Genomic DNA, 55,478 nt, shown 5'->3' with positions numbered 1-55,478 from the left:
GTAGCCGCTCCCGGGGTGTTGGGCGAGCAGTCCGAGGGCGGCAAAGCGAAGGCTCACCGCTGCATTGTAGGTGGCGACATGTCACAACTGGAATGTCACGCGCCGGGGAACGCCGGATCGATCAGGCCGGCTCGGCTGCCTCGTCGGCGTCGACGAGGGTGGCTCCGTCGGCGAGTTGAAGGGCCGTCGACCGCCATGGTCCGCGCGTGGCCAGCAGGTAGTATAGGCACCGCGCCGTCGAGGATGACGCGACGAAGTTCGTCGACGATGTTCTGCTGGGAGCCCCCGGCGCGGTTGACCGCGAGTTTGAAGAGCAGCTCGTAGTGGCGACGGGCTGGCATCGGTCCATCTTCCTACGTTTCCGATATCGACGGAGCGCGATGACATTCCACTATTGACATGTCAGTGATGGAGTGTCATGGTGGTGTGGTCCAACACACAGCCCAGGGAGCGCTTGACATGACTGATACCCATACCGACGCGGCGGACGTCAGCGACGCCGAGATGTTCGGCACCGGCAAGTTCTACCAGCGGGGCAACTACGCGCCGGTCGCCGACGAACTCACCGAATTCGACCTGCAGGTCGAGGGCGCCATTCCGCCCGAACTCGACGGCTGGTATCTGCGCAACGGTCCCAACCCCCGCAAGCCAACGGGCCATTGGTTCGCCGGTGACGGCATGATCCACGGCATTCGCGTCGAGAACGGACGGGCCGCCTGGTACCGCAACCGCTGGGTTCGCACCGACAGCTTCGAGAACGCGCTCCCGCTCTACAACGCTGACGGCACGCGCAACCTGCGCTCGGCCGTGGCGAACACCCACGTCGTGAACCACGCGGGCAAGACGCTCGCGTTGGTCGAGTCGTCGCTGCCCTACGAGATCACCAACGATCTCGAGACCGTCGGCGCCTACGACTTCGGCGGCAAGCTCGTCGACTCGATGACCGCACACCCCAAGATCTGCCCGACCACCGGCGAGATGCACTTCTTCGGCTACGGCAACATGTTCGAGCCGTACGTCACCTATCACCGCGTGGACGCAGGAGGCGAGTTGACGATCAACCGACCCGTCGACGTGAAGGCGTTGACGATGATGCACGACTTCGCGCTCACCGCCGAGCACGTGATCTTCATGGACCTGCCCATCGTGTTCAACATGGACATCGCGCTCAACGGCAGAGGCGACATGCCGTATCGCTGGGACGACACCTATGGCGCGCGGCTCGGCGTGATGCGCCGCGATGACCCCTACGGTCCGATCCGTTGGTTCGAGATCGACCCCTGCTACGTCTTCCACGTCGCCAACGCGTACGACTCGGGGAATTCCATTGTGCTGCAAGCTGCTCGGTACCCGGAACTGTGGCGCGACAGCGGTGGCTTCGAGGTAGACGCCGTGTTGACGAGCTGGACCATCGACCTGGAGCACGGCACCGTCAGCGAGCAGCAACTCGACGACCGGGCGGTGGAGTTCCCGCGCATCGACGACCGGCTGGCCGGCCTGCACGCGCGATACTCCGTCTCGGTGGGCAGCGACAAGCTGGTGCATTACGACATGGACTCGGGCCGTGCGGTGGAGCACGCCTTCGGCACGGCGGCATCCCCGGGAGTTCCCGGCGAGGCCGTCTTCGTCCCGTCGACCGGTCCTGCCGATGAAGGGAACGGCTACTACCTCGGGTACGTCTACGACTCAGCCCGCGACGGAAGCGATCTGGTGATCCTGGATGCCTCCGACTTCGCGGCCGATCCGATCGCGACGATCAAGCTGCCTCATCGGGTGCCGTTCGGCTTCCACGGAAACTGGATCAGCACCTAGCGTCAGACGGCGGGCGCAGCCATCGGCGGTCTGCCGTGGCACGCCCTGAAACTGCTACCGCTGCCGCAGAAGCACGGGTCGCTGCGGGGGATGGGCAGCATGCAGACGTGGTCCTCGCGGACTCGCGCGATGGCGTCTTGGATCCTCGGGGTCGGAGCCGGCCGGTGACGGTGCGTCATCCAGGCAATCGCGACCGCGAGGGCCCCGAGCAGCATCACGACCTTGACCGCTTCTCCCCGTGAGTCGCGAAGGCGAAACCAGGCCGCCACGTCGGCATCCTGGCGCTCAGGGCCTTCGCGATCTGTTCCGTACCGGGCAGCCCCATTCGGAGCTGCTCGAACAGGACGTCCTGCATGCGGCTCAGCTCGTCGAGCGTCATGCGGCTGAATGCCGACTCGACACGTGCGTCAGCCGCATTCCACGGCTCCGACGCAAGCTCCGCAAGTGGATTTCGATGGTGAGTAAGCGTGGAGCGTGCGACGAATCGCGGAAAACCCTCGCAACTCATTCCAGGCAATCGGATTATGGTGTCCGGATGGCTGTCAAGTGGCTCGACGATCCCGAGGATCATGACTACGTCGCCGCGGCGGAGTATCTGAGTCTGATCGCCGAGGGCGACGAAGTGACCAAGACGGTCGACGCTCTCAAGGACGCGCCGCCCTTGCTCCGCAAGGCCAAGGACATCCTGCGGGCAGCGGGCCTGGCGCTGCTGCCCGGGAACAACCCTCGCGTCAAGACCGATCTGGCGAAGATCGCTGCGGGAAGGAAACTCTCACCGATCCTTTTGGTGCGGGGCAAGGTCCTCGACGGCATCGCATTGCAGATCGCCGACGGATACCACCGGGTGTGCGCAAGCTACCTCACCGACGAGAACACGCCCATCCCTTGCCGTTTGGTGTCGTGGCAGATGTGACCGCCTGACATGTCCGGGTTCGGATTCCCTACGCTCGCATTGCTCGTCCTTGTGGGCTTGGCGGGTCCGCTGCTGGTCGACGTACCCGGACTTCGCATCCCGGTGATCATCGGTGAGCTGGTTGCCGGAATAGTGGTCGGCAGAACGGGATTCGACATCGTCGACACCACTGATCCGACGTTCACTCTGCTGGCCAACGTCGGGTTCGCGCTGGTGATGTTCGTCGTGGGAACTCACGTCCCGGTACGCGACACTTCCCTGCCCGCTGGACTCCCGAAGGCGGTGCTGCGCGCAGTGCTCGTCGGCGTCGTCGCGGCGGCGCTCGCCGTGGTGCTCGCTCGCGTCTTCGGCACCGGGCACGCGGCACTGTACGCCGTTCTGATGGCTTCGTCGTCGGCCGCGGTTGCGTTGCCCATCATCGACGAGCTGAAGCTCGAGGGGCCGCCGGTACTGTCGGTCAAGGCGCAGATCGCGATCGCCGACGCAGCATCGATCGTGTTGTTGCCGTTGGTGATCGACCCGACTCGCGCACCGCGGGCTGCCCTGGGCGCGGTGGCGATCGCGGCGTGCGCGGGTGTTCTCTTCTTGGTTCTGCGGTACTTCGATCGCCGCGGGACCGGCAAACGTATGCACGAATACTCCAAGCAACAACAACTCGCGCTGGAGTTGCGGATCAGTCTGCTGGTGCTGTTCACCCTGGCGGCCGTGGCCACCAGTACGCACGTGTCGATCATGCTGGCCGGATTTGCGTTCGGGTTGGTGGTCAACGGAATCGGTGAACCACGGCGACTCGCACGCCAACTGTTGGGCATCACCGAGGGCTTCTTCGCACCGCTGTTCTTCGTCTGGCTCGGCGCCTCGCTGCAGGTTCGTGATCTGGGGGAGCATCCCGCGTTCATCGGACTCGGGGTCGGCCTCGGCCTCGGTGCGGTACTCGCGCACTGGGTCGGTCGACTCCTGGGTCAGCCGTTGGCCCTTGGCACCATGGCCGCCGCACAACTGGGCGTGCCGGTGGCGGCGGCGACGCTGGGGACCCAGTTGAAGCTTCTGAGCCCCGGGGAGCCATCGGCGCTCATCCTCGGCGCGCTCGTCACCATCGCCGCGACGTCGGCGGCCGGCGTGCTGGCGAAGCGCGGCGAGAGCGCCGACACGTCCCCGACGACGCCGATCACATAGACGGCAAGCCATCCGAGGCGCGCGCGTCCAATGCGGCAGTGAGTCGCTGGGCGGGGATGCCTGCCCGCGAACACGCTTCCTCGACATTGTGCGCTGCGTCGGAGGCGAAGACTCCGAAGACGACCTCATCGGGGTCGGCACCGCAGGTAGGGACGGCAGCCTGACTGGCCCATTCTCGGCGGCTACCTCGGCCCCTGCGGCCTCGATCGTGGCGACGGTCCGGTCGAGGGCGTCGCCTCCTCGGTCAAGTCGACCCCACATGGCGATCAGTGCGGCGACGGCGATCGCGACGTAGACGGCGCACAGCACTCTGCGCGAGGCCGGTGTCACTTCGATTGAAGTGCGCCCGAGCGCTCCTCCAACGGGAATTCACAGACGGTGGAACGGATTTCGGCTTGATCGGTTAGAAACGACGCCAACTAGACGTCGTGATCGGGGTGCGGCACGGGGCGCAGGGTCAATTGCGGAATCGCATCGAAGTCGTTGGGGTTGCAGGTGAAAAGCGGCAGACCGTGAGCAATTGCCGTCGCGGCAATCAAAGCGTCATAGGCGCGCGCGGCCGGTTTCCGACCCGATGCCCGCAGTGATGCGGCGACGGTGCCGAAGGCCCGCGCGGCTGCCCCGTCGAACGCGAGGGTCTCGAAGTCGTTCTCGGCCTGCTGCAAGTGTGCCTGACGCGCGGCGCGTTCTTTGGAGGTGCGGGCGACATGGGGACCGACGGAGAGTTCGGCCAGCGTGATCGCGCTGATGACCGCGTCGTCGGGCAGGGCTGCAGGATCGGTGATCCGGCCCAACAGAATGACGGTGGACGTATCGAGCATGCCTCGGATGCTCGGCTCGCTCACAGCGTCGGGTCCAAGGCGGTGTCAATGTCACGTCGCAGCGCTTCGGGATCAACCCTGGGTAGTCGCCTTCTGCGTTCGATCAGATCGGCCGGGCCGACGCTCTTGCGCGGTAGGGGTCGCAGTTCTGCGATGGCGTGGCCATCGCGCGTGACGATCACGTGCTCTCCACGCTCGACCCGGGCCAACACCTCCCCACCCTTGTTGCGAAGTTCCCGCACCGTCACGACGTCCATGTGTCTCACCGTATCACCGGTGAGACACCCTTCTGCGTCGCTCAGCTGAGCGAGGATGTGCGTCGGGGACCGTTGGAGCCGGCTTGGTCGAGACCCTCGCAGCGAGCCGGACGGTGAACGAGACCGCGAGTGATCGTGGACGATGACGCCACAATGGTCAAGCCGTCGCTGCACCAGCCGCGCGGAACCCGTTTGGGCTCACCCCATAGGCGCGCTTGAAGGCGTTGCTCAAGGCGAACGGGGTGCTGTAGCCGACCTGGCGGGCGACCGAGGCGATGGTGTCCCCGCTTGCCCGCAGCAAATCAGCGGCCAGCGCCAGTCGCCAGCCGGTGAGGAAGGCTATCGGGGGCTCGCCGACCTGCTCGGCGAACCTGCGCGCGAACACCGCGCGTGAACACCCCACGGCGGCAGCAAGATTGGCCACCGTCCAGGGGTGCTCGGGATTGTTGTAGATGAGGCGCAGCGCCGGCCCGACGAGCGGGTCGTGCTCGGCGTGCCACCAGGTGGGGGCCTGCTGGTCGCGGTCGAACCAGGCGCGCAACACGTCCATCAGAAGCAGATCCAGAAGCCGGTCGAGGTAGGCCTCCTGCCCAGGGCCGTCCCTGCCCGCTTCGTCGGCCAGCAGGCTTACCAGGGGTGTCTGCCACTTCTCGCCGCGCACCACCAGTACCGTCGGAAGTGCTTTGAGCAAGCGCGAACTCACCTCGCTGCGACCCTCGTACGCGCAGATTATGGCGCGGTCGGCGCCCGATGCGGTGTTGCCCCACGTCCGCACCCCCACCGACATCTCGAAGCGCAGGTCCTCCCCGCGCAGCGTCGTGCATCGATTGCCGGGGTGGATGACCACCTGAGGTTCCGTCCGCGCCTCGTCGGCGAACAGATAATGCTCCACACCGCGCGCGACGGCCACGTCGCCCGGTCCGACGTCGAAGGATTCGCCGGAGTCCGTCACGATGACGGCACTGCCCCGCGTCACGCAGATCAGCGTCAGGGGGGCGTCGTCCTGAATGCGCATCGACCACGGGGGGTCCAGCGACAGTCGCAGCACGAACGCACCACGGGCGCGCACTCCGTCGAGCAGTCCACCGAGAGCATCCACGATGCCGAATGTAGACGATCACGTATGAATTCGGGACTTTCGACGATGGATCGTCTCGCCAGCGGGCCGTTTACTGGGCTCATGACCGCGAACCCATTCTTCGTCGCCACCACCGCAGCCGCAGTGTCGAGCGCTGCCGTCGGCGGACTGTTCTACGCGTTCTCCACCTTCGTGATGAAGGGGCTGGACCGCACCGAGCCGGCCGAGGCGATCGCGGCCATGCGCGGAATCAACGCCGAGGCCCAGGCCAACGCGCCGTTCCTGATGCTGTTCGCCGGTTCGGCACTGCTGGCCCTCGGCGTCGGCAGCGCGGCCGCCGTTCGACTGTCCCGGCCGGGAACCGGTCATGTGCTGGCGGGCGCGGCACTCGGCTTGGTGGCCGTCATCGTCACGATGGCGTTCAACGTTCCGTTGAACGATCGCCTGGACGCGGTGGATCCGTTTGGTCTGTCCGCAGCGGACGCGTTGCGGGAATGGCGCGCGTACCTGGGCCCGTGGACCGCGTGGAACCATGTTCGGACGGCGGCTCCGCTGTTGGGCTCGGTGCTGATGCTGGTCGGTCTGCGCTACCGCTCACTCCCCTGAAGGCCAGGGCGACGACGGCGGCCGCGATCAGCGTGAGCACCGCCGCGATGGTCGCCGTCGGGGCGATCCCGGCGTCGAAGGCCAGTCGCGCGGAGTCCATCAGGCGGTTGCTCAAGGCAGGCGGCAAGGTCTTCGCCACCGAGGCGGCGCCGCCGATGCTCTCTCTGGCGTCGGCGGCCTGCATCGCCGTGAGGCCACCGGGCAGTTCGACGCTGGCGCGGTAGTACGCCGTGAAGATCGTGCCGAGAGTCGCTGTGCCGACGACGGCGCCAAGCTCGTATGCCGTCTCCGACACGGCCGACGCGGCACCCGACTTGGCAGGCGGGACCGACGCCACGATGGTGTCGTTGGAGATCGTCTGCGAGATCCCCACGCCGATCTCCAGGATGACGAACGAGATGATGACGGCGACCACCGTGAGGTCGTGTCGGAACAGCAGGATGGCCAGGAAGCCGGCCGCGACGAGCACCAACCCTGCGATCATGAGGGCGTGGGGGGCGAAGCGTTTCGCCATCGGCACCACCGCGATGCCCGCGATCATCGAGAGCACGGCGCCCGGCAGCGTGACCAGCCCGGCGGCCAGCGGACTCAACCCGAGCACCAATTGAAGGTGCTGCGAGATGAAGAAGATGAAGCCGATGAGACCCACGATCGACAGGAAGTTGGCCAGGATCGACGACGTGAAGGGAGCGTTGGAGAACAGTCCCACGTCCAGCATCGGTGTGGCACTGCGCCTCTGGCGTCGGACGAACAGGAAGCCCGACCCAACCCCGATGGCGAAGGCGCCGACGACCAACCACGACGAGCCGTCGTGCGCCGCCGACTTGATGGCCCAGACGACGGGGAGCATCGTCGTCAGCGTCAGAAGGACGCTGACCAGGTCGAGCGGTCCCGGGTTCGGATCCTGCGACTCGGGCACCAACCGCGGCGCAAGTACCAGCAGCGGCAGCAGGATCGGTACGGCGACCAGAAACACGGCGCCCCAGTGGAAGTGTTGCAGCAGCGCACCGCCGACGATCGGGCCCAGTGCGGAGCCCGCGGTGAAGCACGACGCCCAGAGTGCGATCGCGAGCCGTCGCGCAGAGGCATCGGTGAAGATGTTGCGGATCAGCGACAGCGTGGATGGCATCAGCATTGCGCCGAAGACACCGAGCAGCGCGCGTGCCGCGACGAGGTACTCGGCGCTCGGAGCGAACGCCGCGGCGGCCGAGACCACCGCGAAGCCGCCCGCACCGATCATCAGCAGTCGACGCCTGCCGACCCGGTCGCCGAGGCTGCCCATCGTCACCAACAGGGCGGCGAGCACAAGCGAGTACACGTCCACGATCCACAACTGAGTGGTCGCGGGCGGACGGAAGTCCTGGGCGATGCTGGGCAGTGCGAAGGCGAGCACGGTGTTGTCGACGGCGACCAGCAGCACCGGCAGCATGAGTACCGCGAGCGCGATCCACGCGCGTCGCGGTGTGGTGGAGGACGTCGCGGTGACGTCCATGTCGGTGGACATTCGATTGCTCCTGAGAACTACGCCGAGGTGAAACCCTTGACGTCAAGACCGATTCGGGTTGATGGTGCCCTGAGTGAGGCTGGCCATGATGGCGTCGACGACCTGGACGCGGGGGGTGCCGAGCCGCGCGGCCTCGTATCCGGCGTTCAGCAGTGCCCAGAACACCAGCCGTGGCCAGCCCGTTGGGCCGGCCGCGCCCTGAATGGCTGCCCTGTTGAGCACTTCGACGATGACCTCGTCGCCGGTGTCGAGTTCGGCGGCCAGGCCGGGATCGGAATTGATGGTCGGCTCGTTGTAGACGAACGGCACGATGGGCCCGAGGTCAAGCTGACACTCGACGACCCGGCGCAATGCCTCCTCGGGAGGTCCGCAGTCCGGCTCGGCGTGCTCGATGGCCGCGTTGCTCAGCGCGTGGACGTGAAGCGCCAGAGCCCGCAGCAGGTCCGAGCGTTCCGCGAAGTACCGGTGCAGGGTGCTGCGTCCCACTTCCGCCACCGTGGCGATGTCACCGAGGGATGCACCCGGGTTGTCGCCGAGCACGGCCATCGCGGCATCGAGAATCGCCTTGCGCGTTCTCGAGCGCGGGCCACCCTCGGCCGCCAACGGGGCACTCATGTGCTTCAATCTAGCACAGGTGACCCATAGTGGGACAGTGGTGTCCCACTAGTCGGGCAGCGTGAAACCTCCCGGCGGTGCCGTCGGGGTGGGCGCTTGAGGTGCGACCGGCGCGGCACGCTCGGACTGCGCGTAAGCGACCGGTGGTGGCGGCGCGTAGGCAGGCGGCTGCCCGAAGGGCGGTCCGGCTGCGGGAGTGTTGGCGCGCAGGCGGGCGAGTTCCCGGCGGTGACGTTCGGCCAGAACTGCGGCCAGCACCAGTGGAGGAGGTGCGCCTGCGGGCGGCGGCGGTGAGATCTGGTTGACGACCTCCGCATAGATGCGGTGCGCCATTTGATCGCGAAGTGCCGGCTCCAACTGATTCGCGCGGGAGAGGAACTGACGCGCCAGCTCCGCCTGCTCGGGGCGCAGCCCGGACAGCTGCAGGGACGACGCCCACCACGCCAGCGCCGGTGGCATCGGAACGGGTGCCGTCATCTTCGGCGCGCGCTCGCTGATCACCATGGTGCCCGCGAACACGTCGCCGATCCGCTTGCCCTTGGTCGACAGCATGCTGCAGATGACAGCCGGGCCGCCCGCGAACATCCAGATCTCGATGAATCCGGACAGCGCGCGAAACAGCGCCTGCCGAAAGCGTTCTGGGCCACCGTCGTCGGACACGACCCGCAGGCCGAGGGCCATCTTGCCCAGCGACCGGCCCCTGGTCGCGGTCTCGAAGACGATCGGATAGCCGACGATCGCCAGAACCGTGAAGATGATGAGCACCGCCGCGGACAGGGCCTCGTCGAAGTCGTAGATCGTGACGGCCCACAGCACGACACCGATGACGTAGCCGATGAAGATCACCGTCAGGTCGATCAATGCGGCCGCCGCGCGAACGGGCAGTTGCGCGATCTGAACGTCGAGGACCACGGCGTCACCCGTGACCATCGGCGCGGGCTGGGCCACCATGCCTGTCAACGCTACTAGGCTTCGGTAGGTGGATGTCGACGCATTCGTGCTGTCCCACCGGCCTGCGTGGGACCGGCTGGAGTATCTGGTCAAGCGTCGCCGCAAGCTGACCGGTGCCGAGGTCGACGAGCTGGTCGACCTGTACCAGCGGGTGTCGACCCATCTTTCGATGGTGCGCAGCGCCTCGAGCGACTCGGTGCTGGTCGGCAGGCTGTCCGGTCTGGTCGCCACGGCCCGCGCGGCCGTCACCGGCGCCCACGCCCCACTGTGGAGTGAGTTCACCCGCTTCTGGAACGTGTCGTTCCCCGTCGTGGCGTACCGGTCCTGGCGGTGGTGGCTCGGGACGGCCGCGGCCTTCTTCGTCGTCGCCACCGTCATCGGCGTCTGGGTGGCCGGCGATCCCGAGGTGCAGGCGACGGTCGGAACGCCCTCCGACATTGCGGAACTGGTCAATCGCGAGTTCGCCTCGTACTACAGCGAGAACCCGGCCGGCTCGTTCGCCCTGCGCGTGTGGATCAACAACTCGTGGGTGGCGGCGCAGTGCATCGGTTACGCGATCCTGCTCGGCTTGCCGATCCCGTACGTTCTGTTCGAGAACGCCGCGAACCTGGGGGTGGTCGGTGGGCTGATGTTCGACGCGGGCAAGGGCGACGTCTTCCTGGGCCTGCTCACCCCGCACGCGTTGCTCGAGCTGACCGCGGTCTTCCTCGCCGCGGCGGCAGGCATGCGGCTCGGATGGTCGGTGGTGTCGCCGGGTGATCGACCGCGGGGCCAGGTGCTCGCCGAACAGGGTCGTGCCGTCGTGTCGGTGGCCGTCGGACTCGTTGCCGTGCTGCTGGTGTCCGGCCTCATCGAAGCGCTCGTCACGCCGTCCCCGCTGCCCACGTTCCTGCGCATCGCGATCGGCGTCGCGGCCGAGGTCGCCTTCCTGGCCTACGTGATTCACTTCGGGCGCAAGGCCGTCCGGGCGGGCGAGACGGGCGACGTCGACGACGCGCCGGATCTGATCCCGACCGGCTAGGACATCCCACGAGGAGACGCAAAGGCCCCCGACGCGCCGACGATCTGGGGACCTCTACGTCTGGTCGCGAGGTAACGAGGAGCGTCACAGTTTGCCGCTTGCCTTCATCGCCAGATAGCGGTCGGCCAGTGCGGGCGCCAGATCGTCGGGCATCGCATCGACGACGTCGACGCCGTGTCGCCTCAGCCGCGCCGCGATGGCGCCGCGATCGTTGCGGGCCCGTTCCGCCGAGGCGGCGTCGTACACCTCGGCCGCGTCGGAACGTCCGGCCGCCAGGCGGTCCAGACGCGGATCGCTGACGGCGGCGATCAGCACCTGATGCTTGGCCGACAACTGCGGAAGGACGCTCATCAGGCCCTCGTCCAGCGCCGAGGGATTCAGGTCGGTGAGCAGCACGACGAGCGCGCGCCGCCGGATGCGCCGCTGCACCGTCGCGACCATCGCCGCCGCGTTCGACTCGATCAACGCGGGCTGGAGCGGGGCCATCGCCTCGACGAGTTGCGGTAGCAGCTCGGTACGCGTGGCGTTGTAGACGCCCGCTCGTGGCACCCGGTCGTGCGCCACGAAGTCGACGTGGTCACCCGCTCGGGATGCCAAGGCCGCCAACAGCAGTGCGGCGTCCATCGACCAGTCCAGACGCGGCCAGCCGCTGGGGTCACTCGCCGTCGGATCGATGCCGACGCGGCCCGCGGACGTCCGGCCCGTGTCGAGAACGATGACCACCCGACGGTCCCGCTCCGGCCGCCAGGTGCGGACGACGACGTCAGCCCGACGTGCTGAGGCACGCCAGTCGATGGACCGAACGTCGTCGCCGACGACGTACTCGCGGAGCGAGTCGAACTCGGTGCCCTGGCCGCGGATCAGCACCGGGATCGCGCCGTCGAGTTCGCGGAGCTTGGCCAGTCGCGACGGTAGATGCTTGCGCGACAGGAACGGTGGGAGAATCCGCACTTGCGCCGGCACGCGATGCGAACTCTGCCTGCCCGCAAGGCCCAGCGGACCCACGGACCGTGCCGTGACCATCGCCGAGGTCTGATCGCCGCGGCGGATGGGGCGCAACGTCGTGCTAACTTGAAGCCGTTGTCCCGCAGGGATTCTCACCTGGTGGGTGCGCGGCTCCGTGCGGGCCGACGGCGCCCATGCGTCGCGCACGCGCCCGCGGAACTCGCGGCTGCCTGGGTTCTCGACGACCAGCGTGGTGTCGACGGGCTCACCCAGTCGGGCGGCACCGTCGCCATGCCTGCTGAAGCGCAGCCGTCTGGTGCTCGCCGCGAACGTCACGTCGGCTGCCAGCGCCATCAGGAGGAGGCCGAGCAGAATGCCGAAAGTCTCTGCGGGCCAGTGGGAGACGCTGATCGGCAGGACGCAGATCAGTGCAACCAGGCCGACGCGGCCGGTGAAGACCACTAGCGCGGGACCGGGACCGCGGACAGGATGCCGTCGAGAACGCCGTCGGGGGTGGCTCCTTCGAGCTCTGCCTCCGGCCGCAGGGCGATGCGGTGCCGCAGCGTCGGCCGTGCCATCGCCTTGACGTCGTCGGGGGTCACGTAGTTGCGACCCGACAGCCATGCCCACGACCTCGACGTGGCGAGAAGTGCCGTCGAACCGCGTGGCGAGACGCCGAGTTGCAGCGCCGGTGAATGCCTGGTCGCGCCCGCGATGTCGACGATGTAGCCCGTGACTTCGTCGGCGACGAGAACCTGGCGCACCGCGTCGCGACCCGCCGCCAACTCTGCCCGACCCGCCACCGGCTGGATGGCGGAAAGGTCCCGAGAGTCGAAACCCCTTGCGTGCCTGGACAGGATGGTGATCTCCTGATCTCGCGGCGGCAGCGGCACGTTGAGCTTCAGGAGGAAGCGGTCGAGCTGGGCCTCGGGCAGTTGGTAGGTGCCTTCGTACTCGATCGGGTTCTGAGTCGCCGCGACGATGAAGGGGTCCGGCAGCGGCCGGGCATCACCGTCGACGCTGACCTGACGTTCCTCCATGGCTTCCAGCAGCGCGGCCTGCGTCTTCGGCGGTGTTCGGTTGATCTCGTCGGCGAGGAACAGATTGGTGAACACCGGGCCGGCGCGAAACTCGAACTCCGCCGTCCGCGAGTCGTACACCAGCGATCCCGTGATGTCGCCGGGCATCAGATCCGGGGTGAACTGCACGCGCTTGAAGTCGAGTTGCAGCGCCGCCGACAAGGTGCGGACCAACAACGTCTTCGCGACGCCAGGCACGCCTTCGAGTAGGACGTGACCCCGGCACAGTAGCGCGATGACCAGACCGCTGACCACGGCGTCCTGCCCGACGACCGCCTTGGCGATCTCGGAACGCAGCGCTAGCAACGCGTTTCGCGCACCGTCGGTGTCTGCTGTCGAAGTCGTTGGGTGATTCACGAGTCGGCGACCTGCCTTTCGATGTCGTCCAGTAGCCGGGCGAGGTTGACCAGTTCGGCGTCATCTGCTGGGGGAGGCCCGAACAATGCGTAATCGATGACGTTCGGCTCGTACCGAATGCGCTGCGCGACGGTCACGACCACGGATGCGGGATCGGACTGGGCGCCCAGGCCGAGCCGGGGGAGCACCCTCTGCAGCACGGCGGTCCGCAGTGCCGACGCCGCGCGATCACGAGCGCGCCGCGACCGGTACAACCGACCGCGGCCCTCTACGGTTTCCGACGCACGCACCACCACCGGAAGTTCCTCTGCGACAAGGGGTCCGATCCTGCGGCCACGCCACAGCGCCACGAAGGCGACGACCAGGCACAGTTGCAGGACGATCCAGCCGACGCGGGCGGGGATGAGGTCCATGATCGACGTGGCGCCGTCCGATTCGCCTTCGATCCGCTTCGGCGTGTACCAGATGACCCGGGGGCGGGCGCCCGCCAGGTTCATCGCGAGTGCGGCGTTCCCTTCTTGCAGCAGGCCGGAATTCGTCATGAAGTCCGCGGTGCCGACGACGGTGACCGTGCGCCCGCCCTCGGTGTACCGGACCAGGGCGCCGTCGTAACAACGGGTCACTGCGGTGTTGGCTGCGACCGGTTCGTAGGTGTCGCTCAGGTCCAGTTGGACGCTGCCTGCGCGGGTGGCCTCGCGCAGGTCGCAGTTCGGATCGCCGCCGAAACTGGTATTCGGTGCCGTGCGAATCTGGGGCGCCAACGACTCCCTGGTACGCGACACCGGCTCGACCAGGAGCAGGTCACCCGGTAGTTCCTTCAACCGCTGCAGCCCGTCGTCGTCGAGCAGGTACGGCGTCGGTGCCACCAGGAGCAGGGAATCCGGGCGCGCCGACCGCTCGACCGTGGCGATGTCGGCGGCGGCGACCACCTCGACGCCGTGATCCTCGAGCAGCGCGACGAGCGCGTGGGCGCCGTCGGGCGAGGTGGCCTCGGGATCCATCCGACCACCCGGCCGCGGCGCGGTGAGATAGGTCGAGAGGGCCGACACTGCGACGACGACCACGAGCGCCAGCAGTACCCAACGAAGAGTGCGCCACCGCTGCACGACGGTGGAACCGACCGCCCAGGAGGTGTCGGTCATCGCACCTCGACCCATGCCTCTTCTGCACCTTCAGGGCCGTGCTCCGCCGGGATGCCCGTGGCGTGGTTGAGAAGATGGTCGTCGAGGCCGGCTACCATGCGGTACGTGGGCTCGTCTCCTGGCAGTTCGCCGTAGGTGACGTCGTTGAATGCCACTGCGGCGCGGCGCAATTCACCGGATAGCCCCGGGATGGCCTGACCCGCGTCGCGCGCCAATTCGGTCGCGGTGCGGCCGGGGACCGGGTTGAGCACCGCAGTCTCCTCGAGATGGCGGGCGACGGCGCGCAGGCGATGCCTGATCGCCGACGCCCAATCTCCGCGCGCCGCCGACTGTTCGGCGGCGGCGCGATGCTCGGCGGAACTCATCTCGACCGATCCGAACAGCACACTCTGGCGGCCGCGGTTGGTGCGCATGGTGCGGCGTGCCACTCGGACGGCCACGACGACGGCCACCGTCACCAGCACGAGCAGCACGGTGATGGTGAGCCAGCCGCCCGGCACCGAGGCGCCTCCGGACATGATCTTGAACAAGAGGTCATCGAGCCACTGGACCAACTGATCGGTGAGCGAACCACGCGGATAGATGGGTTTGTTCAGTTCGCTCTGGGCAGCGTCGTGTGCGGCGTCTCGGTCGATGTCGATGGTGGACACGTCAGCGTTGCGGGGTCAGCCAGAGGTCGTCGGTGGAGCCGACCGTTGCCATGGCACCGGTCTGCAGCACCAGATCGAACGCCTCGGCCCGGATGCGGCGATCGGTGTAGAGAAGCACGACGACGCCGGCATTGAACGGCGCCGTGACGATCTGGCCGATCGCGCCGCCGACGCTGATGAGGACGACGGCGATGACCATCGTGCTGGTCGATTCGCCGACCATCAGCATGATCTGACCGACGAAGCTGAACGGTGCGGTGACCGCTCCGGAGACCACGCCTGCGACGACCACGGCGAGCAGACGGATGCCGAACACCCGCCAGAAGTCATTCTTGACCAGCGCGAAGGACCTCGTGATGGCGGGCATCACGCCGATTCGCTCCAACACGATCAGCGTGGGGGCGAAGCTCAGCATCGTGTAGAGGTAGACCAGCAGGGCGACCAGGGCCAGACCGAACAGCGCACCGACCATGAATGCTGCAGGGCCACCGGCGATCTGGCTGACGACGGCAACCACCCCGATGACCACCGCGATCAGTACGGTGGCACCGATCGCCTCGAGCGCAGTGACTCCGAGCAATGGCAGGAGGCGGCCTCGAACCCGTCGCCATGCTTCGCCGATGCTGATGGTCGCGCCGAAGACGGCACGTCCGACCACCACGGTGAGCAGGCCGCTGAGCACGATCCCGGCCAGAACCGTGGTGATGATGCCCGCAGCGCTGGACAACAGCAGTCCGACGATTGCAGAGTCGGAGATCCCGGACACGTCCGACTGCCCGAACTCTCCCGCCGTCGTCGGCGACAGCATGCCGGTGGCCGCCAGCGGTCCGATCTGGAGCAGCAGGGCGACGACCTGAGCCACCACGACGACGATGGTGGTCAATCCCAGAGTGGCCATGGGGTTGGTCCGGACGTAGGCGATCGAGGCGTTGAAGATGTCGGACAGGCCGAGCGGCCGCAGGGGGATGACACCGGGTTTCAGCGCGGGGGGCGGCCCCATCGGCGGGTAACCGTACGGGCCTGCCATCCTTGGCGGTGCGTAGCCCGGTGGCGGGTACCCCGGATGGCCGGGTGCGGTCGCGTAGCCCGGGTAAGCCGTCGGGGGCTGTTGCCATTGCGGAGCCTGCGCATAGGCGGGCAACGGATCTGCAAGCGGCGGGGGAGCGGTCCCGTCGGGCCCGCCGGCGTCGCTGCTCATGGGATCCATCCTGTCGATACCCGTCATTATTCACAACGGGCACCGGGTCCCCGGGCGTAGCGTCTACGCCATGGCGGAACTCAAGGAGCGGCTGCGCGCCGACCTCACGGTGGCGATGAAGGCACGGGACAAGCTGTCCACCGCGACGCTGAGGATGTTGCTCGCGGCGATTCAGACCGAGGAGGTGTCGGGCAAGCAGGCGCGCGAACTGTCTGACGACGACGTCCTCAAGGTGCTGGCGCGGGAGTCGCGCAAGCGCGGTGAGGCCGCCGAGATCTACGTGACGAACGGGCGCGGCGACCTCGCCGCCAACGAGCGGGCCGAGGCTCAGGTCATCGACGACTATCTCCCCACGCAGCTCAACGACGACGAGCTCGCCAACGTCGTGAACACCGCCATGGCCCAGGTGGCCGAGGAGATCGGTCATCGGCCGGGAGCCAAGCAGATGGGCAAGGTGATGAAGGCGGCGGTGGCCATCGCCGAGGGCAAGGCGGACGGACCGCGCCTGTCAGCCGCCGTGAAGGACCGGCTCTAGCCGGCGTATCGCCCCACGCAGTCTTGGCGCAGGCCGCGATCAGTGCGTCCGGGTCGGTGACGCTGACCCAGAGGGTGCGTAGCGTGATCGGCACGCCCGTCAAGCGGGCGCGCATCGGAGGGTCGATGGTCAGTTCGACCATGCCCTTCGACGAGCCGTTCACCAACCAACGACCCGCCAGCCGTGCACTCCCCATCCCAACACGCGATCGTGGTTGGGCTTGGCGTCGGTGATGGAACTCAAGGGAATGTCCACAGTGACCCCCCACCCATCGAAACGTGCAGGGTGTCGTTCTCGATGCGCACGTCGCTGCGCTGCGGGCCGAGGCCCAGCGGCACCGACAAGGGCAGGAACCAGCGCTCGTAGCGCAGATCGGTCTCAATGTGTGTTGGCGCATGTTCTCGATCGCGCAAGTCATCAGTTCGACGGTGGACACGTGCCAGTTTTCGCCCCCTCGATTCGCGGGTCTGGCATGACGCGATTTGGCTACACCCTGATGACTGAGCAGAGCGGCCCGAAACCGCAACGAGCGGGATACGAGCCGCCTCCGTCGAAGCCCACGTGGCCCACTCTTCCCCGGGCGTGCTCGATGCTCGAAACCGATGCCGCAAGAGTCATTGGCCGACGCGGTGTGAAGCTTGGCGTGCACTTGCCCGAAAGATGAAGCGGCACAAAGGTTGCGCGTCGGTGTTTGCTTTGGCTTACAGAGTCGGCTGGCTGTTCGCTGTGCTACGTCGAATAAAATAGCTTGACGTGAAAGACAATTACCCGCGACGGGACAGTTCCGGATTTCGGAGTCGATCAAGAGTGCTTGGGACCGCTGGGTGGCCTCGTCCATGTCCACGGGGTATCACCGATGCGAGGGTGGCGCTCGCGGCAAATGCTCGGTTTGATTGCCGTATTCGCTCGCGGTCCATCGTGCGTCGTCCGGGCCGGAGTCGCCGCGATCGGGTGAGTCGGGTGGTCGGGATCTGGTGCGCCGATCCCGAGAGGGGAGCCCGACACTATGCCCGCCCCGTCCTGGGCATCACCCTGGCCGCCGGTGGAAATCCGCTGCTTGCCGAGACAGGGGCTTGCCCATCTCGGCTTGGACGACTGCTGCGAGAGTCGCCTGCCGAGGTGCGAGAGTTGCCTCGAGAGTCACCGAGCCGACTCCGGGTCGGTCGCCAGGTCCCAGGTGTGCTCCAGGCCCAGCAGGAGACGCTGCCACTCGGTCGGCGCGTCGGCCGGTAGCGGGAATCGGGTGCTCAGCGCTTCGGCCAGCTCGACGGCAGACCCCCGCAGGACCGGGACTCCCTCCGCGACTTCCACGGCACGGACAGCGACCGAGTCGGCAACGTCGATCACTCTGTCGAAGTCGGGGTCGGTGGCCCGGATACCGAATTTCCCGGCGTAGGCGCGGCCTGCGCCGAACGCGAACGCCGGGCTCAGGGCGGCGACGTACCTCAGGCTCGCGGTCACCTCCTCAGCAACGACCGTTGGCTCCATCCCGAGAGGAAGCAAGATGTCTCGTTCATGGACCCACCCGTCCCAGAGCGCGTGCGACATGAGGAGTCGAATGCTTACGTCTCCCGGGGGCGACTCGGCCAAAGTCGACCAACCAGCGTCATCGAGGTTCTGGACCACGGAGAACAAATCGTCATTGGACGTCACGAAGAGATCAAGCACCTCGCTTGGAGACAGTGCGCTCATCGCATCGACCATCTGGGGCGGCGTCACGGCTGGGTCGAAGTACTGCATCAAGCGCGTGGGGTTACCCTCCAGGCCGGCGATTGCGGACTTCACGAACAGCGGGTTGATCGCTGCCAGGTGAGCTACGACGTCGCGAACGGTCCAGGCTTCGCAGCGGCTCTGGGCGTGCCACTGCTGGTCGGTCAGTGTGGCCAGAGTGCTCGCGAGGCGACGCCTCTGGCCTACCAGCGGTCCGAGGACGTCACTGGGATCTCCGTCGATCGTGAGGATGGGTGGACCTGAGTAGCGGGGCGATAGGAGCATGAGTGAACGCTACTATAATAATGAGCGAAACTATAATATATTCCTGTGAGTGCCCTGCGTCGATGTCGTTCGTGGCATGAGTTGCAGATACGGTTGGTTCCATGTCGTCCCCTTCTGCCGCTCCGATGTCGCGGTCTGAGCGCCGTAAGGCGTCCACGGCCGGGTCGATCCTCGACGCTGCCGAACTGCTCTTCCGGCAAGGTGGCTACCAGTCGACGACCATCGACGAGATCGCCGAGAAGGCGGACGTCTCCGTCGGCTCCGTGTACGTTCACTTCGAGAACAAGGTGGGCCTCTACTTGGCCTTGGTCGAGCGGGCCTTGACTCTCAACGAGGCGGCGATGCGCCAGGTTGCCGATCTCGGCCTGAACAGCCCCATTCAACGGGTGTTCGCAGCCGGCGACGCGTACCTGAACTTTCACCTCGAGCACCCGGGCGCCTTTCAGATGATTGCGCTGCGCGTGCTCGAGCCCTCCTTGGGTGTGCACGAGGTGGAGGCGCGGATCGCTGATCGCGTACAGCAGCTCGTCCTCGCCGTCGAGAACGATCTGCGGGCAGCGATCGATGCCGGTGAAGTTCGGGCCGACATCGACGCTGCCCGCGCCATGCGCTTCCTCTGGGGTTCCTGGAACGGCGTGATTGCACTGGCGCTGCGCGACGATCGGCTACGGATCAACGACCAGGAACTACGGGCCACGCTGGAGCTCGGACGAATGATGGTCACCGAGGGCTTGCTCGGCGGCGGCGCAAAGCGGTAGCCGCCATACCCGTGAAGCCCACGGAGGTCGACACGAACGACGCGATTCCCATCTTCCGGTAGGTGGGGTTCTGCAGCACCTCGGGCCAGTAGGCCAGCGGCAGGAACATCATCGCGTTCGACCACGCACCCACGGCCAAGGTGCGCTGGACGGCCTTCGGCGCTTCAGGAACCGCGAGCCCCAGCGCAACCGTGGCCGTGCCGAGGGCGATGAGATCCAAGTGCCACTGCCGGATGCGGCCGGGGCTCTTGATCCGTAGCTTCCTGGCACCGTCGCCGTCGTACCTCACCGCGGCGAACACCCACCCCGAGAGAGCCCCCGCAGCAAGTTCGACGACGCCCGAGGTCACCACACCGGACGGCGCAGTGCGAACGATGCCGTCGGCGTGAGTCCTTGCGGTGCTCATGCGGATACCGTCCGGGCCTGGTCGGGAGCAGGTGCGGGCAGGCGGTCGTAAACCCGCCGACCATGAACGTTCTGGTAGGCCCATGCCATCGCGGCGACGGTGCCTCGGCGCTGTAACCAGAACCTGTCACTGGCCGGGACTCCGGGTGAGCGCCTGGCATCAACCTCGGCGACGACCATCCCGTTACCCTCTTCGCGGCCGCGGAAAGCCAGCACCTGGCCCGTGGCATCACAGATCTGGGCTCCCCCTTCGCAGTAGCCGCGGTAGGTCAGCGGCGTCGCGGGGAACCGGCAAGACAACTCGCCGGCGTGGGCAGCGTGCGCGACAGGTGCTCCGACATGGCGTGCGAACACCGCGGGGGCTGTGGTCGCCCGGCGGGCATTGCGGACCTCGGCGCCGGCCATGAGCGGCCACTCGGGGATGCTCCACCAGCCGGAGCCTCCGAGAACGAGATCGACCTGGTCGGCGAGGCGGGCCACCGTTTGAGTGCGCAGCAGTTCCCAGCACAGCGCCACGCCGACCGTGAGGGAGTCGGTTTCGATGCGCCCCGGGTCTGTCCCGCCGACGTAGAGGGCGCTCTCCCACATGGTCGGCAGGTCCTTGTCGTGGCGTCCGATGATCTCGCCGTCAGGGCCGGCCAGCAGGAAGGCGTTGCGGACGTGGCCGTCATCGTCGCGAACGAGGGCAGAGCCGCCCACATGCACCCCGTGCCTGCGAGCGAGGTCGGAGAGCAGTTGCTTCGGCGCGCCGTCGAGCGACGCTGCGTCCTGGCTGAGTTCTGTTCGGAAGGCAACGCCCGTGGAGAAGAACTCGGGCAACGCGATCCACTCGGCACCTTCTGCCGCGGCGCGATCGGCCTGACGCTCGCAGACTTCCAGATTGTGGTCGACGTTGCCGAGGTCTGCTTCGATCTGGACTGCCGCTACCCGGGTAATTGTAGTAAAGTTCATTGTTGAACGATACTACAAATAAGAGGAATGATGCAATGACTACTGACAATCTCGCCCGGGTGGACGAGCTCTACCGGGCGTTCGCAGACGGTGACTGGACAAGCCTGCTCAACGTGCTCTGAGCACGTCGAGTGGAATCAGCCCGGGACGACGCGGCTCAGCGGCGTCCACCGAGGACGCGAGGCTGTCATCGGCTTCTTCCTCGACATCGCCCAGTATGGGCTCGCCGTTCACCCGCTCGAGTTCTTCGCCGAGGAGGACCGAGTCGTCGCCATCGTCGATGTCGAACTGGCAGGTGAACGCGCCAACGAGGTCGACCGGTTCGTGATCCGTGACGGGCTCATCGTGGCGGTCGAACACATCGGGGACACCGAGATGCTGTCCCGCGTGGTTCAACCGGCGCCGGTCTCGTGAGCCTCCATCAGCCCGAACCGATCGGCTCCATCGACTGGACCGAGCGCACCGGAGGTGTACTAACGGGCCGTGAGCGGCTCGCGCTCGTGCCACCCCTCTTACGAGGTCACCGCGGCATCATCGCCGGAAGCATCGCGATGGCCACGCGGACACACTCTGGGCGCCGGAACTCGGTGGATCCGGCCGCGCTCGTTCCGCCTGACTCCTCGCTGGCGCGTGAGGCTGAGGAGGCCGCGCGGGACCTACTGACGCCCGCGCTTCTGAACCATTCACGCCGTTCGTACGCGTGGGGTGCCGCCCTCGCGGCAATCGACGAGTTCGACTTCGACCGCGAACTGTTGTACGTCGCCGCCATGTTTCACGACACGGGTCTGCCGAGCCCCATTCCCGAGGTCGACTTCACGGTCCGCAGCGCAGCACTCGCACGGGAGTTCGCCGACACCCGCTCGGTGCCAGCAGACCAGCGCGAGCTCGTGACGAACGCGATCGCCCTGCACCACACCCCGGGTGTGGGCACCGAGCTCGGCACCGAGGCGTTCCTTCTCTCCGCCGGGGCCGCAGTCGACGTGTTCGGACTGCGCAGCAGTCAGGTGCCCGATCAGGTGCGGAGGCAGGTCGTGCACGACTACCCCCGCGTCGGCTTCAAGCCGGAGTTCGCCGGTCTGTTCCGGGCCGAAGCCAAGCAGGTTCCTCGTGGGCGGGCTTGGTATCTGCACCGGTTCGCGATGAGTGACTTGACCATCAGGCTCGCTCCCTTCCGGGGGTGATGCGACCTGAGGGGCGCTCTCTGCGTCGGGCGGGGCGGTCTACATCGACATCGCGAGGCTCCGAAGTCGCGTGGAGGTCAACCTCGGATCGGCGATGACGATGGCTGAGATCGACTCTCGGCAACCACGCCGTCGGAACACGGTGAGCCACGGACCATTTCGGGCGCCTCGCGGTAGCGCGCCCAGGTGCGCGAGGCCCTAGAACGCAAAGGCTCCGACCGAATCGGTAGGAGCCTTTCTGCGTTTGCCTTTCGCTGTCGGGGTAGCGGGATTCGAACCCACGACCTCTTCGTCCCGAACGAAGCGCGCTACCAAGCTGCGCCATACCCCGCGTAGAGCCACGCCAGCCTATCGCACCGGGCCAGCCCGAAGCCAAACGCCCAGCGCCGTCACGTCACCCGCGTTACGGATGTGTGCCGGCAGGTGCGAATCGCGGTTAACCCTTTCGGTTAACCCCGGCGCGGATGGGTAGACGGATCGGGACTGAGGACGTTGTTCAGGAATGGAATCCAAGGTCGACGACGTTGTAGCCAGCACGTTCGATCGAGATCTTTCACGGAGAGGCCTGCACATGACCGGGTTGGGAGCCGCAATCTACTTCGGATTGTTCGCCATCGCCGCATTATGGCTGTTCGCAACGTCCGACCGCTTCAGCCGCGGCGTCTTTCAGGGCGGCGATCAGACCCAACGGCCGGAACGCTCGAACTCGTGGATTACCGACGCCGACGCCGACGGGTCCAACCCCTGGCTGGTGAGCCAGTCGTCGTCGAAGTAGGTGTCGTTGTAGCGCTCGCCACTGTCGGCCAGGAGCGTCACCACGGAGCCACTTCGTTTGTCGGCGATCATCTCGGCCAGCAAGCTGAACGCGCCCCACACGTTGGTGCCCGTCGAGGGACCCACCTTGCGACCCATTACGGCGCTGACGTGGTGGGCCGCTGCCACCGAGGCGGCGTCGGGCACGACCATCATCCGGTCGATGACGTCCGGCAGGAATGACGGCTCCACCCGTGGTCTGCCGATGCCCTCGATCCGAGACGAAGAACCCGTGACGTCACGTCGGCCCTGCGCGTACGAGGGAAAGAACGCCGAGTTCTCCGGGTCGACCACGCACAGCTGTGTGTCATGGCGCCGATAGCGCAGGTAACGGCCGATCGTCGCGCTGGTGCCGCCGGTCCCCGCGCCGACCACGATCCACTCGGGGATCGGGAACTCCTCGTCGTGCATCTGGTCGAAGATCGACTCGGCGATGTTGTTGTTTCCGCGCCAGTCGGTGGCGCGCTCGGCGTTGGTGAACTGGTCGAGATAGTGTCCGCTGGTCTCCTCCGCCATGCGTTCGGCTTCGGCGTATACCTGCGACGACTGGGCCACGAAATGGCAACGGCCGCCTTGTGATTCGATCAGCGCGATCTTCGCAGTACTGGTCGACGAGGGCATCACTGCGATGAACGGCACGCCGAGCATCGCGGCGAAGTACGCCTCGGAAACGGCCGTCGAGCCCGACGACGCCTCGATGACCGTCGTGTTCTCACCGATCCAGCCGTTGCACAGACCGTAGAGAAACAACGAGCGCGCCAGCCGATGCTTGAGACTGCCGGTGATGTGGGTCGTCTCGTCCTTGAGATACAGCTGCACGTTCACCCCGCCGACGCCGTCGCACCACGCCGACGGCAGCGGGTACCGCAGCAGATGGGTGTCGGCACTCCGCCTTGCGTCGGCCTCGATCAGTCGTACCGCGTTGTCGACCCAGTCTCGTGGATGGCGGCGAACGGCGATGGAGGTCCGGTCGGTCACCGCGCCGAAACTGCCGGATGCGACACGCCGGCCCGGCTGCCGAGGTTCCCGCCGCCGGTAGGCGACGCCACCAGTGTCAAGAGCGTCGCCTCGGGCCTGCAGCAGAACCGGTACGGGGCGTACGGCGACGTGCCGAGCCCCGCCGAGACGTGCAGTTGCATGTGGGCACCCCAGCGCGACGGCCCCTTGGCCCGCGATGGGTCGAGATCACAATTGGTCAAGACCGCGCCCTTGAACGGCAGGCAGAGCTGTCCACCATGGGTGTGTCCCGCCAGGACCAGTTGATAGCCGTCGGCGGCGAAGCGGTCGAGCACACGCGTGTACGGCGCGTGGGTGAGGCCGAGCGTCAGGTTGGCCGCCGGACTCGCGGGACCCGCGATGGTCTCGTAACGATCGCGGGACAGGTGGGGGTCGTCGACGCCGGCGACGGCGATGAGCTGCCCCTTGACCTCGATCTCCCGGCGGGTGTGCGTCATGTCCAGCCAGCCGCGTTCGGTGAACGCCGCGCGCAGATCCTGCCACGGCAGCGGCTCACCGGTGATGCGATGCGACGGCTTGAGGATGTAGTTCGTCGGGTTCTTGGGCTGCGGCCCGAAGTAGTCGTTGCTGCCGAAGACGAAGAGACCGGGCACCGACAACAGGTCGCTCAACGCCTGGACCACCGATGGCACGGCCTTCGGGTGCGACAGGTTGTCGCCCGTGTTGATGACGAGGTCGGGCTCCCAGCCGGCGAGCTCGCGAATCCAAGCCTGTTTGCGACGCTGGCCGGGAGTCATGTGAAAGTCGCTGAGGTGCAGCACCCGCAGCGGCGAGGATCCCGGCGTCAGCACCGGCATGGTCGTCTCCCGCACGACGAACGCGTTGCGTTCGATCAGTGTTGCGTAGGCGATCCCCGCGGCCAACGAACCGGCGGCCGCAGCGGCGGAATTCTTCAGAACCGTCGGACGGGCGAGCATGAACGCAGCCTACTGCCACATCGCCGCAGCCACCCGAGAGCCACTGCCTCTCCGCTGAACGTTATCAACCCCACACGGCGTTTACGGCGGTGGTGGTGGTGGCGGCGGTGGCGGGCCCAGAACCGGGACCGTGATCGGCGGAAGACCGGGGATCATCACGACCGTCGAACCCACGGGCGCGGGGATCGCATTGGGGTCGATGGGGTCCACGCCCGGCGGGAGCACCCTGGGCGGCGGGGGTGGCGGCGCCGGTGGGATGCCGTTGCTGATCTGGATCGTGATGATCGAGCCGGGAACCGTCTGCCCTGAGGGCGACGTGCCGACGACCGAGCCCACCGACGAGCCGCTGCCGACGGGCGTGGCCTGATCGGCGACCTGGAAGCCGGCGTCCCGCAGTCGCTGCCGGGCCAGATCCTGCGTCATCCCGGCGACGCTGGGCACCTTCGAGCCTGGGGCACCGTCGACGTAGCGCGGATCAGTCGGGGGCAGTTGCACGGTGTCGGGGGTGATCGGCTTCATCGCCGTGAACCAGGTCCGCGCGGGCTCGTTGCCACCGAAGAGGTCGCCGGATCCGCACTGCCGCAGCGGGTAGGAGCACAGCTCCGACGGTGTGGTCGAGTCGTCGTAGATGTAGTTCGCGGCGGCGAAGTCGCTGGTGAAACCGACGAAGCCCGACGACCGGTGGGCCTCGGTGGTGCCCGTCTTGCCCGACATGGGCAGGCTCCACCCGACCGACCCCGCCGACCCTGCGGCGGTTCCGTTTCCGGTGTCGTCCTTGCTCATCGCGTTGGCGAGCGTGTTGGCCAACCCCTCCGGGACGACCTGCTCACAGGTCTCCGTCGTGACGGACACCTCCTTGCCCGAGCGGTCGAAGACCTTGTCGATCGGGTTCGGCGGGCACCACGTGCCACTCGAGCCGAGCGTCGCCGCCACGTTGGACAGCTCGAGCGCGTTGACCTCGATGGGCCCCAACGTGAACGATCCGAGGTTTTGGCGCTTGACGAAGTCAGCGAGGCTTTCATTGCTCTCCGGGTCGTAGTCGCGCGCGGTGCCGGGAAGGGCGTACGAACGCAGGCCCAGCTTGACCGCCATGTCGACGGTGCGTTGCACGCCGACCTGTGAGATCAGCTTGGCGAAGGCGGTGTTCGGGGACGTGGCGAGAGCGTCCGTGACGCTCATCTGACCGCGGTAGTTGCCTGCGTTCAGCACGCACCACGTGGCCTGCGGGCAGCCCTTCGCGCCACCGCTGCCCAGCCCCTTGGCCTCGAACCGGGAGGGCGCGTCGAGCTGGGCGTTGGTGCCCATGCCCATCTCCAACGCCGCGGCCGTGGTGAAGATCTTGAAGATCGAGCCGGCGCCGTCGCCAACCAGGGAAAACGGCTGGGGCTGCATGGTCTCGCCGGCGTCGAGGTTCAGGCCGTACGTGCGGTTGGATGCCATGGCCAGCACCGGATGCGATTCCTTACCCGGTCTGATGACGCTCATCACGCTGGCGACGCCGGCGAGATCGGGCGCCGCGATGCCGGTGATCGCCGACTTCACCGAGTTCTGGATGTCGGGGTCCAGCGTGGTCCTGATGAGATAGCCGCCCTTGGCGACCTGTTCCTTGCTGATCCCCGCGCGAGCCAGATAGTCGAGCACGTAATCGCAGAAGAAGGCGCGGTCGCCCGCGGCGATGCACCCGCGGGGCAGTTCGTTGGGCTGTGGGAGGACGCCGAGGGGCTCCAGCTTCGCCGCGCGCAGCGCCTCCGCCTCCTGCGGCACGTTGGCGATCATGGTGTCCAGCACCACGTTCCGACGTTCCAGTGAGCCCTCGGGATTGGTGTAGGGATTGAGCGTGCTCGTCGACTGGACCATGCCCGCCAGGAGTGCGGCCTGCTGCCAGTTCAGTTCGGACGCGTTGATCCCGAAGTACGTCTGGGCGGCGTCCTGAACGCCGAACGCGCCATTCCCGAACGACACCAGATTGAGGTACCGCGTCAGAATCTCGGGCTTGGTGAACGTCTTGTCCAACGTCAACGCCATGCGGATCTCACGCAGCTTGCGGGCGGGCGTGGTCTCGATCGCGGCGCGCTTCTCCGCGTCGGTCTGCGCGATCACCAGCAACTGGTAGTTCTTCACGTACTGCTGCTCGATGGTGGAGCCACCGCGGGTCTCGGTGGCTCCCGACACATAGCCGGACAGCCCGGTCAGCGTGCCCTTCCAGTCGACACCATTGTGCTCGGCGAACCGCTTGTCCTCGATCGAGACGATCGCGAGCTTCATCGAGTTGGCGATCTGATCGCTGGGTACCTCGAACCGTCGCTGGTTGTACAGCCACGCGAGCGGATTGCCCTTCGCGTCCACCATCGTCGACACCGCGGGAACTTCGCCTTCGACGAGTTGCGCGGAGCCGTTGGCAACGACGTCGGAGGCGCGGTTGGACATCAATCCGAAGCCCCCGACGACCGGAAACATCAGGCCCGCGGCGACGACGCTGGCAAGAAGTACGCACCAGGCCAGCTTGATGACGGTGACCGCCGCGGGGACGCGCCTCGGCGGCGGCGTCGCCTGTGGTCGGTCGGACATGGCTACAGACTAGCGACGTCGGTCGTCACCAGCCCTCAGCGGTCCGTTTAGCCGTTGGTCGAGGTCTGCGCAAGCGCTGTAAGTGCGCGAAGAGGTATCACGGCACGGTCGTCCCATAAATCTGCGAACTGACTGTTGCGCAAAACCACCCTGACCACCTAGCTTTGACTGACAGTGCGATCTAGGTAACACTCCCGATCGCAATGTGGCGTAGATCGCACTAGCTTTCTACACCGAGGACTGGGCCGCCCCTGGGGGCGGCTGGACGAAGGGAACGCTGGTGTCAGAAACACGGCCCGCGGCGCGCAGGACAGTCATGAGTTCCCCAGTCAATGGTGTTGTTGTCCACGGCGCCGAGGCAGAAGCCCGCATCGCGTGGGTTTCCCAGGCGCGCTGCCGCCAGGCCGACCCCGACGAACTGTTCGTCCGTGGCGCCGCCCAGCGAAAGGCGGCCGTGATCTGCCGCCACTGCCCAGTAATCTCCGAGTGCGGCGCCGATGCGCTGGACAACCGCGTCGAATTCGGTGTCTGGGGCGGTATGACCGAGCGTCAGCGCCGCGCCCTGCTCAAGCAGCATCCCGAGGTCGTGTCGTGGGCGGAGTTCTTCGCCGCCCAACGCAAACACCGCAGCGCCGTCTAGTCGGCCGAGCAACCCGGAGGCCTCAGGCCGCTTCCGTATCGCCGGTGATCTCGTCGGCGATCGCGCGCAACGCTTCGAGGTCGGACACGTCGAACGGCAGCGAAGGCACGCCCACGATCGCCACGTGTGGGTTGGCGCCGGTGAACCGGGACAGCAACCGCACTTCCCGCTTGGCCGTCTGCGCCCGGTCGGCATGAATGCGCAGCACCTCCGCCGCGAGGTCGTCGCCGCCACCGGCGGCCAGTTGATCTGCCGCCTCCCGCGCCTTGTCGCTCTGCAGCTCGCACAGCGTCGGGTGAGTTCGGTTGAGAATCAGCCCGGCGAGCGGCATCTTTTCCTGGGACAGCCGGTCGACGAAGAAGGACGCCTCGCGCAGCGCGTCCGGTTCGGCAGCCGATACGACGACGAACTGGGTGCCCCGACGCTTCAACAACTCGTAGGTGCGATCGGCCCTCTCCCGGAAACCGCTGAACGTCGAATCCAGGGCCTGCACGAAACCGGCTGCGTCGGAAAGCATTTGGGAACCCAGGACCGTCGATAGCGCCTTCATTGCCAAGCCGACGGCACCCGTGACCAGTCGGCCGATGCCCCGCCCCGGCGCGAGGAGGAGACGCCACAGGCGACTGTCCATGAAGCTGCCGAGACGTTTCGGCGCATCGAGGAAGTCAAGCGCATTGCGCGACGGCGGCGTGTCGACGACGACGAGGTCCCACTTGTCCTCACCGAGCAGCTGGCCGAGCTTCTCCATGGCCATGTACTCCTGCGTGCCCGCGAGGGACGTGGCGACGGTTTGGTAGAACTGGTTCTCCAGAATCGCCTCCGCGCGGTCGCCGCCGGAGTATTGAAGGACCATCTCGTCGAACGTGCGTCTCATGTCGAGCATCATCGCGTGCAGTTCACCGGTGACCTCGGGGGCGAGCGCCACGCGCTGCGGCGTGTTGCCGAGGTCTTTGATGCCCAGCGCCTGTGCAAGCCGCTTCGCCGGGTCGATGGTCAGGACGACGACGGTGCGGCCGTACTCTGCCGCCCGCAGCGCCATGGCCGCGGCGGCGGTGGTCTTGCCGACACCGCCTGCGCCGCAACACACTACGACGCGATTGGCCCTGTCGTTGAGGATCGCGCCCAAGTCGAGGGCGATGGGTGTGGTGCTCATCTATCGGACTCCTTGCTGGCCGAGCGCCTCGGCGAGTTCGTACAGGCTGCCGAGGTCGACGCCGTCGGCTATCGCGGGCAGTTCGAGTCTCGGAATGTCGACCGCGTCGAGTTGGACCGCGCTCTCCGCCCGTGCGCTGATCCGAGTCGCATGCTGAATCGTCTCGGTGAGCAGCCCGGCAAAGTCGCCGTCGGCCAGGGTGATTCCGGCCTTGGCCAGGCCCGCACGCACCGAGTCCGCGTCGATGTCGCCCTCCGCGGCCTTGGCGAGATCGTGGGGCTCCAGGTACGACGGGATGTTGCGGTTGACGATGACGCTGCCGATGGGCAGCCCGAGCTTTTTGAGCTCGTCGATGGCCTCGACGGTCTCCTGGATCGGCAGTGCCTCGAGAAGCGTGACGACGTGAATGGCGGTCAGCTCGGAGTGGAGCAGCTTGACCACGCCCTCGGCCTGGGAGTGCACCGGACCGCCCTTCGCCAGGTCGGACACGGCCTGGGTGACGTCGAGGAACCGGGCGATGCGTCCCGTCGGCGGCGAGTCCACCACGACGGCGTCGTAGGCCCCATTCGTGCCCCCCGTCCTATCCTTCCCCTTGTCTTTCGCCGAGCGCACCACGATCTCCTTGACCTTGCCGGTGAGGAGCACGTCCCGAAGACCGGGCGCGATCGTCGTCGCGAATTCGATTGCGCCGATGCGCCGCATCGCCCGGCCCGCGATGCCGAGGTTGTAGAACATGTCGAGGTACTCGAGGAACGCGGATTCGGTGTCGATGGCCAGCGCGTTGACCTGACCACCGCCATCCGCGGTCGCGATCTTCACTTCTTCGTACGGAAGCGGCGGCACGTCGAAGAGCTGCGCGATGCCCTGGCGCCCCTCGACCTCGACCAGCAACACCTTTCGGCCGCCGGCCGCGAGGGCGAGCGCCAGGGAGGCGGCGACCGTCGACTTGCCGGTACCGCCCTTGCCGGTCACGAAGTGCAGACGCGCCTCGGTCATGCGGGACGGCCATCCAACGGATATGCGGCTGCTGGGTTCGGGAACGACGGTGGTCACCATTACATGCTATCCATCGCGCACTCGGTGACCGATAAGCTCAGCCCCATGAGCGAACTGACCAAGTGGGAATACGTGACGGTGGCACTCCTGACGCACGCGACCAAGCAGATTCTCGACCAGTGGGGCGAGGACGGCTGGGAGCTGGTCTCGGTGGTTCCCGGTCCCACCGGTGAGCAGCTCGTCGCCTACATGAAACGGCCCAAGTGACCGTCTCGGCGCGACTGGCCGAGCTCGGCATCGAACTGCCAGAAGTCGTGACCCCGCTGGCCGCGTACGTACCCGCGGTGCGGACGGGCAACCTGGTCTACACGTCGGGACAGCTACCGATGGTCGCCGGGACACTCCCGCAGTCGGGCAAGGTCGGCGCCGACGTCAGCCAGGAGGACGCCAAGGACCTGGCGAGGATCTGTGCGCTGAATGGGCTGGCTGCCGTCCACTCCCTCGTCGGCATCGACGCCGTGACCCGAGTGGTCAAGGTCGTCGGCTTCGTGGCGTCCGCGCCGGGATTCAACGGCCAGCCGGGCGTCGTGAACGGTGCGTCGCAACTCTTCGGGGAGGTCTTCGGCGACGCAGGCGCCCACGCCCGATCGGCGGTCGGGGTCTCCGAGCTGCCGCTGGATGCGCCCGTGGAGGTAGAGATCATCGTCGAGGTGGCGTGACTTCGGGCATCGACGTGGAACACCCCGCCTACGGCAAGCTCCGCCGCGTCACGGACACGGCGTCGGTGATGTTGTGCGACAACCCCGGCATGCTCACCCTCGAAGGCACCAATACCTGGGTGCTTCAAGGGCCGGGCAGCGAAGAGATCGTCGTCGTCGACCCCGGGCCCGACGACGACGAGCACATCGGCCGGATCGCAAGCCTCGGCAAGATTTCGCTGGTCCTGATCAGCCACAAACACGGTGACCACACCGATGCCATCGACAAGCTGGTCGATCGCACGGGTGCCACGGTGCGCGCGGTGGGCAGCGGCTTTCTTCGCGGTCTCGGGGGTCCGCTGTCCGACGGCGAGGTGATCGACGCCGCCGGCCTGCGCATCACCGTGATGGCCACGCCGGGACATACGGCTGACTCCTTGTCCTTTCTGGTCGACGGTGCGGTGCTCACCGCGGACACGGTGCTCGGTCGAGGAACCACCGTCATCGACAACGAAGACGGCAGCCTGCGGGAGTACCTGGAATCACTCCGACGGCTGAACGGACTGGGTCGGCGCGCCGTCCTTCCAGGGCACGGACCCGATCTCGAGGACCTCGAAGCGGTGACGCAGATGTACCTGTCGCACCGCGAGGAGCGTCTCGGTCAGGTGCGCGACGCGCTAAGGGTTCTCGGTGAGGACGCCACGGCGAGGCAGATCGTCGAACACGTCTACACCGACGTCGACGAGAAGCTTTGGCCGCACGCCGAGTGGTCCGTGCAGGCTCAACTGAACTATCTACGTTCCTAGCTCGCGATTTGGGCGCGCTTGCGTTCGCTGAGCGACAGTTAGCGCGCCGAAATCGCGGGGGGGAGGGGGCTAGCGGGCTCGGCGGGCCAACCGCTCGGAGTCGCTGATCAGCACGCTCTTGCCTTCCAGGCGGATCCACCCGCGATGGGCGAAGTCGGCGAGCGCCTTGTTGACCGTCTCGCGCGACGCGCCCACCAGCTGGGCGATCTCCTCCTGCGTGAGGTCGTGCGTCACGCGGAGCGCACCACCCTCCTGCGTGCCGAACCGCTGGGCGAGCTGCAGCAGCTGCTTGGCCACGCGGCCGGGGACGTCGGTGAAGATCAGGTCGGCCAGGTTGTTGTTGGTGCGGCGCAGGCGACGGGCCAACACGCGCAGCAGCTGCTCGGCGATCTCGGGTCGATCGGCGATCCAGGCGCGCAGGGCTTCGCGGTCCATCGACACGGCGCGGACCTCGGTGATGGTGGTGGCGCTCGACGTACGTGGCCCTGGGTCGAAGATCGACAGCTCGCCGAACATGTCGGACGGACCCATGATGGTGAGCAGATTCTCGCGTCCATCCGGCGAACGGCGACCGATCTTCACCTTGCCCGAGATGATGATGTAGAGCCGGTCCCCCGGCTCGCCTTCGGCGAACACCGTGTGTCCACGCGGAAAGTCGACTGGCTGCAGTTGCTTGGTCAGCGCGGAGACCGCAGTCGGTTCGACTCCCTGGAAGATTCCGGCCCTCGCCAGGATCTCGTCCACGTTGCCCCTTAAGCCGTCGGAAAATATGACACGCGAAGGCCACCCTGTGCTGGATGGCGAAATCAGTCTAAGCGTTAGGCAGCTTCTTGACGTGCCAACGCTACACACGATGGGCGTGGCGAGTCGGCAGAAATTCCGGATTCGATCCGTGGTGGACGAACACGCGCGTGGGCAAATCCCTTGGCGATTCGGTGATGACGCGTTCCTCGTACTCGTCGTCGGGCAATTCGTAGGTCGCGACCTCGTGGGTTCGCGCCGCGGGTTTGGCGCAGTCTGCCTTGGCCTGTTCGAGAAACGCGGTGACGTCTGCGGGAGAGACGGTGTCGCCGTCGAGCCCGGCCTCCACTCGGTCGAGCCCGAAGGTTACCAACATCAGCAACCCCGGGATGAACGCGACGAGCAACCAAGACACATGGCGAAGTAAACACGCCGAAGGTCTCGGTGGGATCACGAATTGCCACCGGTCCGCGCTTACACTTGTCGGTTCCGTCAGTAGGCTGACGGCGTGGCAGCGCGCGCAGTGGTGGCCCCCAAATCCGCCAAATACGACAAGGAGACTCACGTCGGTCTGGTCCGTCGTGCGCGGCGGATGAATCGCACGCTCTCGCAAGCGTTTCCGCACGTTTACTGCGAGCTGGATTTCACCAATCCGCTCGAACTCACCGTGGCGACGATTCTTTCGGCGCAGAGCACCGACAAGGGTGTCAACCTCACGACGCCTGCGCTATTCGCGAAGTACCGCACCGCCGCGGACTACGCAGGCGCCGACCGCGAGGAACTCGAGGCCATGGTCCGGCCCACCGGCTTCTATCGCAACAAGGCGAATTCGCTGATGCGATTGGGTCAGGAGCTGGTCGCACGGTTCGACGGAGAGGTGCCCGGCACACTCGACGAGTTGGTGACGCTTCCCGGCGTCGGCCGCAAGACGGCCAACGTGATCCTTGGCAATGCGTTCGACATTCCCGGCATCACGGTCGACACCCACTTCGGCAGGCTGGTCCGCCGCTGGCGGTGGACCGAACTGGAAGACCCGGTCAAGGTGGAGTTCGCGATCGGTGAGCTGATCCCCCGCAAGGAGTGGACGCTGCTGAGCCACCGGGTGATCTTCCACGGGAGACGGGTCTGCCATGCCAAGAAGCCGGCCTGCGGAGTGTGCGTGCTGGCCAAGGACTGTCCGTCGTTCGGTGCGGGTCCGACGGATCCGTTGACGGCCGCCGCGCTGGTCAAGGGTCCCGAAACGGAGCATCTGCTGGCGCTGGCCGGGCTCTGAGCACCGCCAGACCCATGCGCGCGTCGACCCGATGGACCGTGGCGGTGCTCGTCGTCGTCGTCGCTCTCGCGGTCGCGCTGTGGCGTGAGGTCGGGTCGGAGGATCCGGGCGGCGACGGCAGTGCAGGCAACGGCTCGTCGTCTGCAGGCGTCGCCCGGGAGCACCGCGACGCCGACACCCCCGAGGCGCTGAGGGGCCCTCGCGCACGGGCCGACCTTCCGCCGTGCCCCGCACCGTCGGCAGGCCCCAGTCCCGAGGCGCTCGGCGGGATCACGGTCGAATGTGCAGCGGACGGCAGCCGCGTCGACGTCGGACGCGTGGTCGCCGGCCGCAACGTGGTGCTGAACCTGTGGGCCTACTGGTGCGGTCCCTGCGCTGACGAACTGCCCGCGATGGCCGAGTACCAACTTCGGATGGGTTCGGCGGTGACGGTGCTGACCGTGCACCAGGACGAGAACGAGACGGCCGCGCTGCTGCGGTTGGCCGAGCTGGGCGTCCGACTCCCCACCCTTCAGGACGGTCGACGGCTGCTGGCCGCTGCCCTCCAGGTGCCCAACGTCATGCCCGCCACCGTGGTCCTGCGCTCGGACGGTACGGTGGCCGAAATCCTGCCGCGCGCGTTCACCAGCGCCGATGAGATCGCGGCGGCGGTGAATCCAGGGATGGGAGTGCGTGGTTGAACGCCAACGGTGACGGGGGACCGCTGGCTCCCCTCGATGCCGCAGCCGCTCCGTCGTGGCTGAAGCCGCTGGTCGAGAACGTCGGTGACGTGCCGCGTGCGTACCGCAGGCGGGTGCCGGCCAGCATGCTCGCGGCGATCTCCGCGGCCAACGTTACGGCGACGCTGACCGGAGCCAAGCGTGACGCCGCCGTGCTGGTCCTGTTCTCGGGACCGTTCGACTCGTCCTCCGGCGGCCTGCCCGACGACGCCGACCTCCTAGTCACCGTACGGGCGTCGACGTTGCGCCAACATGCGGGACAGGCGGCGTTCCCCGGCGGTGCGGCCGATCCGGGTGACGGCGGACCCGTCGGCACCGCCCTGCGGGAGGCTCGCGAGGAAACCGGCATCGACCCCGCCCGGTTGCAGCCTCTGACCACGCTCGACCGGATGTTCATCCCACCGTCGGGCTTCCACGTCGTGCCCGTGCTCGCCTACTCGCCCGACCCTGGACCGGTGGGCGTCGTCGACCATAGTGAGACGGCGATCGTCGCCCGCGTCCCCGTTCGCGCCTTCATCAACCCCGAGAATCGACTGATGGTGTACCGCAGGGAGAACACCAGTCGGTTCGCCGGACCCGCGTTCCTGCTCAACCAGATGCTCGTCTGGGGTTTCACCGGCCAGGTCATCTCCGCCATCCTCGACGTCGCAGGCTGGGCGGAGCCGTGGGACAGCAACGACGTCCGCGAATTGGATGCGGCAATGACCCTGGTCGGCGGCGGCAGCGATTACGGTGAGGGCCAACAATGACATCGTCGCAGTGGCTTGATCTGGCCGTCCTCGCCATCGCCTTCGTCGCCGCCGTCTCCGGCTGGCGTTCCGGGGCGCTTGGCTCGCTGCTGTCCTTCGTCGGTGTCATCCTCGGCGCCGTCGCAGGCGTGCTGCTGGCGCCGCACGTGGTGGGCCACGTCGACGGGCCGCGGACCAAGCTGTTCGTGGCGCTGTTCCTGATCCTCGGACTCGTCGTGATCGGTGAGATCGCGGGCGTCGTGCTGGGCCGGGCCGTGCGCGGTTCCATCAGGCACGGGGGACTGCGCACCGTCGACTCAGCCGTCGGGGTCGCGCTCCAACTCGTCGCGGTCATGGTGGCCGCCTGGCTGCTCGCCACCCCGCTCACGTCCTCGGATCAACCCAATCTTGCAGCGGCCGTGCGTGGTTCGCGCGTGCTGTCGACGGTCGACGAGGTAGCGCCAGCGTGGTTGAAGCGGGTGCCGACGCGGCTGTCGTCGCTGCTGGACACCTCTGGACTGCCCGACGTGCTGCAGCCGTTCGGCCGCACCCCGATCGTCAACGTCGATGCGCCCAACGCGGCACTGGTGAACGACCCCGTCGTCGCGGCCACCCGGCCGAGCGTGCTGAAGATCCGCGGCGTGGCGACGAGCTGCCAGAAGGTGCTCGAGGGCAGCGGGTTCGTCGTCGCACCCAACCGGGTCATGTCGAATGCGCACGTCGTCGCCGGCTCCGAGAGCGTGACGGTGGAGTCCGACGGCAAGACCTACGACGCGACCGTGGTGTCCTACGACCCGAACGCCGACATCTCCATCCTCGACGTGCCCGACTTGCCGTCGACGCCGCTGCAGTTCGACATGCAGGAGGCGCCCACGGGTACCGATGCGGTGGTCATGGGGTATCCCGGTGGCGGGGAGTTCACCGCCACCCCCGGCCGCATCCGCGAGATCATCCAGCTCAACGGGCCGGACATCTATCACACGACAACGGTCACCCGCGAGGTTTACACCATCAGAGGAACTGTGCGGCAAGGGAATTCGGGCGGGCCGCTGATCGACAAGGACGGAAAGGTGCTCGGCGTGGTGTTCGGTGCGGCAGTCGACGATGCGGACACCGGCTTCGTGCTCACCTCCAACGAGGTGGCCAAGCAGATGGCGAAGGTGGGCAACACTCAGCGCGTGGCTACCGACACCTGCATCTCCTGACTCAACCGGCGTAGACGCCCGCGAGGAACCTCGTCAATTGCTCGTTGACGTGTTCGGGGTCCTCCTCGTGCGCGAAATGCCCGGAGCCTGCGATGGATACGTATCGACCGTGCGGGGCGAAACGCTGCGTGCGGTACACCGGGTCGGCCAACACGTACGGGTCGGCGTCACCGCGCATGTGCAGCACCGGCACCGCCAGCGGTCGCTTCATCAAGCGCATGAAGCGTCGCCCCTCGCTGCGCAGCTGGCTGCGCACCGCCCAACGCTGATACTCCAGCGCCGAATGGGCCGCCGACGGTATCTGGATGGCCCGGCGCATGTGGCAGATCGTTTCCGAGAAGTCCTCGGAAGCAAGCCATTTGGCACCAGCCCTGCTGCGGACGACGTCCTCGAGCTCGGCGGCGTCGTCGCGCGTCAGGGACCGCTCCGGCCAGAAGGGGGCCTGGTAGCGCATCATCCAGGGCAGCAGGGCCAGGCTCTGGTCGCGACGGGTCAGCGCGGACGCGCGAAGCGCCACCGGGTGTGGCGAGCTGACAACGGCGATGGCCCGCACCACCCTGGGATGCAGGACCGAGGTCGCCCAGCAGACGAGTCCGCCGTCGGCGTGCCCGACCAGCGTCGCCGTCTCGTGGCCGAGTGCGCGAATTAGCCCCGCGGTGTCGCCCGCCAGCGTCCATCCGTCGTATCCACGCGGCGGTTTGTCGCTGCCTCCGTAACCGCGTAGGTCGACGGCCACCACCCGCGCACCCTGCAATCCGCGAAGCTGATGTCGCCACGACCACCAGAACGATCCGAAGCCGTGCAGGAAGATCACCAGTGGCTGGTCGGCCACCTGCGATGACTCCTCCGCGCGGTGGTTCGCCTCGACCACGTGGAAGCGAATGCCGTTGGCGTGCACGTCCATGTGACGCCACGGACCGGCGATTCGCGTGACCGACGGATCGGGCGGCGGCTGCTTGACGTCGCCGCGGTCGCGGCCCCGGGCCATTACCAGCCGGATGGATCAGCGGTCGATGCAACGCCGTTGGTCGAAGCGACGGGCTTGGACGGCTTGTCGCCGCCGGGCATCAGCGCGACCCGGGCCTCCTTGACGGACTCGATGGTCTTCTGCGGGCCCCTGATCCGTCTGACCTTCAGGTAGCCGAGGAACGCCAGCAGTCCAGTCGTCACCAGCATCAGGCCGAAGACGATGAGATCCGCCGCCCACTTCTGGAGCCAGAGGTCGAGCAGGTCCGCGACGAAGAAGAAGAAGAAGAACGTCGAGTAGAACAGGACGACGAGCGCCAAGATGAAGTAGACGCTGCCCGTCAGACCCTTCTTGACGTCACGGGTGATCTCGGCGCGGGCGAGTTCGACCTCCGCGCGCACCAGGGTGGACATCTGTGACGTCGCATCCTTGACCAGGTCCCCCACGGAGGGGTCGGGCTTTGGCGCATGCGGGTCGACCAGCGGAATCGAGGTCACCGTCGTCGGAACGCCGCTCTTGCGGTCGCCATTGCTCACGGACACGTCCTCCCCGCTCGATGTATTCGTGGCCCATGTTGCCATGTCGCGGCCAGCCCAACGATTCCGCCCGACGATAGACTGACGGCGTTTGGTCATGGGCCGGGGCTGTCGCTAGGGGGTTTCTTGCAGGTACCACGGAACTACCGCCGACAATCGTTGGTGTCCGCCATCTTCGTTTCCGTGGCCGTCCTGCTCGCCTCTTCCCTCTCCACGCCTCACATCGCGACCTCCCGGGCCGATGACCTCGTGGTCCTCGGCGGCGGGTCGGGGATCGTGATCGACGGCGAAACGTTCTGCACCCTCACCACGATCGGCAACGACAACCGCGGAAATCTGATCGGCTTCACGTCCGCGCACTGTGGCGGGCCCGGCGCACAGGTCGCCTCCGAAGCCGCGCAGGCCGGCGGCGTCGTCGGAACGATGGTCGCGGGCAACGACGGCCTCGACTACGCTGTCATTCAGTTCGACCCGCAGAAGGTGCAACCGGTCAACACCATCGACGGCTTCGAGATCGACGGTCTGGGGCCCGACCCGGCGTTCGGCGAGAATGCCTGCAAGCTCGGCCGCACGACGGGGTATTCGTGCGGCGTCACCTGGGGGCCGGGGGACCAGCCGGGCACGATCCTCAACCAGGTGTGCGGGCAGCCCGGCGACTCGGGCGCCCCGGTCACGGTGAACAACCTCCTCGTCGGCATGATCCACGGCGCCTTCAGCGAGGACCTTCCGACGTGCGTGGTGAAGTTCATCCCGCTGCACACCCCCGCGGTCACGATGTCCATGACCGCGGTGCTCGCCGACATCAACGCGAAGAACCGACCGGGCTCCGGTTTCGTCCCGGTCGGCGCCGCGCCAGCCACCTAGCTGAGGTGATGGACCTCCTGTAGTCCGTACACCGGGGTCGGCAGACCTTCGTAGCGCGCCTTGAGCTGCAGCGCGAGATACAGCGAGTAGTGCCGCGACTGGTGCAGATTTCCGCCGTGGAACCACAGGTTCTCCTGTTGGGTCGGCTTCCACATGTTGCGCTGTTCGCCCTCCCACGGGCCGGGGTCCTTCGTGGTGTCGCTGCCCAGACCCCACACCTTGCCGACCTTGTCGGCGACGTCCTGACCGATGAGGTCGGCCGCCCAGCCGTTCATCGAGCCGTACCCGGTGGCGTAGACCACGACGTCGGCGGGCAGTTCCGTGCCGTCGCCGAGCACCACGGCGTCCTCGGTCAGGTGGTCGACCTGTCCGTGGGCCAGCTTGATGCTGCCGTCCGCCACCAGATCGCAGGCGCCGACATCGATGTAGTACCCCGAGCCCCGGCGCAGGTACTTCATGAAGAGCCCGGATTCGTCGTCGCCCCAATCCAATTCGAAGCCCGCCGCCGCCAGACGCTCGTAGTAGTCCTTGTCGCGTACGCGGATGGCGTCGTAGATCGGGATCTGGAACTCATGCATGATTCGATACGGCAGCGACGCGAAGGTCAGATCGGCCTTCTCGGTCGTCATGCCGGAGGCCACCGCCCGTTCCGAGTACAGATCACCGAGCCCGATCTCCATCAACGAATCCGACTTCACGATGTGAGTCGACGACCGCTGCACCATCGTGACGTCGACGCCGTTCTCGTACAACGCCTTGCAGATGTCGTGGGCGGAGTTGTTGGACCCGATCACCACGGCGCGCTTGCCGGTGTACCGGTCCGGGCCGGGGTGGGCGCTGGAGTGGTGCTGCTCGCCACGGAAGACGTCCTGGCCGGGCAGGGTCGGAACGCTCGGCTTGCCCGACATGCCGGTGGCCAGCACAAGATGTGTGGGATGCAGCGTCAGCCGCTCGCCGTCGCGGTCGATCTCGACCGTCCACCGTTTCTCGGCGTCGTCGAACGATGCCGACACGCAACTGGTCTTGGACCAGTACGGGACCTCCATGACCCTGGTGTAGAACTCCAGCCAGTCACCGATCTTGTCCTTGGGCGCGAACACCGGCCAGTTCTGCGGGAACGGCATGTAAGGCAGGTGGTCGTACCAGACCGGGTCGTGGAGGCACAGCGACTTGTAGCGCTTGCGCCACTGGTCGCCGGGCCGCTCGTGCTTGTCGACGACGATGGCAGGCACGCCGAGCTGACGCAGCCGGGCGCCGAGCGCGATGCCGCCCTGGCCGCCACCGACCACCAGGGTGTACGGCTGATTGCCGTACCCCAGCGAGGCCTCCTCGTCCTGGCGCTTCTCGGCCCACGACCGGGTGTCCGGGTCCAGGCCGTGTACCGCGCCCATGACGCGGGTCGGACCATTGCGTTCTTCGTAGCCCTTCAGCTCCTGCATCGCGGTGAGCAGCGTCCAACATTCGTCGCCCTTGAGGCGAAGGTGTCCGGTGCCGCGGCCGACCGCCGTCTCGAACTCGATGAATGCCGAGGTGACGTCCCCGTCGGCGGTAGGTTCCTCACGCGTCCGGAACCCCGAGGGGCTCGTCTCCGCGAGCCGGGCACCGAGCATGTCGGCGACGCCGTCGCGCCCCTCTACTGTCTTGATGTTCCAGGTGAAGGAGATGAGGTCGCGCCAGAAGCTGTCGACGGCGAACTTCGCAACGACCCGTTCGATGTCTCGCACGCGCAGGGCGGCTTCGAAGTCGGCGAGCCAGGCGTCGACGCGGGCCTGTGGCGTGGGTGCGGCGGGGGCCGGCTTTTCGATCGTTTCGGTCATGTGACTCAGAGCACACCAGCGGTGCCACCCAGCACAAGGGTTGCACCGGGTTGCACTCGGCGTGCGCACTCCTAGCCCACCTCGCGATTTCGGCGCGCGAACTATCGGTCAGCGAACTGCGCTCAGCGCGACCAGTCACGCCGAAGTCGCTACTGAGGCGCCTGGCAGATCTTCCACTGCTCGTCGCGGAACTCCAGATCGAAGCTCCGCGTCGAGCGGGTCGACGGGTCGAAGGCCATGAACGTCGTGACGTTGGCCTCGGCGTGACCGTCGTGCACGACCACCTCGTCGATGCTGGCGACGATCGGGTACTGCCTGGCCGCGGCCACGCGCGAGTGGATGTCGCTCCACTGCTTGTCGTCGTACTTGATGTAGCTGTCGGCCGTCTCACCGCACGTGATGGTGCGCAGTGTGGAGAGATCGCCCTTCTGGATCGCCGTGTCGAAGTTCTGGATCGTCGTGCGCACCATGTCCTCCTGCGAGATCGCGGGCGGATCGTCACGGCTCAGCAGCAGGGTGCCGAGGATCGCGACCGCGGCCAGTGCCGCGATGACGAGGACCAGCGCGATGACCCAGCCCCAACTGCGGCGGCGCCCAGGGGGCTTGGGAGCGTCCGCCCGGCCTGGAATCAGTTGCGGCGCAACGGGTGCTTGCGATACGGCGAAGATCTCGGTCGCCGGTTCCGACGGGGTCTCGATGATCTGGGTCCTGCCGGCATCCATCCCCGACGGCGCCGTGAATCTGCGCTCGGGCTGCTCGGCGTCCGTGGCCCCGGCCAGAGCGGCGGGATCGATCACCTCGGTCTCTGGTGCTGACGCATCGTCCGCGACCGGCTCGTCGTTCTCGTCCGGCCCCGATGGGTTCGACATTGGTGCCTCAGTCCTCCCTCGTGACTACTGCAGAGCTTATCCACCCGCACCGGGCGAAGCCTGAAGACATCGCCGTGGGATCCGCACGGCACAATAGGCGCATGACTCACATGGGCGATCTGCTGGGGCCTGATCCGGTCCGGCTCCCTGGCGACACCGAGGCCGAGGCCGAACTGGCCGCAGGGGAGAATCCGGCGATCGTCGCCGCTGCTCATCCGTCGGCGTCGGTGGCGTGGGCGACGTTGGCCGAGCAGGCCCTCGCCGACGACAAGGCGGTCACGGCGTACGCCTACGCGCGTACCGGTTACCACCGCGGTCTCGATCAGCTTCGCCGCAACGGGTGGAAGGGTTTCGGCCCGGTGCCCTATGCCCACGAACCCAATCGTGGGTTCCTGCGCTGTGTGGCGGCTCTGGCTCACGCCGCGGACGCCATCGGCGAGACGGACGAGTACCAGCGATGCCTGGACCTCCTCGATGACTGCGATCGCACGGCGCGCGGACAGCTCGGCCTCGCTTAGCGCCGGTCAGAACCAGGCGGACCAGAAGCGCGTCAGCTGACCGCCGAGCGGCCACAGCCCGCCCGGGACGCCGGCCAGGTCGACGAACCAGGCCACCAGCGAGAAGAACCACGCATTCAGCATCGGAGCCATCAGCAGGACGAACAGGATGATGAAACCCCACTGCTTGACGGGTGCCAGCTGATGCTGGGTCTCCGGCTTGAGGTGCGGTTCCAGGGCGCCGTAACCGTCCAGGCCGGGGATCGGCAGCAGGTTGAGCAACACGGCCGTCACCTGGAGGAAGCCGAGGAAGGCCACGCCCGCCCAGAACACCAGATGCTCGGGGGTCCAGAACGCGGCGGTGATTGCGAGCAGCACGATCGCGAGCACCACGTTGGCGAACGGGCCCGCCAGGCTCACGGTCGTCCGCTGCCGCTTGGTCATCGACCAGGTGCGCAAGTAGACCGCACCGCCAGGCAGACCGATCCCGCCCAGTGCGATGAACAACACCGGAATGCCCAGTGAGAGAAGCGGGTTCGAGTACTTCAAGGGGTTGAGCGTCAGGTAGCCACGAATCTCGACGTCGCGGTCGCCATAACGCCACGCGGTGAAGGCGTGCCCGAACTCGTGCAGGCACAGCGACACCAGCCAGCCGAACACGACGAAGACGAACACGCCGACGTAGGCCAGCGGCGTGCGGTCGAACTCGGCCAGCCACGCGACCACTCCGCCGACGGCCGTGATCACCACGATCGCCAGGAAGATCGGACTCGGGCGCACCGACTGGCGCAGCGGACGGACGCTCACCCCACGAAACTACGTCAACGGACCGCCAACCAGCCTTGCGTGTGGCGGTAGAACGTCGACCTCCGCGCCGGGCGGGCGGCCTTCACGCCGTCGCGAACCACCAGCACACCGGTCGTGCCGAGCTGCGCGACCCGGCCGGTGACCCATCGTCGCGGCCTCATCCGGCCGGTGAGCGGGCTGGCCCGCAGGCCCGGCAGCCCGAGCGTCGGCTCGATCCGCACGCCCGTCACCTCGCCGTCGAAGAGCAGCGTGTCGTCGACGACCGCCTCGCCCGCGACGGTGCGCGCAGCCTCGTCGGGAGGCAGCCAGTAGCCGACCCGCACGAGGACGGCGCCCGTTTCGTCGCGGATCAACGGAACCCGTCGCGCGGCCGCGGTGCGTGCCCGCCGCGCCGCCCAGCACGATCGGACGAGTGCGACTTCGACGTCGAGTCGGTCGGCGCGCAGCAGCCTGGCCAGCACGACCGCGAGGTCGGCGTGCGTTCCCAACACGATCAGTCGCCGCGCCCCGGACGTGGCGTCGACGTCCTTCGGATCGGTGACGTCGACGACGGACAGCTCGGCCAGGGGTCGGGGCACACGCCGCTCGCCGAAGCGCAGCACGACGACATTCGGGGCGGTCAACGCACTCCTTGCAAACAGCCGGGATCAGGTCGGATAGGGTGTGTCACCGGCTGTCACAGTATTCGAGGCAGATAAGCGGGAGAAACGCCATGCCGGCAATCGTCCTCATCGGCGCCCAGTGGGGCGACGAGGGCAAGGGAAAGGCCACCGATCTGCTCGGTGGCCGCGTCCAGTGGGTTGTTCGTTACCAGGGGGGCAACAACGCCGGGCACACCGTCGTCCTGCCCGGAGGTGAGAACTTCGCCCTTCACCTCATTCCGTCGGGCATTCTGACGCCGGGGGTCACCAACGTCATCGGCAACGGTGTCGTCGTCGATCCCGGTGTGCTGCTCACCGAGCTCATGGGTCTCGAGGACCGCGCCGTCGACACCTCACGGCTGTTGATCTCGGCCGACGCTCACCTGCTGATGCCGTACCACGTGGCGATCGACAAGGTGACCGAGCGCTACATGGGCAGCAAGAAGATCGGCACGACGGGCCGCGGTATCGGACCCTGCTATCAAGACAAGATCGCGCGCATCGGCATCCGCGTCTCCGATGTGCTGGACCCGGACTCCCTGACTCAAAAGATCGACGCCGCACTGGAATTCAAGAATCAGGTGCTCGTCAAGATCTACAACCGCAAGGCGCTCGATCCGGACGAGGTGCGCGACGCGCTGCTCGAGCAGGCCGAAGGTTTCAAGCACCGCATCGCCGACGCCCGGCTGCTGCTGAACGTCGCACTCGACGACGGCGAGACGGTGCTGCTGGAGGGCTCGCAGGGCACGCTGCTCGACGTGGACCACGGCACGTATCCCTTCGTGACGTCCTCGAACCCGACGGCGGGCGGTGCTGCCGTGGGGTCGGGCATCGGGCCGACCAGGATCACGACGGTGCTGGGAATCCTGAAGGCGTACACCACGCGCGTCGGTTCGGGTCCCTTCCCGACGGAACTGTTCGACGAGTTCGGCGCGTACCTGTCCAAGACCGGCGGTGAAGTCGGCGTCACCACCGGGCGGGCCCGGCGCTGTGGCTGGTTCGACGCCGTCATCGCCCGCTACGCCACCCGCGTCAACGGGATCACCGACTACTTCCTGACCAAGCTCGACGTACTGTCCAGTCTCGAGACCGTGCCGGTGTGCGTCGGTTACACCGTCGACGGCAAGCGCACCAACGAGATGCCGATGACTCAGAGCGACCTCGCCCGCGCCCAGCCCGTCTACGAGGAACTGCCGGGCTGGTGGGAGGACATCTCCGACGCACGCGAGTTCGACGACCTGCCCGCCAAGGCGCGCGATTACGTGCTGCGGTTGGAAGAGCTTGCAGGCGCCCATGTTTCGTGCATCGGCGTCGGGCCCGGCCGTGAGCAGACCATCGTCCGGCGTGACATCCTGGCAGTCACGTGAGCGAGCCGACCGACCCCGATTACGACCACCACGGCGGGTTCCCCGTCTTCGAACCCGCAACGCCGGGGCCGGGATTCGGGCGGTTCCTGTCGTCGATGCGAAGGTTGCAGGATCTCGCCGTATCGGCCGATCCGGACAGCGACACGTGGGTCGACGCGGCCGCCCGCGTCGAGGAACTGGTCAAGTTGCTTGACCCCTTCGAGGCGGCCGAGGGTGTTGGTCCCGCCAACCGGGTGCCCACGCTTCCGGGATCGGGCAGCCTGTTGATGCCGCCCTATCGCATCACCAGGTTCGAGGCCGACGGTGTCGAGTTGGGCGTGCAGTTCAGCCGCTTTCACGTCGGGGGTAACTCGGCCGTTCACGGTGGGGTGCTCCCGCTGCTCTTCGACTCGATCTTCGGCATGGTGATTCATGCCGCGGGGCGTCCGATCAGCCGCACCGGCTTCCTGCACGTCGACTACCGCAACGTCACGCCGGTCGACACTCCGCTGAGCGCGCGGGGCTGGATCCGTTCGGTCGAGGGCCGCAAGGCTCTCGTCAACGCCGAACTGCTTGGTCCCGACGGCACGCTGTGCGCCGAGGCGAACGGGTTGATGATCCGATTGCTGCCCGGCCAACCCTGACGCACCGCTCCATGGCCGCGAGTTCTGCGGCAAGGCCGTGCTCGGCGCGATTCTGCGACCCTGGCGCAGAAGTCGGTGAGAGCATGAGCCCGTGACCGACGCCGCCGCCCAGCGACATCTCCGCAAGCTGTCGACTCCGCGCGCGGCGGCGGTGGCCGGGGTGCTGTTCGCGGTGTTGTTCGCGGCCGCGTTGATACTGATCCGCACGACGCTGCCCGAGCACCCCGAGGTGGGCGCCCAATGGATCGAAAGCGGTCGGGCCAGGATTCGCGTCGCGGCCATCCTCATGCCGTTCGCCGGCATCACGTTCCTGTGGTTCATCGGCGTCGTGCGCGACGGCTTCGGTCGCTACGAGGACAAGTTCTTCTCGTCGGTCTTCATCGGCAGCGGACTGCTGTTCCTCGCGATCACCTTCGTCGCCAGCGCAGTGGGCGTGGCCCTGTCGTCGAGCCATTCGTTCGCCACCGACGCGGCCGCGCACGCCGACATCGTGGCGTTCGGGCAGGTGCTGATGATGACGTTGACCAAGACCTACGCGTTGCGCATGGCCGCGGTGTTCATGGTGTCGTTGGCCACCATCTGGCTGAAGACGAGCCTGATGCCGCGTTGGCTGGTGATGACGACCTACGCCGTCGTGGTGGCGCTGTTGATCGCCGCGGACGTCAGCATGTGGATCACTTTGGCCTTCCCGGTGTGGGTGCTGATCGTCAGCCTGTTCGTGCTCAACCGGGCGGGCGTGATCGACCTGCACCCCGGCGACGAGGAACCCAGGGCGTCACGCGAGGCGTAGCACCGACGCCGGGCAGATGTTGACCGCCTCGCGGGCGTGGTCCTCCTCGGCCTCCGGCACGTCCTCGGCCAGCAGCACCACGATGCCGTCGTCGTCCTGATCGAACAACACATCGGAGATCATCACGCAGTTTCCCGACGCGATGCACGCGTCGTGATCGGCTTCGAGTCTCATGTCCACCTCACTACCAACTCACCAACAACGACCGTAGTCCGTAGATGAAGTGAAACGAGCGGAACTGGACGTCGTCGAAGTCCTCGGCGAGCGCCAAGTTCGGGAAGCGGTGCAGCAAGGCGGGCCACGCGATCCGCATCTCCATCCGCGCGAGCGGAGCGCCAAGGCAGTGATGCACCCCGTGACCGAAGGCGAGGTGCCCGGGCACGCCGCGACGGATGTCGAGAGTGTCTGGCGCAGCGGTGAATTCGGGGTCGCGGTTGCCCGACGGGAGTGAGGCGACGACCAGCTGTCCGGCGGGGATCGGCACGCCGGCGACCTCAACGTCGGCAGTGGTGATCCGGGGGATCGACGTCTGCACGATCGACAGCCACCGCAGCAGTTCTTCGATCGCGGGGCCGATGGCGTCCGGATCGTCGCGCACGGCCGCCAGCTGGTCGGGATGACGCAGCAGCGCGAGGGTGCCCAGCCCCAGCATGTTCGACGTCGTCTCGTGGCCGGCCAGCAGCAGCAGGCTGGCGATGCCGATGAGCTCGTCGTCGGTCAGCTCGGTGCCGTGTTCGCGGATCAGCATGCCGAGGATGTCCTCGCCGGGGTGGCTGCGGGCCCGCGCGACAAGGGACTGCATGTACGCGCGGCCCTGGCGCTGCATCTCGAACCGCTCGGGGATCGGCAGCGACAGGTCGAGCTGGCGAGCGGAACGGGCCTGGAAGTCCGCGCGGTCCTCGTAGGGCACGCCCAGCAGCTCGCAGATCACCAGTGACGGGATGGGCAGCGCGAAGTGCTCGACGAGGTCGGTGGGCGGCCCGGCGGCCTGCATCGCGTCGAGGTGCTCGGTGACGATTTCGGTGATCCTGGGTTCCAGCCGCTTGATCCGCCGGATGGTGAACTCCGGGGTCAGCATCCGGCGCAGCCTCTGATGTTCCGGCGGGTCGAGGCCGAGCAGGTTGCCCGCCCGAGCGCTGGCCTGTTCCTCGTCGGGCATGACAGGGGCGCCGGGAATCACGAACCCGGGTGGCCGGGTGTTGGAGAAGTGTTCGTAGTCGGACAGCACCCGCTTGACGTCATCGTGCCTGGTCACCAGGTACACCGTCATGCCGAACGCGTTGACGACGGTCTGGACTCCGGCGCCCTGCCGAATCTCGCCGAGCTCCGGCGTGGGATCGAAGGCGTCGCGGCGCATGTGCACTGGTGGCAGCGAGGGGGCCGAAGCGGTCATGCATTCGACGGTACCGATGGTTCCGAATCAATCGCCGAACGCGCCCCGCAGTCCCCCTCGGCATCGATCAAGATCGGCAAGTGTGGACATGGGAACTAGACTTGTGCTGGAACCAGGTGGTAGGGGGGTCGGCCAAATGATGCGCAGCGGAACCGATCACGCCACCGATCGCCTCGCGCTCGAGCGACTCATCGGCGCCGATATTCGCGAGCTGACGTCGGAGTCGGATTGGATCTCCCGCGCGTTTGCTGAGCAGAACAACGTGTCCGCCAACGAATTTCGTGCCCTGCTCTTCGTCATGATCTCCGAGACCAGGGGTGTGCGGATGACTGCAGGCGATCTCCGCAAACAGATGGGCCTGTCGGGTGCGGCGATCACGTATCTCGTCGAGCGGATGACCGAGGTCGGACATCTGCGCCGCGAGGCGGACCCTGCCGATCGACGCAAGGTGATCCTTCGCTACGGCGAGCACGGCATGGAATTGGCGCGCGCGTTCTTCACCAGCCTGGCTCAGCACAGCCACGGCGCCATGGCCGACCTGCCGGACTCGGATCTCGAGGCGGCGCACCGCGCGTTCGCCGCGATGGTGGGAGCCATGAAGAGATTCCGCGCCGACCTGGTGTCGCCTCAGACGTCCCAGGCGCACCTCTAGTCGCGGTCGAGCGTCGCCTCCTCCAGATCGAGGCTCCGAAGCACCGACCTCAGGACCTCGTCGTTGATCCTGCCTGCATCGCGCTCGGCGATGAACGTCTCCCGTTCCGCCTTGAGCATCTCGAGTCGGAGGCGCCGGAATGCCGCCGCGGGGCCTTCGCCGATCTCATCGTCGCCGCGGCCCAGCTGCTCCCACGCGGAGTTGCTGCGACGGTCGTTCCAGTGCCGGAGGATGGTGGCGGCGCGTTCGGGGACGTCCGACTCCGCACGTTGTGCGGCCATGATCTCGTCGAGTCGGTCGGCGGCCGCCTGGGCGGCCTTGGTCTGGGCCGCGGCCTCGTCGAGGGCGTCCTGATGGGCGTCGTCGCCCTGGACGTCGAGCACCCTGATGATCCAGGGCAGGGTGAGCCCGTGCAGCAGAAGCGTTCCGACGACGACCACGAAGGTCAGGAACACCAGCTGCGCTCGGCCGGGAAAGGGATCACCCGACAAGGTGCTGACGGGCACGGCGAACGCGGCGGCCAGTGACACCACGCCGCGCATCCCCGCCCACGCGACGATGAAGACCTGTGCCTTCGTCGGGGCTTCCTCGTTCTCCCGGATGCGTCGGGACAGCTTGCGCGGCACGTACGCCATCAGGAACACCCAGATGATTCGGACGCCGATCACCGTCGCCAGCACCGCCGCCGAAGCGATGGCCAACACCGAGGCGGAGATCCCTCTCAGTTCGGCGACCACCGTCGGCAGCTGCAAGCCGATCAGGAGGAACGCGAACGACTCCAGGACGAACTGCAGTGTCTTCCACACCGCGGTGTCCTGAAGTCGGGTGGCGTAGCTGGCCTTCGTCGAGCGCTGGCCGATGATCAGGGCCGCCACCACGACGGCGATCACGCCGGAGCCATGCACCTCCTCGGCGAGCAGGTAGATGAAGAATGGCGCCACCAGGCCGAGCGCGCTCTCCACCAACGAGTCGCCGAGCCAGGATCGGACGTACACGATGAGCGAGCCCATGGCCCAACCGATCACGGTGCCGCCGACGGCGGCGAGGCCAAACGTGAACAACGGCGTGCCCCACGTGGCAGCCGTACCGATCGCCGCCGCGAGCGCGACCTTGTAGGCCGTCAGCGCCGTCGCGTCATTAAGCAGGCTCTCGCCACCCAGCAGCGTCATGATCTGGCGCGGAAGTCCAAGCCTGCGGCCGATCGCCGTCGCGGACACCGCGTCCGGCGGTGCGACGATCGCGCCAAGCGTGAGTGCCGCGGCGACCGTCAGCTCCGGCACCGTTTGATATGCGACGATACCGACCGCGAACGTCGTGACCAGGGGCAGCCCGACTGCCAGCAGACCGATCCTGCGGGTGTTCTTGCGCAGCGCGACGTAGCTGCTCTCGAGTCCCGCCGACCACAGCAGCGGCGGCAGGATGACGAACAACACCAGATCGGGCTCGAGTTCGATGCCGTGCACGCCGGGGATGAGGCCCGCCAGCAATCCGGCCACCACCAGCGCCAACGGCCCGGACACGTCGTATCGGCGCGCAATACCGGCGAGCAGCACCGACACCACGAGGACCGCAAGCAATGAGGCACCACCCACGCTGCCAAACCTCCTGTCTGGGACCCGACCGGGACCGCCCTATTGTTGACGGCATGCGGAGGAGAACGCGACAGCGCGACAGGAATTCCCCGCCGTCGCCCCGGACGTGCGAGCACCTGGCCGAGGCTGACGATGCGGCCGCGCCGGAACCCCTCACACCGGGCATGTGCCAGGAATGCGATGAACTCGGTGAGAGTACCTGGGCTCACCTGCGGATGTGCCTGACGTGTGGGCACGTCGGATGCTGCGACTCGAGCCCGCACAAGCACGCCAAGAGGCACTTCCACGAGACCGACCACCCCGTCATGCGTTCGGTGGAGCCCGGCGAGAACTGGCGATGGTGCTACGTCGACATCCAACTGGGTTGATCGGTCTGGCAGGGTGGACAGGCAATGAGTGAAACCACCGATCGTTCCAACTCCGTCCTGCTGCTCGGTGCGGGCGACACCGGTCCCGACCTGGCCCTGGCGTTCGAGCGGCTCGGCGTCGCCGTCACGCGCGTCGAGGAGTGCCCTGACGGTGCCGCGGTGGCAACCCTGCTCGACGAGCATCAGCCCGACTACGTGGTCGCCGTGTCGGCGGACGTCTCGCCGGCGGTGCTCATCGCCGCGGCCGAGCGGGAGTCCGTGGAGGTCTTCCCGACGCCGCGCGCGACCCGGCTCGGCGCGGATCGCGAGGGGCTCCGCAAGCTGGCGGGCGACGAACTGGGTCTGCCGACCGTGCCGTTCTGGTTCGCTTCGTCGGCCGAGGAATTGGCCGCGGTCGCCGGGCACGCCGGTTTCCCGTTGGTGGTGACTCCACTGACCGGCACGGTGACCGACGGCCAGTCGGTCCTCACGCGGCCCGACGACGTCGAGCCGGCCTGGAAGCGCGCCTTCGCCGCGGGCCCGGCCTGGTCCAATCGGGTGATGGCCGAAACCGTCGTCGACGTGGACGACGAGGTCACGCTGCTCACCGTGCGCACCACCGAAGCGTCGGGACCCGCAGTGCAGTTCTGCGAACCGATCGGGCACCGGCGAGCCGAGGGCGCGCCGCTGGAGACGTGGCAGCCGCACCGATTGTCACTCGCGGCCCTCGATGCCGGGCGATCAATCGCGGCGCGCATCGTCCATTCGCTGGGCGGCCGGGGCGTGTTCGCCGTCGAATTGCTGGTACGCGGCGACGAGGTGTACTTCGCCACCGTCGACGCACAACCATTCGACGTCGGGCTGGTGACCCTGCGCTCGCAACGACTTTCGCAGTTCGAGCTGCATGCCCGGGCGATTCTCGGGTTGTCCGTCGACACGATCATGATCTCGCCGGCGGCCGCGGAGGTGGGCACGCGGCGGAACGTCCCCGGCAGCGCACTGGTCGAGGCCCTGGACGTGCCCGAGAGTGACGTGCGGCTGCTGGACACGACGTCCGTCGCGATCGCGACCGCCCCCGACGTCGTGCGTGCCCGCGATCGAGCGCATCGGGTGTCGACCGTGCTGCACGGACTCGGATCGTGACGGACTCGGGGCCCATCCAGCTGCCAGAGCCAGAACCCGACCGCCCGACCATCGCACCCTTCCTAGGTGCGCTGGTGGTCATCACGATCGTCGTGATCGCAATCGTTTCGTTCAACGTCTTCGGGTCGAAGACCACCACGACCGGAGATCAGGTGGCTCGGGCGGCCGTCGGTCAGAACGACGCGCTGCAACGCCAGGACTACTCCGCATTCCGCGAGTTCACGTGCCGCGCCGAGCGGGGCGCCGAGGCGGACTTCCTGGCCCGCCAGCGCGATTCGGTGGCCGAGAACGGGGAGCGCTACCTCGACGACGTCACGGACATTCGCGTCGACGGTGACCGCGCCTCGGCGACCGTCACGTACCACTTCGACAAGACGGCGGAAACGAAGTCTCAAGCCGAGCTGAGCTTCGCCCAGGAGGACGGGGCGTGGAAGGTTTGCTCCAGCTAGATATGGGACACTCGCGGTCGTGAGTTATGCGGGAGACATCACCCCTGAAGAGGCGTGGAAGCTGTTGGTCGACGACCCCGAGGCCGTGCTGGTCGACTGTCGGACCGCAGCCGAGTGGCGCTTCGTCGGCGTGCCCGACGTCTCTTCGTTGCAGCGCGACGTCGTGTACGTCGAGTGGAGCCGCACCGACGGCACGCACAACGACGGGTTCGTCGACGATCTGGTGGCCGCGGGAGTGACGCCCGGTGAGCGCCCGTTCATCTTCCTCTGTCGCTCCGGCAACCGGTCCATCGGCGCGGCCGAAGCCGCGACCGAGGCGGGAATCGCGCCGTCCTACAACGTGCTCGACGGCTTCGAGGGCAACCTCGACGACGAGGGACATCGCGGTGGGACGGGCTGGAAGGCCATCGGCCTGCCCTGGAAGCAGTCATGAGCGGTTCCGAGGATCAGCCCGTGCCTTCGGTGCGGATCCCGAAGCCACTGCCGGACGGCGTGAGTCAGGCGACCATCGGGGTGCGCGGTGGCCTGCTGCGGTCCGAGTTCGAGGAGACCTCCGAAGCTCTGTACCTGACGTCTGGGTACGTCTACGGCTCGGCGTCCGATGCCGAGAAGGCGTTCACCGGTGAGATCGACCGCTTCGTCTACTCGCGTTACGGCAACCCGACGATCGCGATGTTCGAGGAACGGCTGCGTCTGATCGAGGATGCGCCCGCCGCCTTCGCGACGGCGACCGGAATGGCCGCCGTGTTTACCTCCCTCGGTGCTCTGCTGGGAGCCGGCGATCGGCTCGTCGCCGCCCGGAGCCTGTTCGGCTCGTGCTTCGTGGTCTGCAACGAGATCCTGCCGCGGTGGGGCGTGGAGACGGTGTTCGTCGACGGCGAGAACCTCTCCGAGTGGGAGGAGGCCTTGTCGGTGCCGACTCAGGCGGTGTTCTTCGAGACGCCGTCGAACCCGATGCAGTCGCTCGTCGACATCTCGGCGGTGAGCGACCTCGCCCACGCCGCGGGCGCGAAGGTGGTGCTGGACAACGTCTTCGCGACACCGCTGCTGCAGCAGGGCCTTCCGCTCGGGGCGGACGTCGTCGTGTACTCCGGCACCAAGCACATCGACGGTCAGGGGCGGGTCCTCGGCGGCGCAATCCTCGGCGACAAGGATTACATTGACGGGCCGGTGCAGAAACTCATGCGCCACACCGGCCCGGCGATCAGTGCGTTCAACGCGTGGACCATGTTGAAAGGCCTTGAGACACTGGCGGTTCGGGTGGACTACTCGAACAGCTCGGCGCAGCGGGTCGCGGAGTTCCTGCAGGACCATCCCTCCGTGTCATGGGTGAAGTACCCGTTCCTGGAATCGCATCCTCAGTACGACCTGGCCAAGCGTCAGATGAGGGGCGGCGGCACGGTCGTCACGTTCGAGTTGGCGGGCGGCACCAAGGAGCGCGCCTTCGAGGTGCTCGACAAGCTGCGTGTCATCGACATCTCGAACAACCTGGGCGATGCCAAGTCGCTGATCACGCATCCCGCCACTACGACGCACCGTGCGATGGGCCCGGAGGGGCGCGCGGCGATCGGCCTCGGCGACGCGGTGGTGCGGGTCTCCATCGGGCTCGAGGGCACCGAGGACCTGATCGCGGATCTGGATCAGGCGCTGAGTTAGATGTCGCGGTTGAGTGCGGCCAAGAAGGCGCGGCGCAAGAAGCGTCTCGGTGCCCGCAACGACAGCTGGTTGCCCGACGACGTGCACGCCGACATCAGGGGCGTCGCGCGCATCGCGGACGAAATCATTCCGCGCGGTTGGGAATTCGATCGCGACTTCTCGACCGAGGACTTCGTCACCTGGTACTACCCGCCGTCGGGAGTCGAGGTGGACGACGAGGGCGACGAATCCGTGGAACCGGTGACCCGAATCTGGCTCACCGACCCCGAGGAACCGCACGTGATCCTCGTCGGCTCCACCGAGGACGCCACCGACATCGCGCTCACGGTCGAGGCACTGTTCGCGCGGTTGGGCGAGATCGAGTCGCACCGGATCGGCGCCCCGCTGCCGTCCGTCGAGTAGTCCTCCGCGGCCCCTTCGCCCTCGACCTTCCTGGCGAATCCGCGATCAAAAATTATGTTGAGCAGCTAATTCTATTCTCAATGCGATCGGCAGATACCCACCGCTCTCCTACCTGGTTGTCTTTGTTTCTACCAGGTGGTAGCTAACTCGCGAGCCTTTGCCGCGCGCCCGTCGACATCCCAGAAATATGACGTCGCCGTCAAAAGGCGGGTATGTTCGCCGTAGGTTTGTTCGGTGGATCCAGTTTCGATCGGCCACAGCGAACGACCTACAGCGACGGATTTTGGCACCGGGGGAGCAACGGACGTCGGACGAACGCGCTGACGTGCCCGTATAGACCGCCACCGCGCTCGAGCTGGACGGGTCCCTCAATAGAACGGGTCCCTCAATGGAGAGAGAACAGGGTGGTGGCGGGTTGTCCGTGACTGGAGCTTCCTTGGTTGAATCGTCCGCATCGAGTTCTTCGATTTCGAGCATGTTGCGAGATCGGGCGGACCGACAGCCCGACGTGGTGGCGTTCAGCTTCGTCGACTACGAGCTCGACCCCGACGGCTACCCCGAGAGCTTGACGTGGTCGCAGGTCTACCAGAGGACTCGCGTGGTCGCCGAGGAGCTCGCGCTGTGCGGTTCGATGGGGGACCGCGTCGCGATTCTGGCCCCGCAGGGACTCGACTACGTGATCGCGTTCCTGGGCGCGCTGCACGCCGGATTCGTCGCCGTCCCGCTGTCGGTGCCCCAAGCCGGGTCGCACGACGAGCGGGTCTCCGCGGCGCTGCGCGACTCGTTGCCCACCGTGATCCTGACGACGTCGGCGGTCGGCGACGTCGCCCACGACTATGCGGTCGCGATCGAGGGCCACTCCGCACCGCGCGTGGTGGAGGTCGACGCGTTGGATCTCGACGCGTTCGTCGACTCCGAACCTGCTCGAACGGTGCGATCCCGTCCGGCGTATCTGCAGTACACCTCCGGGTCGACCCGGCTGCCCGCCGGCGTCATGGTGTCCCATCGCAACGTCATCGCCAACCTCGAGCAGGTGATGGCCGACTACTTCGAGGACCTCGGCGGGGCGCCCCCGGCAGACTTGACCGTGGTTTCCTGGCTGCCGTTCTTCCACGACATGGGTCTGATCTTCGGGATCTGTGCACCGATCCAATGTGGCTTCTCCGCGGTACTGATGAGCCCGATGGCCTTCCTGCAGCGACCTGCCCGGTGGATCCAGACACTCGCCCAGAACACCCACGCCTTCTCCGCGGCACCGAACTTCGCGTTCGAATTGGCGGTGCGGCGGACGTCGGACGCCGACATGGCTGGACTGGATCTCGGCAATTTGTCGGGCATCATCAGTGGCAGCGAGAGAATTCACACGTCGACCCTGACCCGGTTCAATGACAGGTTCAGTCAGTTCAACCTTCAGAAGACGACGGTAAGACCGTCATACGGCCTGGCCGAGGCGACGGTCTACGCGGCCACCCCCGAGCCGGAGCGGGCGGGCAGCACCGTCCGGTTCGACTACGAGACGCTGTCGGCGGGCCGTGCGACGCGGTCCGAGAACCAGATGACCGGTGGAATCGAACTGGTCAGCTACGGACCGCCGCGCGCGATGACCCTGCGGATCGTCGACCCGGACACCGCCACGGAGAACCCGGCGGACGTGATCGGGGAGATCTGGGTACACGGGGAGAACGTCGCCATGGGGTACTGGCGCAACCCCCAGCAGACGGCGCGCACCTTCGACGCCGCGTTGCTCGATCCCACACCAGGCACACCGGAATCGGGCTGGCTGCGCACCGGCGACCTCGGAGTGATGTCCGATGGCGAACTCTTCATCATCGGTCGGATCAA

The 55,478-nt window shown here is 67.0% G+C and carries 61 protein-coding genes, 1 tRNA gene and 2 pseudogenes; 30 read left to right on the top strand and 34 right to left on the bottom strand.

Annotation, left to right across the window (positions count from 1 at the left end; genetic code table 11):
• Window positions 1–95: 95 nt before the first annotated feature.
• Complete coding sequence (locus VET27_RS01665) at window positions 96–341, bottom strand: hypothetical protein (protein ID WP_526514635.1); 246 nt, start codon at window positions 339–341, stop codon at window positions 96–98.
• Between the two features lie 118 nt (window positions 342–459).
• Between VET27_RS01665 and VET27_RS01660 the strand changes: the two genes are divergently transcribed.
• Window positions 460–1,812 (top strand): carotenoid oxygenase family protein, encoded by a 1,353-nt coding sequence (locus VET27_RS01660; protein ID WP_526514634.1) that lies wholly within the window; start codon window positions 460–462, stop codon window positions 1,810–1,812.
• 2 nt (window positions 1,813–1,814) lie between these two features.
• Here VET27_RS01660 and VET27_RS01655 read toward each other — a convergent pair whose 3' ends face one another.
• The gene (locus VET27_RS01655) at window positions 1,815–2,081 is read right to left on the bottom strand and encodes an SEC-C metal-binding domain-containing protein (protein WP_526514633.1); all 267 of its coding nucleotides are present in this window, start codon (window positions 2,079–2,081) and stop codon (window positions 1,815–1,817) included.
• A 266-nt stretch (window positions 2,082–2,347) separates the two neighbouring features.
• On the opposite strand from VET27_RS01655, the gene VET27_RS01650 reads away from it, so the two are divergent.
• Window positions 2,348–2,725: a hypothetical protein gene (locus VET27_RS01650; RefSeq protein WP_526514632.1), complete on the top strand. Its 378-nt coding sequence runs from the start codon at window positions 2,348–2,350 to the stop codon at window positions 2,723–2,725.
• 9 nt (window positions 2,726–2,734) lie between these two features.
• The gene (locus VET27_RS01645) at window positions 2,735–3,901 is read left to right on the top strand and encodes a cation:proton antiporter (RefSeq protein ID WP_526514631.1); all 1,167 of its coding nucleotides are present in this window, start codon (window positions 2,735–2,737) and stop codon (window positions 3,899–3,901) included.
• A gap of 419 nt (window positions 3,902–4,320) precedes the next feature.
• Here VET27_RS01645 and VET27_RS01640 read toward each other — a convergent pair whose 3' ends face one another.
• From VET27_RS01640 to VET27_RS01630, 3 genes are all read right to left on the bottom strand, one after another.
• Window positions 4,321–4,722, bottom strand: a complete 402-nt coding sequence (locus VET27_RS01640; RefSeq protein WP_526514630.1) for a type II toxin-antitoxin system VapC family toxin — start codon at window positions 4,720–4,722, stop codon at window positions 4,321–4,323.
• A 20-nt stretch (window positions 4,723–4,742) separates the two neighbouring features.
• Window positions 4,743–4,979: a type II toxin-antitoxin system Phd/YefM family antitoxin gene (locus VET27_RS01635; protein WP_526514629.1), complete on the bottom strand. Its 237-nt coding sequence runs from the start codon at window positions 4,977–4,979 to the stop codon at window positions 4,743–4,745.
• Window positions 4,980–5,136: 157 nt separating this feature from the next.
• Window positions 5,137–6,078 (bottom strand): AraC family transcriptional regulator, encoded by a 942-nt coding sequence (locus VET27_RS01630; protein ID WP_526514628.1) that lies wholly within the window; start codon window positions 6,076–6,078, stop codon window positions 5,137–5,139.
• Window positions 6,079–6,102: 24 nt separating this feature from the next.
• Here VET27_RS01630 and VET27_RS01625 point away from each other — a divergent pair.
• Window positions 6,103–6,567, top strand: a pseudogene (locus VET27_RS01625) (anthrone oxygenase family protein); the annotation flags it as partial.
• Here the strand turns inward: VET27_RS01625 and lfrA are convergent.
• Genes lfrA through VET27_RS01610 form a run of 3 tightly spaced genes read right to left on the bottom strand, consistent with a single transcriptional unit; the run spans window position 6,479 to window position 9,733 of the window.
• A complete protein-coding gene (gene lfrA, locus VET27_RS01620) occupies window positions 6,479–8,167 on the bottom strand; it encodes an efflux MFS transporter LfrA (RefSeq protein ID WP_526514627.1) in 1,689 nt (562 codons plus the stop codon). The pseudogene VET27_RS01625 and the gene lfrA sit on opposite strands and share 89 nt — an antisense overlap.
• Window positions 8,168–8,209: 42 nt before the next feature.
• A complete protein-coding gene (locus tag VET27_RS01615; protein ID WP_526514626.1) occupies window positions 8,210–8,782 on the bottom strand; it encodes a TetR/AcrR family transcriptional regulator in 573 nt (190 codons plus the stop codon).
• A 48-nt stretch (window positions 8,783–8,830) separates the two neighbouring features.
• Window positions 8,831–9,733, bottom strand: coding sequence for an RDD family protein (locus tag VET27_RS01610; RefSeq protein WP_526514625.1), 903 nt, complete (start codon window positions 9,731–9,733; stop codon window positions 8,831–8,833).
• Between the two features lie 28 nt (window positions 9,734–9,761).
• Here VET27_RS01610 and VET27_RS01605 point away from each other — a divergent pair, with 28 nt between their 5' ends.
• Entirely contained in the window at window positions 9,762–10,754 is a 993-nt protein-coding gene (locus tag VET27_RS01605) for a stage II sporulation protein M (protein WP_526514624.1), read from the top strand.
• Window positions 10,755–10,838: 84 nt separating this feature from the next.
• On the opposite strand, the gene VET27_RS01600 is transcribed toward VET27_RS01605, so the two are convergent.
• Genes VET27_RS01600 through VET27_RS01580 form a run of 5 tightly spaced genes read right to left on the bottom strand, consistent with a single transcriptional unit; the run spans window position 10,839 to window position 16,134 of the window.
• Complete coding sequence (locus VET27_RS01600) at window positions 10,839–12,161, bottom strand: DUF58 domain-containing protein (protein WP_526514623.1); 1,323 nt, start codon at window positions 12,159–12,161, stop codon at window positions 10,839–10,841.
• Window positions 12,161–13,135 (bottom strand): AAA family ATPase, encoded by a 975-nt coding sequence (locus tag VET27_RS01595; RefSeq protein ID WP_526514622.1) that lies wholly within the window; start codon window positions 13,133–13,135, stop codon window positions 12,161–12,163. The genes VET27_RS01600 and VET27_RS01595 overlap by 1 nt, the downstream gene beginning before the upstream one ends.
• Window positions 13,132–14,292, bottom strand: a complete 1,161-nt coding sequence (locus tag VET27_RS01590) for a DUF4350 domain-containing protein (RefSeq protein WP_526514621.1) — start codon at window positions 14,290–14,292, stop codon at window positions 13,132–13,134. Before VET27_RS01590 ends, VET27_RS01595 begins: the two co-directional genes overlap by 4 nt.
• Window positions 14,274–14,927, bottom strand: coding sequence for a DUF4129 domain-containing protein (locus VET27_RS01585; protein ID WP_526514620.1), 654 nt, complete (start codon window positions 14,925–14,927; stop codon window positions 14,274–14,276). The genes VET27_RS01590 and VET27_RS01585 overlap by 19 nt, the downstream gene beginning before the upstream one ends.
• 1 nt (window position 14,928) lies before the next feature.
• Window positions 14,929–16,134 (bottom strand): DUF7847 domain-containing protein, encoded by a 1,206-nt coding sequence (locus VET27_RS01580; RefSeq protein WP_526514642.1) that lies wholly within the window; start codon window positions 16,132–16,134, stop codon window positions 14,929–14,931.
• 61 nt (window positions 16,135–16,195) lie between these two features.
• Here VET27_RS01580 and VET27_RS01575 point away from each other — a divergent pair, with 61 nt between their 5' ends.
• Complete coding sequence (locus tag VET27_RS01575; protein ID WP_526514619.1) at window positions 16,196–16,660, top strand: GatB/YqeY domain-containing protein; 465 nt, start codon at window positions 16,196–16,198, stop codon at window positions 16,658–16,660.
• Window positions 16,661–16,685: 25 nt separating this feature from the next.
• On the opposite strand, the pseudogene VET27_RS01570 reads toward VET27_RS01575, so the two are convergent.
• Both VET27_RS01570 and VET27_RS01565 read right to left on the bottom strand, forming a co-directional pair.
• A pseudogene (locus tag VET27_RS01570) lies at window positions 16,686–17,043 on the bottom strand (hypothetical protein); the annotation flags it as partial.
• Window positions 17,044–17,800: 757 nt separating this feature from the next.
• Window positions 17,801–18,655: a maleylpyruvate isomerase family mycothiol-dependent enzyme gene (locus tag VET27_RS01565; RefSeq protein WP_526514618.1), complete on the bottom strand. Its 855-nt coding sequence runs from the start codon at window positions 18,653–18,655 to the stop codon at window positions 17,801–17,803.
• Between the two features lie 101 nt (window positions 18,656–18,756).
• Between VET27_RS01565 and VET27_RS01560 the strand changes: the two genes are divergently transcribed.
• The gene (locus tag VET27_RS01560) at window positions 18,757–19,413 is read left to right on the top strand and encodes a TetR/AcrR family transcriptional regulator (protein WP_526514617.1); all 657 of its coding nucleotides are present in this window, start codon (window positions 18,757–18,759) and stop codon (window positions 19,411–19,413) included.
• Here the strand turns inward: VET27_RS01560 and VET27_RS01555 are convergent.
• Window positions 19,376–19,819, bottom strand: a complete 444-nt coding sequence (locus tag VET27_RS01555; RefSeq protein WP_526514616.1) for a hypothetical protein — start codon at window positions 19,817–19,819, stop codon at window positions 19,376–19,378. The two genes, VET27_RS01560 and VET27_RS01555, sit on opposite strands and share 38 nt — an antisense overlap.
• A complete protein-coding gene (locus VET27_RS01550) occupies window positions 19,816–20,754 on the bottom strand; it encodes a carbon-nitrogen hydrolase family protein (RefSeq protein ID WP_526514641.1) in 939 nt (312 codons plus the stop codon). Before VET27_RS01550 ends, VET27_RS01555 begins: the two co-directional genes overlap by 4 nt.
• A gap of 105 nt (window positions 20,755–20,859) precedes the next feature.
• Between VET27_RS01550 and VET27_RS01545 the strand changes: the two genes are divergently transcribed.
• A complete protein-coding gene (locus VET27_RS01545) occupies window positions 20,860–21,183 on the top strand; it encodes a nuclear transport factor 2 family protein (protein WP_526514615.1) in 324 nt (107 codons plus the stop codon).
• Window positions 21,184–21,320: 137 nt separating this feature from the next.
• Window positions 21,321–21,950, top strand: a complete 630-nt coding sequence (locus tag VET27_RS01540; RefSeq protein ID WP_526514614.1) for an HD domain-containing protein — start codon at window positions 21,321–21,323, stop codon at window positions 21,948–21,950.
• Window positions 21,951–22,207: 257 nt separating this feature from the next.
• Here the strand turns inward: VET27_RS01540 and VET27_RS01535 are convergent.
• The 4 genes from VET27_RS01535 to ponA2 form a co-directional block, all read right to left on the bottom strand.
• Window positions 22,208–22,281: transfer RNA gene (locus VET27_RS01535), tRNA-Pro, on the bottom strand.
• A 347-nt stretch (window positions 22,282–22,628) separates the two neighbouring features.
• The gene (gene cds1, locus VET27_RS01530) at window positions 22,629–23,741 is read right to left on the bottom strand and encodes an L-cysteine desulfhydrase Cds1 (protein ID WP_526514613.1); all 1,113 of its coding nucleotides are present in this window, start codon (window positions 23,739–23,741) and stop codon (window positions 22,629–22,631) included.
• Window positions 23,738–24,697: a metallophosphoesterase gene (locus VET27_RS01525; protein ID WP_526514612.1), complete on the bottom strand. Its 960-nt coding sequence runs from the start codon at window positions 24,695–24,697 to the stop codon at window positions 23,738–23,740. Before VET27_RS01525 ends, cds1 begins: the two co-directional genes overlap by 4 nt.
• 81 nt (window positions 24,698–24,778) lie before the next feature.
• Window positions 24,779–27,265 carry a transglycosylase/D,D-transpeptidase PonA2 gene (ponA2, locus tag VET27_RS01520; protein WP_526514611.1) on the bottom strand — a complete coding sequence of 829 codons (2,487 nt, stop codon included), beginning with the start codon at window positions 27,263–27,265 and terminating at the stop codon, window positions 24,779–24,781.
• A 280-nt stretch (window positions 27,266–27,545) separates the two neighbouring features.
• Here ponA2 and VET27_RS01515 point away from each other — a divergent pair, with 280 nt between their 5' ends.
• Window positions 27,546–27,905 carry a WhiB family transcriptional regulator gene (locus VET27_RS01515; protein WP_526514610.1) on the top strand — a complete coding sequence of 120 codons (360 nt, stop codon included), beginning with the start codon at window positions 27,546–27,548 and terminating at the stop codon, window positions 27,903–27,905.
• A 22-nt stretch (window positions 27,906–27,927) separates the two neighbouring features.
• On the opposite strand, the gene bagB is transcribed toward VET27_RS01515, so the two are convergent.
• Complete coding sequence (bagB, locus tag VET27_RS01510; protein ID WP_526514609.1) at window positions 27,928–29,058, bottom strand: ATPase BagB; 1,131 nt, start codon at window positions 29,056–29,058, stop codon at window positions 27,928–27,930.
• Window positions 29,059–30,054, bottom strand: a complete 996-nt coding sequence (bagA, locus tag VET27_RS01505; RefSeq protein ID WP_526514640.1) for an ATPase BagA — start codon at window positions 30,052–30,054, stop codon at window positions 29,059–29,061.
• Between the two features lie 105 nt (window positions 30,055–30,159).
• Between bagA and sp36 the strand changes: the two genes are divergently transcribed.
• The 3 genes from sp36 (at window position 30,160) to VET27_RS01490 (ending at window position 31,558) form a co-directional block, all read left to right on the top strand.
• Window positions 30,160–30,321 (top strand): Sp36 family protein, encoded by a 162-nt coding sequence (gene sp36, locus VET27_RS01500; RefSeq protein WP_140700206.1) that lies wholly within the window; start codon window positions 30,160–30,162, stop codon window positions 30,319–30,321.
• Complete coding sequence (locus VET27_RS01495; RefSeq protein WP_526514608.1) at window positions 30,318–30,773, top strand: RidA family protein; 456 nt, start codon at window positions 30,318–30,320, stop codon at window positions 30,771–30,773. Before sp36 ends, VET27_RS01495 begins: the two co-directional genes overlap by 4 nt.
• Window positions 30,774–30,841: 68 nt before the next feature.
• Window positions 30,842–31,558, top strand: a complete 717-nt coding sequence (locus VET27_RS01490; protein WP_526514639.1) for an MBL fold metallo-hydrolase — start codon at window positions 30,842–30,844, stop codon at window positions 31,556–31,558.
• 69 nt (window positions 31,559–31,627) lie between these two features.
• On the opposite strand, the gene crp is transcribed toward VET27_RS01490, so the two are convergent.
• Both crp and VET27_RS01480 read right to left on the bottom strand, forming a co-directional pair.
• A complete protein-coding gene (gene crp, locus VET27_RS01485) occupies window positions 31,628–32,302 on the bottom strand; it encodes a cAMP-activated global transcriptional regulator CRP (RefSeq protein WP_263997190.1) in 675 nt (224 codons plus the stop codon).
• A 100-nt stretch (window positions 32,303–32,402) separates the two neighbouring features.
• Window positions 32,403–32,714, bottom strand: coding sequence for a hypothetical protein (locus tag VET27_RS01480; protein WP_526514607.1), 312 nt, complete (start codon window positions 32,712–32,714; stop codon window positions 32,403–32,405).
• Between the two features lie 177 nt (window positions 32,715–32,891).
• On the opposite strand from VET27_RS01480, the gene nth reads away from it, so the two are divergent.
• The 4 genes from nth to marP are packed head-to-tail and all read left to right on the top strand — an operon-like array spanning window position 32,892 to window position 36,224.
• A complete protein-coding gene (nth, locus tag VET27_RS01475; protein ID WP_526514638.1) occupies window positions 32,892–33,572 on the top strand; it encodes an endonuclease III in 681 nt (226 codons plus the stop codon).
• A 14-nt stretch (window positions 33,573–33,586) separates the two neighbouring features.
• Entirely contained in the window at window positions 33,587–34,252 is a 666-nt protein-coding gene (locus VET27_RS01470) for a TlpA family protein disulfide reductase (protein WP_526514606.1), read from the top strand.
• Window positions 34,249–35,040, top strand: coding sequence for an NUDIX hydrolase (locus tag VET27_RS01465; protein WP_526514605.1), 792 nt, complete (start codon window positions 34,249–34,251; stop codon window positions 35,038–35,040). Before VET27_RS01470 ends, VET27_RS01465 begins: the two co-directional genes overlap by 4 nt.
• The gene (marP, locus tag VET27_RS01460) at window positions 35,037–36,224 is read left to right on the top strand and encodes an acid resistance serine protease MarP (RefSeq protein ID WP_526514604.1); all 1,188 of its coding nucleotides are present in this window, start codon (window positions 35,037–35,039) and stop codon (window positions 36,222–36,224) included. The genes VET27_RS01465 and marP overlap by 4 nt, the downstream gene beginning before the upstream one ends.
• Window position 36,225: 1 nt before the next feature.
• On the opposite strand, the gene VET27_RS01455 is transcribed toward marP, so the two are convergent.
• Entirely contained in the window at window positions 36,226–37,212 is a 987-nt protein-coding gene (locus tag VET27_RS01455; RefSeq protein WP_526514603.1) for an alpha/beta fold hydrolase, read from the bottom strand.
• Window positions 37,212–37,727, bottom strand: coding sequence for a phage holin family protein (locus VET27_RS01450; RefSeq protein ID WP_526514602.1), 516 nt, complete (start codon window positions 37,725–37,727; stop codon window positions 37,212–37,214). The genes VET27_RS01455 and VET27_RS01450 overlap by 1 nt, the downstream gene beginning before the upstream one ends.
• A 192-nt stretch (window positions 37,728–37,919) precedes the next feature.
• Here VET27_RS01450 and VET27_RS01445 point away from each other — a divergent pair, with 192 nt between their 5' ends.
• A complete protein-coding gene (locus tag VET27_RS01445; protein WP_526514637.1) occupies window positions 37,920–38,591 on the top strand; it encodes a S1 family peptidase in 672 nt (223 codons plus the stop codon).
• Here the strand turns inward: VET27_RS01445 and VET27_RS01440 are convergent.
• Together VET27_RS01440 and VET27_RS01435 are read right to left on the bottom strand one after the other, a co-directional pair.
• Entirely contained in the window at window positions 38,588–40,408 is a 1,821-nt protein-coding gene (locus VET27_RS01440; RefSeq protein ID WP_526514601.1) for a flavin-containing monooxygenase, read from the bottom strand. The two genes, VET27_RS01445 and VET27_RS01440, sit on opposite strands and share 4 nt — an antisense overlap.
• Before the next feature lie 149 nt (window positions 40,409–40,557).
• Window positions 40,558–41,277 carry an Rv0361 family membrane protein gene (locus tag VET27_RS01435; RefSeq protein ID WP_526514600.1) on the bottom strand — a complete coding sequence of 240 codons (720 nt, stop codon included), beginning with the start codon at window positions 41,275–41,277 and terminating at the stop codon, window positions 40,558–40,560.
• Between the two features lie 101 nt (window positions 41,278–41,378).
• Here VET27_RS01435 and VET27_RS01430 point away from each other — a divergent pair, with 101 nt between their 5' ends.
• Entirely contained in the window at window positions 41,379–41,795 is a 417-nt protein-coding gene (locus tag VET27_RS01430; RefSeq protein WP_526514599.1) for a DUF3151 family protein, read from the top strand.
• A gap of 6 nt (window positions 41,796–41,801) precedes the next feature.
• Here the strand turns inward: VET27_RS01430 and VET27_RS01425 are convergent, their stop codons facing one another.
• Window positions 41,802–42,581, bottom strand: coding sequence for a site-2 protease family protein (locus VET27_RS01425; protein WP_526514598.1), 780 nt, complete (start codon window positions 42,579–42,581; stop codon window positions 41,802–41,804).
• 14 nt (window positions 42,582–42,595) lie between these two features.
• The gene (locus VET27_RS01420; RefSeq protein WP_526514597.1) at window positions 42,596–43,204 is read right to left on the bottom strand and encodes a peptidase M50; all 609 of its coding nucleotides are present in this window, start codon (window positions 43,202–43,204) and stop codon (window positions 42,596–42,598) included.
• Window positions 43,205–43,293: 89 nt separating this feature from the next.
• Here VET27_RS01420 and VET27_RS01415 point away from each other — a divergent pair, with 89 nt between their 5' ends.
• From VET27_RS01415 to VET27_RS01405, 3 genes are all read left to right on the top strand, one after another.
• Window positions 43,294–44,589 (top strand): adenylosuccinate synthase, encoded by a 1,296-nt coding sequence (locus VET27_RS01415; protein ID WP_526514596.1) that lies wholly within the window; start codon window positions 43,294–43,296, stop codon window positions 44,587–44,589.
• Window positions 44,586–45,212 (top strand): PaaI family thioesterase, encoded by a 627-nt coding sequence (locus VET27_RS01410; RefSeq protein WP_526514595.1) that lies wholly within the window; start codon window positions 44,586–44,588, stop codon window positions 45,210–45,212. The genes VET27_RS01415 and VET27_RS01410 overlap by 4 nt, the downstream gene beginning before the upstream one ends.
• A gap of 127 nt (window positions 45,213–45,339) precedes the next feature.
• On the top strand, window positions 45,340–46,002 hold the full coding sequence (locus VET27_RS01405; RefSeq protein ID WP_526514636.1) for a hypothetical protein: 663 nt from the start codon (window positions 45,340–45,342) through the stop codon (window positions 46,000–46,002).
• On the opposite strand, the gene VET27_RS01400 is transcribed toward VET27_RS01405, so the two are convergent.
• Both VET27_RS01400 and VET27_RS01395 read right to left on the bottom strand, forming a co-directional pair.
• Window positions 45,988–46,176 carry a ferredoxin gene (locus VET27_RS01400; protein WP_526514594.1) on the bottom strand — a complete coding sequence of 63 codons (189 nt, stop codon included), beginning with the start codon at window positions 46,174–46,176 and terminating at the stop codon, window positions 45,988–45,990. The two genes, VET27_RS01405 and VET27_RS01400, sit on opposite strands and share 15 nt — an antisense overlap.
• 10 nt (window positions 46,177–46,186) lie before the next feature.
• Window positions 46,187–47,395 (bottom strand): cytochrome P450, encoded by a 1,209-nt coding sequence (locus VET27_RS01395; protein ID WP_526514593.1) that lies wholly within the window; start codon window positions 47,393–47,395, stop codon window positions 46,187–46,189.
• Window positions 47,396–47,531: 136 nt separating this feature from the next.
• Between VET27_RS01395 and VET27_RS01390 the strand changes: the two genes are divergently transcribed.
• Window positions 47,532–48,047: a MarR family winged helix-turn-helix transcriptional regulator gene (locus VET27_RS01390; protein ID WP_526514592.1), complete on the top strand. Its 516-nt coding sequence runs from the start codon at window positions 47,532–47,534 to the stop codon at window positions 48,045–48,047.
• Here VET27_RS01390 and VET27_RS01385 read toward each other — a convergent pair.
• Window positions 48,044–49,639, bottom strand: a complete 1,596-nt coding sequence (locus VET27_RS01385; RefSeq protein ID WP_526514591.1) for a Na+/H+ antiporter — start codon at window positions 49,637–49,639, stop codon at window positions 48,044–48,046. The genes VET27_RS01390 and VET27_RS01385 overlap by 4 nt on opposite strands.
• Before the next feature lie 53 nt (window positions 49,640–49,692).
• On the opposite strand from VET27_RS01385, the gene VET27_RS01380 reads away from it, so the two are divergent.
• From VET27_RS01380 to VET27_RS01350, 7 genes are all read left to right on the top strand, one after another.
• Complete coding sequence (locus tag VET27_RS01380; protein WP_526514590.1) at window positions 49,693–50,007, top strand: UBP-type zinc finger domain-containing protein; 315 nt, start codon at window positions 49,693–49,695, stop codon at window positions 50,005–50,007.
• Between the two features lie 24 nt (window positions 50,008–50,031).
• Window positions 50,032–51,129 (top strand): ATP-grasp domain-containing protein, encoded by a 1,098-nt coding sequence (locus VET27_RS01375; protein WP_526514589.1) that lies wholly within the window; start codon window positions 50,032–50,034, stop codon window positions 51,127–51,129.
• Entirely contained in the window at window positions 51,126–51,578 is a 453-nt protein-coding gene (locus VET27_RS01370; protein WP_526514588.1) for an Rv0361 family membrane protein, read from the top strand. Before VET27_RS01375 ends, VET27_RS01370 begins: the two co-directional genes overlap by 4 nt.
• 19 nt (window positions 51,579–51,597) lie before the next feature.
• Window positions 51,598–52,011 (top strand): rhodanese-like domain-containing protein, encoded by a 414-nt coding sequence (locus tag VET27_RS01365; protein WP_526514587.1) that lies wholly within the window; start codon window positions 51,598–51,600, stop codon window positions 52,009–52,011.
• Entirely contained in the window at window positions 52,008–53,234 is a 1,227-nt protein-coding gene (locus tag VET27_RS01360; protein ID WP_526514586.1) for an O-succinylhomoserine sulfhydrylase, read from the top strand. Before VET27_RS01365 ends, VET27_RS01360 begins: the two co-directional genes overlap by 4 nt.
• A 9-nt stretch (window positions 53,235–53,243) precedes the next feature.
• On the top strand, window positions 53,244–53,636 hold the full coding sequence (locus VET27_RS01355) for a hypothetical protein (protein WP_526514585.1): 393 nt from the start codon (window positions 53,244–53,246) through the stop codon (window positions 53,634–53,636).
• A 475-nt stretch (window positions 53,637–54,111) separates the two neighbouring features.
• Window positions 54,112–55,478 (top strand): AMP-binding protein (locus VET27_RS01350; RefSeq protein ID WP_526514584.1); only part of this gene is annotated, 1,367 nt, incomplete at its 3' end.

Source organism: Mycobacterium sp., assembly GCF_035633495.1.
GTDB lineage: Bacteria > Actinomycetota > Actinomycetes > Mycobacteriales > Mycobacteriaceae > Mycobacterium.
Note: the sequence above shows the minus strand (reverse complement) of the source record. Positions and strands in the feature narration are given on the sequence as shown.

Bases quoted from the DNA above. Each gene is read 5' to 3' on its own strand.
- VET27_RS01560 (WP_526514617.1), top strand. From the start codon at position 18,757: ATGTCGTCCCCTTCTGCCGCTCCGATGTCGCGGTCTGAGCGCCGTAAG.
- VET27_RS01580 (WP_526514642.1), bottom strand. From the start codon at position 16,134: ATGGATCCCATGAGCAGCGACGCCGGCGGGCCCGACGGGACCGCTCCC.
- VET27_RS01380 (WP_526514590.1), top strand. From the start codon at position 49,693: ATGCGGAGGAGAACGCGACAGCGCGACAGGAATTCCCCGCCGTCGCCC.
- VET27_RS01415 (WP_526514596.1), top strand. From the start codon at position 43,294: ATGCCGGCAATCGTCCTCATCGGCGCCCAGTGGGGCGACGAGGGCAAG.
- nth (WP_526514638.1), top strand. From the start codon at position 32,892: ATGAATCGCACGCTCTCGCAAGCGTTTCCGCACGTTTACTGCGAGCTG.
- lfrA (WP_526514627.1), bottom strand. From the start codon at position 8,167: ATGTCCACCGACATGGACGTCACCGCGACGTCCTCCACCACACCGCGA.
- VET27_RS01565 (WP_526514618.1), bottom strand. From the start codon at position 18,655: ATGCTCCTATCGCCCCGCTACTCAGGTCCACCCATCCTCACGATCGAC.
- VET27_RS01440 (WP_526514601.1), bottom strand. From the start codon at position 40,408: ATGACCGAAACGATCGAAAAGCCGGCCCCCGCCGCACCCACGCCACAG.
- VET27_RS01660 (WP_526514634.1), top strand. From the start codon at position 460: ATGACTGATACCCATACCGACGCGGCGGACGTCAGCGACGCCGAGATG.
- VET27_RS01640 (WP_526514630.1), bottom strand. From the start codon at position 4,722: ATGCTCGATACGTCCACCGTCATTCTGTTGGGCCGGATCACCGATCCT.
- VET27_RS01635 (WP_526514629.1), bottom strand. From the start codon at position 4,979: ATGGACGTCGTGACGGTGCGGGAACTTCGCAACAAGGGTGGGGAGGTG.
- VET27_RS01645 (WP_526514631.1), top strand. From the start codon at position 2,735: ATGTCCGGGTTCGGATTCCCTACGCTCGCATTGCTCGTCCTTGTGGGC.
- marP (WP_526514604.1), top strand. From the start codon at position 35,037: ATGACATCGTCGCAGTGGCTTGATCTGGCCGTCCTCGCCATCGCCTTC.
- VET27_RS01435 (WP_526514600.1), bottom strand. From the start codon at position 41,277: ATGTCGAACCCATCGGGGCCGGACGAGAACGACGAGCCGGTCGCGGAC.
- VET27_RS01390 (WP_526514592.1), top strand. From the start codon at position 47,532: ATGATGCGCAGCGGAACCGATCACGCCACCGATCGCCTCGCGCTCGAG.
- VET27_RS01400 (WP_526514594.1), bottom strand. From the start codon at position 46,176: ATGAGACTCGAAGCCGATCACGACGCGTGCATCGCGTCGGGAAACTGC.
- VET27_RS01540 (WP_526514614.1), top strand. From the start codon at position 21,321: ATGGCCACGCGGACACACTCTGGGCGCCGGAACTCGGTGGATCCGGCC.
- VET27_RS01525 (WP_526514612.1), bottom strand. From the start codon at position 24,697: ATGCTCGCCCGTCCGACGGTTCTGAAGAATTCCGCCGCTGCGGCCGCC.
- VET27_RS01650 (WP_526514632.1), top strand. From the start codon at position 2,348: ATGGCTGTCAAGTGGCTCGACGATCCCGAGGATCATGACTACGTCGCC.
- VET27_RS01395 (WP_526514593.1), bottom strand. From the start codon at position 47,395: ATGACCGCTTCGGCCCCCTCGCTGCCACCAGTGCACATGCGCCGCGAC.
- sp36 (WP_140700206.1), top strand. From the start codon at position 30,160: ATGAGCGAACTGACCAAGTGGGAATACGTGACGGTGGCACTCCTGACG.
- VET27_RS01430 (WP_526514599.1), top strand. From the start codon at position 41,379: ATGACTCACATGGGCGATCTGCTGGGGCCTGATCCGGTCCGGCTCCCT.
- VET27_RS01375 (WP_526514589.1), top strand. From the start codon at position 50,032: ATGAGTGAAACCACCGATCGTTCCAACTCCGTCCTGCTGCTCGGTGCG.
- VET27_RS01490 (WP_526514639.1), top strand. From the start codon at position 30,842: ATGTTGTGCGACAACCCCGGCATGCTCACCCTCGAAGGCACCAATACC.
- VET27_RS01665 (WP_526514635.1), bottom strand. From the start codon at position 341: ATGCCAGCCCGTCGCCACTACGAGCTGCTCTTCAAACTCGCGGTCAAC.
- VET27_RS01590 (WP_526514621.1), bottom strand. From the start codon at position 14,292: ATGGGTCGAGGTGCGATGACCGACACCTCCTGGGCGGTCGGTTCCACC.
- VET27_RS01555 (WP_526514616.1), bottom strand. From the start codon at position 19,819: ATGAGCACCGCAAGGACTCACGCCGACGGCATCGTTCGCACTGCGCCG.
- VET27_RS01455 (WP_526514603.1), bottom strand. From the start codon at position 37,212: ATGGCCCGGGGCCGCGACCGCGGCGACGTCAAGCAGCCGCCGCCCGAT.
- ponA2 (WP_526514611.1), bottom strand. From the start codon at position 27,265: ATGTCCGACCGACCACAGGCGACGCCGCCGCCGAGGCGCGTCCCCGCG.
- VET27_RS01615 (WP_526514626.1), bottom strand. From the start codon at position 8,782: ATGAGTGCCCCGTTGGCGGCCGAGGGTGGCCCGCGCTCGAGAACGCGC.
- VET27_RS01575 (WP_526514619.1), top strand. From the start codon at position 16,196: ATGGCGGAACTCAAGGAGCGGCTGCGCGCCGACCTCACGGTGGCGATG.
- VET27_RS01470 (WP_526514606.1), top strand. From the start codon at position 33,587: ATGCGCGCGTCGACCCGATGGACCGTGGCGGTGCTCGTCGTCGTCGTC.
- bagB (WP_526514609.1), bottom strand. From the start codon at position 29,058: ATGAGCACCACACCCATCGCCCTCGACTTGGGCGCGATCCTCAACGAC.
- VET27_RS01610 (WP_526514625.1), bottom strand. From the start codon at position 9,733: ATGGTGGCCCAGCCCGCGCCGATGGTCACGGGTGACGCCGTGGTCCTC.
- VET27_RS01360 (WP_526514586.1), top strand. From the start codon at position 52,008: ATGAGCGGTTCCGAGGATCAGCCCGTGCCTTCGGTGCGGATCCCGAAG.
- bagA (WP_526514640.1), bottom strand. From the start codon at position 30,054: ATGACCGAGGCGCGTCTGCACTTCGTGACCGGCAAGGGCGGTACCGGC.